This window comes from Streptomyces sp. NBC_00569 (assembly GCF_036345255.1).
Taxonomy (GTDB): Bacteria; Actinomycetota; Actinomycetes; order Streptomycetales; family Streptomycetaceae; genus Streptomyces.
This window is the reverse complement of sequence record NZ_CP107783.1, coordinates 686,441-742,581: the sequence shown is the minus strand read 5'-3', so window position 1 is coordinate 742,581 and position 56,141 is coordinate 686,441. Positions and strand designations below refer to the sequence as shown.

Sequence of the window (56,141 nt, the reverse complement as noted above, 5' to 3'; positions counted from 1 at the left end):
GGCCGCCACCGCGAAGCTCTCCACCACCGCTCGGGGCCGGGGTTCGGTCAGTGCCGCCAGTGCGCCGACGCCGCCCGCGGTGGCCAGGGCCAGTACGGGTGCCAGCCACTGCCACGCCATGGTCAGCGGGTTGCGCCGGCCGCACAGCAGCAGCCACACCGCCGCCCACAGCGGCCCGAGTCCGAGTCCCCACAGGACGGAGGCCAGGGCCGCGGGCGCGGTGAAGAGCCGTCCCGGGTAGTGGCTGGTCCGCACGACGGACCTGTCGTCGCCGCTGTCCTTCCCGGCCTGGATCATGCGTACCGAGCCGCGCCACCAGAACAGCGTCACCGGCTCTTCGGCCTGTGCCCGCCCGTACACCGAGTCCCGCTCGTCATGGGAACGGTGGTCGCTGTAGGCGAGCTCCATCGTGCGTCGGTGGTCGGCCCGAGTCAGCTCCAGCGTGTACCTGGTGCTGGAGCGTTTGAGCGTGTAGGCGGAGTCCCGCACGGTGACGCGTTCGCGCTGCATGCAGTCCGGCTTGCGGTAGCGGTCTCCGCACACCTTCAGCCGGCCGGTTCGGTGACCGTTCTCGACGATGGCCACCTTCGAGAAGCCGACGTCGTCCTGACGTGCCTGTTGCGCGGTCTGCCACAGCGGCCAGGCCGCCCCGAGGAACACGAGGGAAAGAAGCAGACACACCCCCGCGCGGACGAAGTCCCCGATCCCGGTTCTCATGTGCCCCTCGCTGCCCGAAGTCCTGCCCTGTGCCTCACCCTTCGGGGTGGGGTGCGGGGCATCCTACTCAGCGGGATCCCGGGTCCGGCAGGTGGACGAGGCCGTCGTGCCCGGGCCCGTGTCGACTCACTGCGAAGGCGTCCGTGGACTGAGCGCTGACGACTCCCCGGCGTGGTTCGTGGATTCTTTTCCTGAGGCGTACCTTCGGTCGCATGGCAGACGAGGGATTCGAGCATCCACGGCTCGCCGCGGTGTACGACGCGCTTGATCCTGACCGCAGCGATCTCGACGCGTACGTGGGTATGGCGGAGGAGTTCGGAGCGCGTCGGGTGCTGGACATCGGCTGCGGGACGGGGGTGTTCGCGCTGCTGCTCTCCGGTCGGGGGATCGAAGTCGTGGGGGTCGACCCCGCGCGGGCGTCCGTCGATGTGGCCCGGGGCAAGCCCGGCAGCGAGCGGGTGCGCTGGATCTGTGGCGACGCGACAGCGCTCCCGCCCCTGCGGACGGATCTGGCGACCATGACGGCGAACGTCGCGCAGGCCATCGTCGACCCGGTCGTCTGGCGTCGGACGCTGCAAGGGGCGTACGAGGCACTGCGGCCCGGCGGGCGCCTGGTGTTCGAGACGCGGGACCCGGCCGGACGTGCCTGGGAGGAGTGGAACCGCGAGGAGTCGTACGCGACGACGCGGATCCCGGGAGTCGGCGCGGTCGAGAGCTGGGTCGAGGTGACCGATGTGAGGGGGCCGCTGGTGACGTTTCGGTGGACGTACGTGTTCGCCGAGGACGGTGAGGTGCTGACCTCCGATTCGACCTTGCGGTTCCGTGAACGGACCGAGATCGAGGCACAGTTGGTCGCGCGAGGCTTCGTGGTCGACGAGGTGCGTGACGCCGCCGACCGTCCCGGCCGGGAGTTCGTCTTCGTGGCGCGGCGTCCGCGGGGCCGGGGCTGAGTGCGGTGCCGTACGGCCGCACGGTTCGCGCGCGTGGCCCCCGGCCCGCGATCGGCGCCGGGTTCACGCCGGGTCGAGCCACTCCGCGGCGGCGTCGAGCAGATGCGTGACCCCGTTGCGCAGCGCCGGATCCGCCACCGGGGCGAAGAACGGGGAGTGGTTGCCGTGCACGGTGGACGGCTGCTCGCCCGCCGGATCGGCCCCCTCCCAGCTGCCGGGCTCCGTACCGCCGAAGAACCAGAAGACGGACGGGCACCCGGCCGCGGTGGCGAGCAGGCCGAAGTCCTCGCTGCCCGACAGCGGGGATCGCATGGTGTGCACCTGGGTGCCGCCCGCCGCGATCGCCCGGACGGTGCGTTCCGTGGCGCCGTCCGAATTCACTGTCAGGGGGAAGGAGTTGAGCTCGCTGAACTCCGGTGGGTGGGGCGCGCCGGAGGTCGCCGCCTCCCCTTCGACCGTACGGCGCACCGCGGCGAGCACCCGCTCCCGCACGGCGGCGTCGAACGTCCTGATGTTGATCTTGAGTTCGGCCTCCTCGGGGATGATGTTCTCCTTGGTGCCGGCACGCAGGGAGCCCACCGTGACGACCGCCGACTCCGTCGGCGAGACCTCGCGGGCCACGATCCCCTGCAACCGCATGACGGTCGCCGCCGCCATGACCACCGGGTCGACCGTGGTGTGCGGAGCCGAACCGTGCCCGCCCCGCCCGAGCAGACGTGCCCTGAGGCTGTCCGCGGCGGCCATCAGCACACCGGTGCGCGTGGCCACCGAACCCAGGGGGAGCGGCCCGACATGCTGGCCGAGCACCACGTCGGGCCGCGGGAACCGCTCCAGGAGACCGTCGGCCAGCATGGCCCTGGCCCCGGCGGCTGTTTCCTCCCCGGGCTGGAAGACGGCCAGCAGCGTGCCGCGCCAGAGTTCGCGGTGCGCCGCGAGCTGGGCGGTGGCACCGAGCAGAGCCGCCGTGTGCAGGTCGTGGCCGCAGGCGTGCATGAGCGGAACCGGCTCGCCGTCCGGCGACAGCGCGGTGTCCGTGGACGCGTAGTCGAGTCCCGTCGCCTCGCGTACGGGCAGCCCGTCCATGTCGGCCCGCAGCGCGACCACCGGTCCTTCGCCGTTGCGCAGCAGCCCGACCACTCCCGTGCCGCCGACGCCCTCGGTGACATCCCAGCCCTGTTCGCGCAGCTCCGCGGCGACGATCCCGGCCGTGCGGTTCTCCTGCATGGACAGCTCGGGATGGGAGTGCAGATCGCGGTAGAGCAGCCCGAGGCCGGGCAGCCGGGCGTCGAGGCCGTCGCGCAGGGCAACACCCTCGCGCGGCGCGGCAGCGGTCAGGGATCCGTCGGTCTCCATGTCAGTCCTCCCAGGTCTCCGGCGGGGTCGGGGGTCGACACCGGGGCCGAAGTGAGTCCAGGATGGAGATCGCTGATCACTTGCCCGTGATAACGCAGGAATTCGACGGAGATCCATGAGCCATGCCCGATAGCAGCCCAGAAGCCTTGTCCGGACACCGGGATGCGGCGACCGGTTCGCTTCAGGAGCCGGACCTGGCGTTGATCGAGGCTCTCCAGCACAGCCCGCGAGCGCCCTGGTCACAGATCGGGCCCGCGCTCGGCGTGGACGCCACCTCCGCGGCCCGCCGCTGGCACCGGCTGGTCGGCCAGGGGCTCGCCTGGCTGACGGCCTACCCATCCGCGAGCAGGACGAGCTTCGCCTACGTTGACGTGCGCTGCCGGCCGAACACCGTCGACGAAGTGACGCGTCAGCTGTGTGCGCTGCCCCAAGTCCTCAGCGTCGAGGAGGTCACGGGTGACTTCGATCTGTTCCTGACGGTGGCGGCCCCGACGCCGGCCGCCCTCGCCGCGCTCGTACGCCGGGATCTGCCCACCGCGCCCGGTGTGGAGGCGACGGCCATCCACCTCGGCCTGCGCCTCTACCAAGAGGGGAGCGGCTGGCGCATGCGCGCCCTGGACCGGCAGCAACGCTCGCTCCTGGTGCCACCGCAGCAACCTCCGCGCCGCTCCCTGACCGGGGCCACAGCCGACGCGGCACTCATGGCCGCGCTCGGCCAGGACGGGCGGCGAAGCCATCAGGAACTGGCCCGGGACCTGGGTGTCAGCGAGGCGACGGTGCGCCGCAGGCTCCAGCGGCTGATGGAGACGCGATCGGTCCACTTCCGCTGCGACTTCGCCCAGGCCGCCGCCGGCTGGCCGCTCACCGCCACCTACCGCATCGACCTCCCCGCCGACCGACTGACCGCGGCAGCGCGCACGCTCGGCCTCATGCCCGAGGTCCGGCTGTGCAGCGCCGTGAGCGGGACAGCCGACTTCCTGGTCATCGCCTGGCTCCGCACGGCGGAGGACGTCACGGGTTTCGAGGCCCATATGTGTGAGCAGCTACCGGATCTGCGCGTGCTCGACCGCACGGTCACGCTCATCACGGCCAAGCGTATGGGCCGAGTCCTCGACCCCCATGGCCGTGCGGTCGGTCACGTCCCATGGGACGACCTGTCCACCACCCTCTGAGGGAAGGCGGTGCTGTGTTTCCTGCATCAGGATGTGCGGTCAAGGAGGGGCGGCGGTGAGCGCCGCGCGGGTGCTCGTCGTCGAGCACGAGGACGGCACCGGTCCGGCCCAGGTCGGTGAACGCCTGGCGGAGCAAGGGCTGTTGACCCAGATGTGCCGCCCCTGGGCGGGAGACGCACTGCCCCGAAATCTGGACGACCACGACGCGCTGCTCGTCCTCGGCGGTTCGATGGGCCCGCGCGACGATGAGCGCGCGCCCTGGCTGCCTGCCGTTCGTGAACTGCTGCGCCAGGCCGTGGCTCGCGACCTGCCCACGCTGGCGATCTGCCTGGGCATGGAACTGCTGACGGTGGCGTGTGGCGGCGAAGTCCGGCGCGCCGCGCTTCCGGAGGTCGGCCTCTGCGAACTGATGCCGCTTCAGGAGGCCGTGGAGGACCGAATGTTCGGTCCCCTCACCCATACCGGTGGACGGTTGCGCGCGGTGCAATGGCACTGGGAGGAATCCGGCACTCTCCCCGACGGGGCAGTTCCACTCGTCACCAGCGAACGCTGCGCCCACCAGTCCTACCGGATCGGCACATCGGTGTGGGGAGTGCAGTTCCACCCCGAGGTCCTGGCGGACGACATCCGCACCTGGGGTACGTCGGACGTCGGCCCGCTGCTCGCCCTCGGGCTCGAACCCGCCGGTGTCGTGGCCGAGGTGGCTCGGGCGGAGACAGAGTTGCGCGTGTTGTGGGGTGCGTTCGCCGAGCAGTGGGCCGCGATCGTGACCGATCCGGCTACGGCCGTGCCGGCCGCGCCGACGCCCGGGCGGCGATGACGTTCCCGCCCCGCCCCGCCCCGCCGGTGCCGGTGATGGTGATGCCACCACGACCCCCAGGTGGCGCCACATGGCGTTGCCGCGCGTCGCGCCGCGTGTGCCGCCGGAATCCGTATCGTGAAACGTCGTCCCGTTCGTGCGGTGGTCGGTCACCGCCCGGCGCAGAAAGGCGTCTCATGGAACTGAAGCTGCAGGGCAGAACCGCGGTGGTGACCGGTGCGAGCAAGGGCATCGGCCTGGCCATCACCAAGGCGCTTGTGGCGGAAGGGGTCCGCGTGACGGCCGGGGCGCGCCACATGGGCGGTGAACTGGCCGACCTCGCCCGGACAGGGTCCGTACGGGCCGTCGAGGTGGATCTGGGGACTCCGGAAGGGCCCGCCGCGCTCGTCGAGGCGGCGGCTTCCGCCTTCGGGCTGCCCGACATCCTGGTCAACAACGTCGGTGCCGTCCGGCCACGCACCGAGGGGTTCTCGTCCGTCACCGACCAGGACTGGACGACCACCCTGGACATCAATTTCCTCGCCTCCGTGCGTGCCACCCGCGAGGTCCTGCCGCTGATGCTCCAGCGCGACGCCGGCTCGATCATCACGGTGGCGTCCGTCAACGCGCGCCTGCCCGACCCGCTCGTGATCGACTACTCCGCGGCGAAGGCGGCCCTGCTGAGCTTCAGCAAGTCGCTGTCCAAGGAGCTGGGACCGCGCGGCATCCGCGTCAACACGGTCAGTCCGGGGCCGGTCGCCACGGACCTGTGGCTGGGGAAGGACGGTGTGGCGGCAACGGTCGGTCGGGCCGGGGGACTTGAGGCCGACGCGGTCACCGAACAGGTCGCTCGCGGCGCCGCGACCGGCCGCTTCACCCGCCCCCAGGAGGTCGCCGACCTCGTACTGCTCCTGGCCTCCGACCGAACCGCCAACGTGACCGGCTCCGATTTCGTGATCGACGGAGGCCTGATCACCACGGTGTGATGCGACCCGCGCATCGGGCTTCGGTTCGCCATGAGCGGCGCCGGCGGTCTCAGGGGGCGATCCCCACGCCGTCGATCCGGCTCCAGGCCTTCTCCTGGGTGGCGGTCATGGCCGGCCAACGCAGGCCGCCCGGGCGGGGGTTGACCCGTGACGCGTAGGGACCGGGGGAGAAGCCCGGGTCGTAGAGGCAACCGGTGCCGTACTTGTGGTCGAACGCGGAGCACGAGGCCGCGATCGCAGGCGGTGTCGGCTTCTTCCCGGTCCGCACCCAGGCGTCCAGCGCGGAGAGGGAGTTGGCGTACTCGGAGTTGCTCAGCTCGCTGTGTTCGCTCTCCCGAGTGAACGTCTGCACCAGGTTCCGTTCCCTGTGGGCGCCTTGGAGACCGGCCCGGTAGGCGGCCTCGTGCTCCACGAACGCGGTCGGGTCGCCGATCGCGTGCAGGGTGAGAACGGGGATGGCCACTCTGCCGGTGAGGTCGCTGTCGTAGGAGAGGTCGCGTACGGCGCTCGGGTCGGCCGAGAACCGCTCGACGCCTGCGTTGAGCGCCTGGTCGTCGTGGGAACCGGAATACCGTACGCCCTGGTTGCTGAACGGATTGCGGCCGCCGAGCCGGCTGTGCACGATGTCGCGGAACGTGAACGTCGCGAACCGCAGGTGTGACTCGAGAGTGCGCTCGGGGATCTTCGTGACCGCGAGGATGTCGTCGAGGTTGCGCTGCTGCGCCGCGGTCCGCTCCTCGGGCTCGGAGGCATACCCGGTGCATTCCTGAAGGCGCGCCCGCAACCCCGTGGCCGTCATGGTCGAGCCGGCGCGCAGCCCTTCCCACAGCGGGTACTGAGGCTCACTGGGCCGGGGATGATTGCGGCAGTAGTACTGATAGACCACGCGCAGGTCGACCCGGTAGTCGTAGCCGCGTGAACCGCCGCCGAGTACACCACTGGTGAGCAGGGCTCCGTCGTACGGGCCGTGCTTCGCCGCGCCGTAGGTCTCGACGACCTTGGCGGCGACATTGCCGCCCCAGGACTGGCCGTGCACATAGGTCCGCCTCGGCTTGCCGAACTCTGTCACGAACAGGCGACGCAGATTCTCGGTGTCGGCGGCGGCCATCCGTGTCCCGTAGCCGCCACGCCGATACGACGAACCGGCCCAGGCGTAACCCTCGTCCACCATCACCGCCCAGCGGTTCAGGTCGTCGACGCTGCGGGCGGGATCGGAGCCCGTGCCGAGGTCGGGGCCGCCGTGGGCGTGCACCACGAGCGAGCCGTTCCATGTCTTCGGGACGGCGATCGCGTAGGAGGCGCCGTTCGCGTCCTGGCCGGTGTAACAGGTGGCCTTTCCGGTCAGATTCGCGGGACAGGCGGTGGACGCGGGCCCGCTCCGGGCCGCGGCCGATGCGGCGGAAGCCGTCGAACCCGAAGCCGGCAGGGGGAGCGCGCAGGCGACGAGGCCCGCGATGCCGGCAACCACCGCCGCGCGCCGGTGATGCCGACGGATCCCGGACCTCCTGCGGAAACCCGATGCGATGCGTCTGGTCCTACCCATGGGCCTCTCCTCGTCCTCCGGCGCGCACCGTTGCGCGGCGGGGGAGATGCTAGGTACGGCGGAGCCGAAATCCCATGACGTGATCAGTAGCGTTCATATTGTTCGCTGCCGGAGGGCGAACGCCCGAACAGCGCTCGCGCGGGAGGCAGACTGGCCCCATGACCCCTTCGGATCCGAAAACCGACCTGCACTTCTATCTGCAGTCCGCTCGCGACGCCCTGCTGTGGAAGCTCGACGGACTCTCCGAGTACGACGTCCGGCGCCCGCTGACGCCGACCGGTACGAACCTGCTGGGTCTCGTGAAGCACGTGGCAAGCGTGGAGTTGGGATATCTCGGCGCCACCTTCGGACGGCCGTCCGGTGAGCCGTTGCCCTGGGTGGAAGAGGGAGCCGAGCCCAACGCGGACATGTGGGTCACCGCGGACGAGTCGCGTGAGTTCATCGTGGCGCTGTACCGGCGGGCGTGGGCGCATGCCGACGCGACGATCGACGCGCTGCCGCTGGACACCGTCGGCAAGGTGCCGTGGTGGCCCGGTGGCAGGGACGAGGTGACGTTGAATCATGCCGTCGTACGCGTCATCGCCGACACGCACCGCCACGCCGGGCACGCCGACATCGTCCGCGAACTCCTGGACGGTGCCGTGGGGATGAACAAGGGCAATGACAGCATGCCGTCCGACGACCCGGCGTGGTGGGAGGACCATCGCGGCCGACTGGAACGTGCGGCGCGGGAGGCCGACCGTGACGCGTAGACGCGGTGGGCTTGTTCTGTATGGCGAGCGAGCCCGTGGCGCCTCTAGTGGACCGAGAATCCGCCGTCGACGAAGATCGACTGCCCGGTGACGTAGGCGGACGCGCGGCCGGCCAGGAACACCGCGGCTCCGGCGAAGTCCTCGGCCAGGCCGTTGCGCCCGACCATCGTGCGGGCGGCCAGCGCCGCCACCTTCTCCGGGTCGGACGACAGACGCGCATTGAGCGGCGTCATGACGAAGCCCGGAACGAGTGTGTTGCAGGTGACGCCGTGGGGCGACCACGCCTCGGCCTGCGAGCGGGCCAGCGCCTCCAGGGCGCCCTTGGAGACCCCGTACGCGCCGCTCTGGACGAACGCCCGGTGCGCCTGCTGGGACGTGATGTGGATGATCCGTCCGAAGCCCCGCTCGGCCATGCCGGGCCCGAACCGCCGGCCCAGGAGATGGGGTGCCTCCAGGTTCACCGCCATGGTGGTGTCCCACACCTTGTCGCCGAGCTCACTCATCGGCGGCCGAAGGTTGATCCCGGCGCTGTTGACCAGGATGTCGGGCTCGCCGAACACCCCGGCGGCCTGCTCCGCCGCCGCGCGTACGCCGTCGCGGGTGCTCAGGTCCGCGCTCACCCACGCTGCCCGGCAGCCGTCCGCCGTCAACTCGTCGACAGTGGCGGCGAGTTCCGCCTCCTTGCGTGCCACGATCACCACGCTCGCCCCCGCGCGGGCGAGCGCCCCGGCGATGGCCTTGCCGATGCCGGAGCTGCCGCCGGTCACCACGGCGGTCCGGCCGTCGAGTGAGAACAGTTCGGAGAGGTAGTTCTGCGAGGTCATGATCGCACCCTAGACGGCGCCTTCAGGGGGACCGTACAGGGGCCGTTCCACAGACGATTCAGGCCGTCCCGCAGAGGATGACCTGAGCTGGGCGGCGATGGTCCGCGCGCATTGCAGGGACTCCGTGTGGGTGGTGTCCACCTCCAGGTCATAGACAACACCGCGGTGGACCGTCTCCGCTTGCGACGCGGCCATCCCCTGGGCTCGGTCCCCACGGACGATCTCGCGGCCCGAGGCGATCTCGCTGTCGCATCTGACCCCCACCCACAGCACGTTCAGCCCGCCCAGAGCCTTCTGCCACCGCTGTTGGGACTCGGCTCCACCGAGGAAGACGTCATCGATGACGATCCGGGCGCCCGCACCGGCCGTCGCGGCGACCCCCTGCATCCACGCCGCCTCCAGCTCCCGGAAGGCCGCTCCGACATCGACTCCGCCGTCTTCGGCGATTTCGAGCCCGTCGCCCGATTCCCGCAGGGACGCGGGCATGGCCTCGATCAGCGAGTCGATCCCGAAGGCGAGCCACGGATCCGGCAGCAACGCCTGCAGACACCGGGCGATCCCGGACTTGCCCGAACTGGACCCACCGTTCAACACGATCACCTGAGTCGTCACCGGGTCAGGGTAGGCGCACGCGGCACGGCGCCCGAAGCGAGTTTCGGCGAGCCGTGCTCCTGACGGCTGCCCTGGACCGGAGGTCCACGTCTGCCCGGATCCGCCGGGCGGCAATGCTCGAGACCACATCAACTGTCCGCATGCACCGGGTGTTTGCTCAGGATCGAGACGCGGTTGAATGCGTTGATCGTTATCGCGACCCAGATCACGGCGGAGATCTGGTCCTCGGTGAGTGCGGCCCGGGCGGCGGTGTAGGCGGATTCCTGCGCGGTGGCGTCGGCGGGCTCCGTCGTCGCCTCGGCGAGTCCCAGCGCCGCTCGTTCGCTGGGGCTGAAGAGTTCCGTGTCCCGCCAGGCCGGCAGCACGCCCAGCCGCTGTGTCGTCTCGCCGGCGCGCAGGGCCGCCCGCGTGTGCACGTGGAGACAGTAGGCGCAGCCGTTGATCTGCGACACGCGGAGGTTGACCAGTTCCACCAGCGTGCGGTCGAGGCCCGCGTCCGCGGCCGCCGCGCGCACCGCCTCCGACGTCTGCACCAGCGCGTGGTACGCCTTGGGGCTCTGCTTGTCGATGAAGATCCGCCTGGGTGCGGATCCCGCCGCCGGTCGGTTCAACGTGGACTCCTCCGGGCCGCTCGCGGCGCCCTTGCTCCGATGTGTACGCGGGGCCGTTACGTGTTCTAAGATCGGCCAAGTTGTTGAACATAAAACTATCATGCTTGGAGGAGGTGACCGCGATGAGTGACGCGGAAGTTGATCAGGCCGGAGGGCGTGGCGGATCCGGGGCGGCAGGCGAACGGCCGGCCACGGGTCCACGGATCGACGTACTCGCCCCGCGCGATGTCCCGCTCGGCGGGCCGCGGGCGATGACCGTGCGACGTACGCTCCCGCAGCGATCCCGGACCCTCATCGGTGCCTGGTGTTTCGCCGACCACTACGGCCCCGACGATGTCGGCCGCACGGGCGGCATGGATGTCGCACCGCATCCTCATACCGGACTGCAGACGGTGAGCTGGCTGTTCAGCGGGGAGATCGAGCACCGCGACAGCCTCGGCAGCCACGCCTACGTACGGCCCGGCGAGCTCAACCTCATGACGGGCGGCCACGGCATCAGCCACACCGAGGTCTCCACCCCACGCACCACGACCCTGCACGGCGTCCAGCTGTGGGTGGCGCTGCCCGAGGAACACCGGCACACCGGGCGGGACTTCCAGCACCATGTGCCCGAGCCGGTGCGAAGGGAGGGCGCCGAGATCAGGGTCTTCCTGGGTGCTCTCGCCGGCTCCGCCTCCCCCGTGCCGACCTTCACGCCCCTGCTCGGCGCCGAGATCACGCTCGCGCCGCGTGCGTCGCTCATGCTCGCCGTGGACGCCGACTTCGAGCACGGTCTACTCGTGGACCACGGGGACGTCCGGGTGGCCGGCACCCTGCTGCGCCCCGCGGACCTGGGATATGTCCACCCCGGCGTCGACACCCTGTCCCTCGTCAACGAGTCGTACGAGACGGCTCGGACCGTCCTCCTCGGTGGACCGCCGTTCGAGGAGGAAATCGTGATGTGGTGGAACTTCATCGGCCGCAGCCACGAGGACATCGTCCGGGCGCGAGAGGAATGGGAGAGCGCCTCGGAGCGTTTCGGCGCAGTCGAGGGCTACCCCGGAGACCGTCTCCCCGCTCCCGCTCTGCCTCATGCCACCATCGCGCCGCGCAAGAACCCTCCGCGTCGCTGACCCCTTCGAAAGGAACCCGATGACCCAGCCTTTCCCCGTTCCCTCCGTCGAGCGGAACGACGAGCGGCATCGCTACGAGATACGGGTCGACGGCGTACGTGCCGGCCTGACCGCCTTCCGCGACCACGGCGTGCAACGCGTCTTCTTCCACACGGAAGTCGGCGAGGCGTATGCCGGACAGGGCCTGGCCGGCCGGCTTGTCCAGGAGGCACTCACCGACGTGCGCAAGCTCGGGAAGAGGATCGTCCCCGTCTGCCCCTACGTGGCCAAGTTCCTCAAGAGCCATGAGGAGTTCGCCGACATCACCGACCCGGTCACCCCCGACGTCCTGCAATGGTTGGAGGCCGAACTGGCCTGATCCGCCAGGTCGGAAGTGTCCCGACGCCACCAACTCCCCTTGCTCCGACAGGGCAAGGAACGTGCGCGGTTGACCTTCACCTTGGGGGAGGCCGCAGCATCGGTGGGGCCGGGCGACGTGCTCGGCACGAGGAGGAGAGTGAGCATGGGGCTGCTGACCATCGGCGCGTTCGCGAAGGCGTCCCGGCTGTCGCCGAAGGCGCTTCGTCTGTACGACGAGCTCGGTCTGCTGAACCCCGCTCGTGTCGACCCGGTGACCGGCTACCGCCTCTACGCACGGGACCAGCTCGACCAGGCCCGGCTCGTCGCCTGGCTCCGGCGTCTGGGAATGCCCCTGGCCCGCATCCAGCACGTCTGCACGCTGGATGCGGCCGGGGCGGCACAGGAGATCCGCGCGTTCTGGGCTCAGGTCGAAGCCGACACCGCCGCACGGCGGGACCTCGCCACCTTCCTCATCGACCATCTGTCCTGGAAGGACCCCGCCATGTCTCCGACCACCAAGCCCCTGGGAATCCGTTACGCCGCACTCTCCGACACGGGCCTCGTCCGTGAGAGCAACCAGGACACCGCGTACGCCGGGGCCCGACTGCTCGCCGTCGCCGATGGCTACGGCAGCGAGGGAGCCACCGCGAGCGCCGCGGCTGTCGACGTACTCAAGCGCCTCGAGACCGACCGCGTCCCCGCAGGCGATCTCCTCAACGTCCTCGAAGACGCCGTCGAAGAAGCCAAGAACGCCGTACACGGCGTTCCGTCGAGCGGCTCCTCGTCCGACGAGGCCTCCCGGGCAGAGGCCGGGACGACACTGACCGCGATGCTCTGGACCGGCGCGCAACTGGCCCTCGTACACATCGGTGACTCCCGCGTCTATCTCCTGCGCGCCGGGGAGCTGTTCCAGATCACGCACGATCACACGCTCGTCCAGTCGATGGTCGACGAAGGGCGCATCACCCCTGAAGAGGCCCTCTCCCACCCCCAGCGGTCGCTCCTGACGCGGGCCCTTGGGCAAGGAGCCGACGGGACCCCGGACCTGCGCCTGCACGACGCGCAGCACGGAGACCGGTACCTGCTCTGCTCCGACGGACTGTCGACCGTCGTGCCGGGCGAAGACATCCTGCGCGTGCTCGCCGAGACCAGGGAGCCCGACGAGACGGTCCGCGCCCTGGTGGCCCTCGCCAACGGCATCGGCGGCCCCGACAACGTGGGCTGCGTGGTGGCGGACGTCATGGAGCTTCAGGAGTAGAGCCGGACCGACGCCATGGAGGAGCTCCCGTGGTAGAGCGCATCTGCCTCGGGAGCTGCCCCGAGCAGGGGCGCGAGAGTATGCGTCTGTAACAGGCATGTATTAGAGGGTGGTTGAACGGAACGGTGTCCGCGCCGTCAGGGTCTCAATGATCAGAAGATGATCAACTAGCGATCGGCAACCGATCTTCAATCGATCTGCGACCGATCGGCAAGCGATCAGTACGACTCGCTCGAGACGAGTGAGCGGACACACCCTGAAAGGGATCCCCCCATGCGCGTCCAGAAGTTCTCCCTCCTCGCCGTCGCCGTAGCAGCGGGCCTCTCGCTCACCGCCTGCCAGAGCGGCGACGACTCCTCGGCCGGGTCGGACGACTCCTCCTCTTCCGCCCAGAGCTCCGGTTCCCAGGACTCCGGCGGCAGCAGCGCGTCCACCGGCAAGGGCGCCGGCACGGCGGGATCCGACGCGAGCGCCGAGGGTGCTTCCGGCGCGGCCTCAGGAACGGCCACGGGTGCCTGCCGGACCTCCCAGCTCGCCTTCAGCAGCTCCGGCGGGATGGCCGAGGGCACGCTCATCGTGAACCTCAAGAACACCGGTACCGCCACCTGCACCCTCAAGGGGTTCCCCGGAGCCGACCTCAAGGGCAAGGACGGCACGGTCAGCGCCGAGCGTAGCAAGCTCGCCCCGCCGAGCGTCAGCGTCAAGGCGGGCGAGGAGACCCGCTTCACGCTCCACTACCCGTCGAACGACTCCGGCGGCTCCGGCGTCACCTTCACCAGCCTCGTCGTCACCCCGCCCAACGAGACGCACTCCCACACCCTGCCCGTGAGCATCAACGTTCCCGTCTCCGACGGCTCCGGCCCTGCCATCACCGTCGACCCCGTCGGCACCGGCAAGTGAGCGGCGGGCGCGAGGGATCCGTCACGTGAGGACGCGCCGCCCAGCCACTGCGCGGCGAGCGGCGCGGCGCGGACGTCGAAGTCGTCGCGCAGGCTGTGGGCGCCGTGTGGCAGCAGCACCGTCGCCTGCTGCATCCGGTACCGGACGGAGTGGCGGTGCAGACTCATCGCCTGGGGCGCGGCCGCGTAGCCGTGGTGGTGGGTGCGGACCGTAGCGTCTCGTGCAGGGGTGGCTCCGCGCAGCCCGGCCTGCGCCGGCTACGCCAGTGTGGCCGCCACGATCGCGTACGGCCGGGAGGATTCCGGCCATCGGGCGGCAGGTCGTCCGGTTCACCGGCAGACTCAGATGTATGAGGTCCACGACGCCGCCCTCGGCCTGCTGGAACGCGGTCACGTCAAGGTGCGCGACACGGTGACCCGGCAGCCCTGGCCCACCGACGGCCCGGACCACCCGGGCTACGTGGTGTGGTCCCCGCACCCGCTGCGGCCTGTGCCCGACGCGGCCGGCTCCGTCGAGGGTCCGTCGCCCATGGACACGGCGTCATGACGTCCGCCGTCATCGTCGGCGGCGGGCCCAACGGGCTCGCCGCCGCGGCCCTGCTCGCGAAGGCGGGACTCGAGGTCACACTCCTCGAAGCCGCGGACGAGGTCGGCGGCGGCACCCGCAGCCACGAGGCCATCCTGCCCGGCCTCCTGCACGACCTCTGCTCGGCCATCCATCCCATGGCCGTCACCTCGCCGGCGCTTCGCTCACTGGACCTCGAACGGCACGGCCTGCGCTGGAAGTCGGCGGACATCGACTGCGTACACCCGCTGGACGACGGCAGCGCGGGGGTGCTGATGCGGTCCGTCGAGGAAACCGCCCGCATACTGGGCGCCGACGCCGGACGGTATCGGGCACTCTTCGAAACGCCGGTGCGGCACTGGGACGCGCTGGCCCAGGACGTCATGCGCCCCCTGCTGCGGATCCCGACGCACCCGCTGCTGCTCGCCCGCTTCGGCCTGCCGACCCCGCTGCCCGCCACCCTCCTCGCACGGCTCTTCAGAACCCCCCAGGCACAAGCCCTGTGGGCCGGCGTCGCGGCGCACGCGTTCCGCCCGCTGACCCGCCCGTTCACCTCGGCGATCGGCCTGGGCATCCTCACCGCCGGTCACGCCGCCGGATGGGCCGTCGCCGAGGGCGGGTCACAGTCCATCGCCCGCAGCCTCGAGAAGGTACTGGGTGAGTACGGCGGCACGATCCACACCGGCGTGCGCATCACCCGCTCCTCGCAGATCCCGCCCGCCGACGTGACCCTCCTCGACCTCGACCCCGGCCAGATCGCCCGCATCTACGGAGACCGGCTTCCCGCCCGTGTGCGATCCGCCTACCGGCACTTCCGCCGCGGCCCCGGCGCCTTCAAGATCGACCTGGCCGTCGAGGGCGGCGTGCCCTGGACGAACGCGGACGCACGACGCTCCGGCACGGTCCACCTCGGCGGGCCGCTCGCCGACGTGGCACGTGGGGAGCGGGACGTCGGGGCCGGACGGATGCCCGAGCGCCCCTTCGTCCTGGTCGGCCAGCAGTACCTGGCCGACCCCTCCCGCTCGGTCGGAGACGTCCACCCCGTCTGGGCCTACGCCCACGTCCCGTACGGCTACGACGCGGACGCCACCGAGGCGATCCTCCGCGCCAGTTCGAGCGCTTCGCCCCCGGCGTACGTGAACGCATCGTGGGCCGGCACGTCACCCGGCCCGCCGACTTCGCCGCGGCCAACCCCAACGTCGTCGGGGGCGACATCCTCACGGGAGCCAAGACGGTCCCGCACCTTCTCCTCGGCCCGCGCCCCGCTCTCGACCCCTACGGCACCGGCCTGCCCGGCGTGTTCATCTGTTCCGCCGCCACCCCGCCCGGCCCGGGCGCGCACGGCATGTGCGGTGCCGGCGCGGCGAGGTCCGCGCTGCGCCACCTCGGAGTCCGGCAAGACGTCTGACGCAGCGTCACGAGGTGAGGGCCGACGGACACCGCTCCCGTCGGCCCTTCCGCTGCCGCCGAACGCGGCGGAGCCCCGGCCGGTCGTCAGCCCGGCCGGGGCCCCGCCTTCGCCCGTCTCCCGCTCAGGTGGCCGCTTCGATGGTCACCTTGACGTGCTTCATGATCGGCTGGTCGCTCTGCGTGCTGTAGTCGACGAGTGCGCACAGCACGTTCATCTCGGGCATGTACCCGGCCGCGCAGCCGCGCGGGATGTCGTACGGGATGGCGAGATAGCCGTTGAGGTAGCGGTGGCTGCCGTCCCTGGCGGTGCTGGTGATGTCGACGGGGTCGAACTCGGAGATGCCGCGCTCGCGCATGTCATCCTCGTTCATGAAGACGAGCTCGCGCAGGTTCTTGACGCCGCGGTAGCGGTCGTTGTCCGAGTAGATGGTGGTGTTCCACTGGTCGTGGGAGCGCATGGTGCCCAGTGCCAGGGTGCCGGGCGCCGGTACCACGTCGGGCAGGGCGGCGTCGGAGAACTCCGCGCCGCCGGACGGGGTGAGGAAGACCAGTTCGCGGGCGGGCTGCTTGAGGCGGAAGCCCAGAGGCAGGCGCACGCGGCGGTTGAAGTCCTCGAACCCGTCGAGGGCCTGGGACATGGTGTCGCGGATCCGGTCGTAGTCCTCGATGTACCACTCCCACGGCGTGGGGCTGGCGGGCAGGGCCGCGCGGGCCATGCCGGCGACGATCGCGGGCTCGGACAGCAGGTGCGGCGACGCGGGGCGCTTCATGCCGACGGACAGGTGCACCATGCTCATCGAGTCCTCGACGGACGTGCTCTGGATGCCCTTGCGCTGGTGGTCCTTCTCGGTGCGGCCGAGGCACGGCAGGATCAGCGCCCGGCGGCCGTGCACGAGGTGGCTGCGGTTGAGCTTGGTGCTGACCTGGACCGTGAGGTCGCAGTTGCGCAGGGCCTCGTAGGTGATCGCCGAGTCCGGTGCGGCGAGCGCGAAGTTGCCGCCCATGCCGACGAAGACCTTCACATCGCCCCGGCGCATGGCCTGGATGGTGCCGACGGTGTCCAGGCCGTGCTCACGCGGCGGGTCGATCTTGCAGTACTCGGCGAGGCGGTCGAGGAACGCGTCGTCGGGCCGGTGATCGATGCCGCAGGTGCGGTTCCCCTGGACGTTGCTGTGACCGCGGACAGGGGAGGGGCCCGCTCCTTCGCGTCCCAGGTTGCCACGCAGCAGAAGGAGGTTGATGATCTCGCGGACGGTGTCGACGCCGTGCTCGTGCTGGGTCACGCCCAGACACCAGCTGACGATGCTGCGGTCGGCGTCGCAGTACACGCGCGCCGCTTTGAGGATTTCGTCGCGGCTGACCCCGGACTGCCTCTCCAGCTCCTCCCAGGACGTGTTCTCGCACAACTCCCGGTACGCGTCGAAGCCGGTGGTGTGGCGGTCGATGAACTCCTGGTCCAGTGCCTTGGGATCCAGCCTGGCTTCCTCCAGCACCGCCTTGGCCATGCCGCGCAGGAGCGCCAGGTCGCCGCCGATCCGCACCTGGAGGTTCAGGGTGCTGGTCTTCGTCGTCTTGAAGAGCGCCATGTCCATGAAGTCGTGCGGGACGATGGTGCGTGTGGCGGCCGCCTCGACGAGCGGGTTGATGTGCACGATCTGCGCGCCGCGGTGGTACGCCTCGGCGAGCGCGGTGAGCATCCTGGGCGCGTTGGAGGCGGCGTTGACGCCCATGATGAACAGCGCGTCGGCGCTCTCCCAGTCCTTGAGGTCGACGGTTCCCTTGCCGGTTCCCAGGGACGCCTCCATGGCGCGACCGCTGGCCTCGTGGCACATGTTCGAGCAGTCGGGCAGGTTGTTCGTGCCCAGCTCGCGGGCCATCAGCTGGTAGAGGAACGTGGCCTCGTTGCCGAGCCTGCCGGATGTGTAGAAGGAGGCCTGGTTCGGGTTCTCCAGGCCACGCAGTGTGCTGCCGACGAGTTCGAACGCTTCCTTCCAGCTGATCGGGACGTAATGGTCCGTGTCGGGGTCGTAGACCATCGGCTCGGTCAGCCGGCCCTGGTCCTCCAGCTCGAAGTCGCCCCACTCGAACAGCTCGGTGACCGTGTGGGCGGCGAAGAACTCCGGCTCGACGCGCTTGCGCGTCATCTCCCACGTGACGTGCTTGATGCCGTTCTCGCAGATGTCGAGCTTCAAGCCCTTGGTGTCGTCCGGCCACGCGCAACCGGGACAGTCGAAGCCCGTGTTCTCGTGGTTCATCTTCATGATCGCGCGTGGGCCGTCCACCAGCTCACGCTCGCGCACGAGGAACTGGGTCACGCTCTTCGCGGCACCCCAGCCGGCGGCCGGGTGGTGGTACGGGTGATACTCCGGATCCTCCTTGGCGATGGGCCCCACCCGGGGTTCCAGTTCTTCCGGCGCCTCACTGTCGATACTCAAGACACTCAACCCTTCGACCATGCGATGACGGGCATAAGGCCGACAAAATGGCACTTTCAGCCAGGCTATGCCGGTCGATCAATGGGCGCTACCCGCCCGCTGGCACCGTCGCCCGCGGCAACCAGGGCGTCCGCCCGCCGCTCGCGCAGCCGCAGGTCACGGAGCCGTCCGCCCGGCCGCCCGGCCCGGTCCGGCTGCCGCGCTCGGCGATCCGGAGGTCGAGGATCAGGATCCCCTCGGCGGCGGCACTCCGGAGCCGGCACCGCGGTGGGTGACCAGCGGGGTCGTACGGAACCTGTCGAAGACATGAGCGTCCTTCGCGCACAGCCCGGTCACCCTGGGTACGTCGTCCGAGGCGACTGCCCGGGGACCGGCACCGGCCCGGGGACCGCACCCGAGGTCTGGTCGAGGAAGCGCAGCTGGATCAGGGCGAGGGTGGTCTTCCCCGAGCCGGACGGGCCGGCCACGGCGATTCGTCTGCCGCGGGCGAGGTCCGGATTGATGCCTCGCAGAGCGTCCCGCAGCGCACCCGGCCGGCGAGCGGACGGCCTCGGCCGGGCCACGAGCGCCCGCCCCGCCCGAGGGCCTGGGGCACCGGACCGAGCAGCGGCTCGGTCAGCTCGTACGTGTGCCCCTTGAACGCCCGCACCACGATGTCGGCGGTGACCGGGCCACGAGGAGGGTCGCGCCCCCACCGAGGAAGGCGCGGGCGGTGCGGGCGTACGCCGACAGCCGGGGGCCGACCGGTCGCACGGTCAGTGGCCCGCCGGAATGTGCTGGACGCCGATCCGGCGGCGGAAGACCCAGTATGTCCAGCTCTGGTAGATCAGCACGATCGGCGTGAACACCGCCGCGACGATCGTCATCACCTTCAGCGTGTACGACGACGAAGCGGCGCTGGAGACCGTCAGTGACCAGCCGGGGTCGAGCGTCGACGGCATGACGTCCGGATACAGGGCCAGGAACAGGGTCGCGAACGCGGCCACGACGGTCAGCCCCGACAGTGTGAACGCCCAGCCGTCACGGCCGAGCCGGGTCATGACGAGGGCTCCGGCCAGGGCCACGAACGCCACGATCATCACGCCCAGGCTCCACCCGTTGCCCGAGTCCGCCTGCGTCCAGATCAGGAAGGCGATCAGCGACAGGCCTGCCATGGCACCCACTTGGATTGCCCGGGCCCTGGCACGGTCGCGGATCTCGCCGAGCGTCTTCAGCGCCGCGAAGACCGCGCCGTGGAAGACGAACAGCACCAGCGTCATGAAGCCGCCGAGGATCGCGTAACCGTCGAACAGATCCCCGAGGCCGCCCACGTACGACTTGTCCGCGTCGATCGCGAGGCCGCGGACCATGTTCGCGAAGATCACGCCCCAGAAGAAGGGCGGCAGCAAGGAGGTCCAGAAGGTGGCCTCCTCCCAGTTGCGCTGCCAGCGCGCACCGGACTGCTTGGCGCGGTACTCGAAGGCCACGCCCCGGACGATCAGGCAGAACAGGATGATCAGCAGCGGAATGTAGAAGCCGCTGAACATCGTGGCGTACCAGTCGGGGAAGGCCGCGAAGGTCGCACCGGCGGCCGTGATCACCCAGACCTCGTTGCCGTCCCACACCGGGCCGATGGTGTTGATCAGGACCCGGCGCTCGGTGCCGTTGCGGGCCAGCAGCTTGGTGAGGACACCGACGCCGAAGTCGAAGCCCTCGAGGAAGAAGTAGCCGATCCACAGGACGGCGATCAGGATGAACCAGAGATCGTGGAGGTGCATGACGATCCGTCCTCAGTACGCGTGGGCAAGGGGCTGGTCCGCGTCCTTCGCGGAGGGCCCGCGCAGGGTCGGGTCCTTGGTCGGCGGCTGTTCACCGGAGTCCGGGCCGGCCATGCCGTACTTGGCCATGAGCTTCACCCAGATCACCGCGAGTACCGCGTAGAGCACGGTGAACGCGGTCATCGAGCCGATCACCGTGCCGTTGGCGACGTTGGGGGAGTCGGCCTCGGCGGTGCGCATCAACTGGTAGACCACCCAGGGCTGGCGGCCCATCTCGGTGAAGATCCAGCCGAAGCTGTTGGCGACCAGCGGGAAGGCCATGGTGAGGATGCCGACCCGCCAGCTCCACCTGGTGAAGAAGGCGTTCATCTCGACCTTGTCGGTGAGCATCAGCATCGGCGGCTCGTCGTCGTCCGTCTTGTGCGGCTGGGTGAGCCAGAACTTCCGGCGTGTGGTCCACAGCCCGATCAGACCCACGACGAAGCTGGTCATCCCGAAGAAGATCATGAGGCGGAATCCCCAGTACGTCATGAAGATGTTCGGGATGAAGTCCTCCGGTTCACCGCCGAACTGGGCCGCCTCCTCACGGGCCCTGTCGTTGATGCCGGGGACGGGGGAGTGGAAGTTGTCCTTGGCGAGGAACGACAGCAGGCCCGGGATCTCCAGCGCGACGGTGTTGTGACCCTCGGAGACGTCGCCGATCGAGAAGATCGAGAAGGGAGCGGGACCCTGCGTGTCCCAGAGCGCCTCGGCGGCGGCCATCTTCATCGGCTGCTGCTCGAACATGACCTTGCCCAGCCGGTCCCCGCTGATCGCGGTGCCGAGCCCAGCGACGACCGCGATGATCAGGCCGACCCGCAGTGAGGTCCGCATCGGCGCGATGTTGCGGCGGTTGGTCTCCCTGCCGCGCTTGGCGCGCAGCAGGTGGTACGAGGAGAGACCGATCACCAGCGCGGAGCCGGTGAGGAACGCGGCGGTGACGGTGTGGAACATCTGTACCTGCGTGGTGTTCTGGAACAACACCCGGCCGATGTCGGTGAGCTGGGCCCGACCGGACTCCTTGTCGATCCGGTAGCCGACGGGGTGCTGCATGAAGGAGTTGGCCGCCAGAATGAAGTAGGCGGAGAGCAGGGTGCCGATGGCGACCAGCCAGATGCACGCGCAGTGCAGCTTCTTGGGAAGTCTGTCCCAGCCGAAGATCCACAGGCCGATGAATGTGGACTCGAAGAAGAAGGCGATCAGCGCCTCCATCGCCAGCGGTGCGCCGAAGACGTCGCCGACGAAGCGCGAGTAGTCGGACCAGTTCATGCCGAACTGGAACTCCTGGACGATGCCGGTGACGACGCCCATCGCGATATTGATGAGAAAGAGCCTGCCCCAGAACTTCGTGGCGTGAAAATACTTCGCGTTGCCCGTGCGCACCCAGGCCGTCTCGAAGCCCGCCACGATGGAGGCCAGACTGATCGTCAGCGGCACGAAGAGGAAGTGGTAGACGATGGTGATGCCGAACTGCCATCGCGCCATGGTCTCTTGAGCGATCGCTAGTACCACTGCACCTTCTCTCGACCGGATTTCCCCACATTCGGGCAAAAGCTATCTTTAGCACAAACCGGCGTCGAGCCCGGTGGAGCTGGGGCCAGGTGCAGGTGAGCAGTTTCCGCTCCGCTTGCGGATCGGCAACCATCGGGATTGAGTGGAATCAATGCCCCACATCAGAGGCGTCGGAAGCTGTCAGCATCAGAGGCTGATCACATGGAAGCCAAGAAGGGCGATTATCTGACCCTGCACGGCGTCAAGGGTGACCCGACCGTGAGGGTCGAGGAGATCATCTCCGGTACGAATCGGGATCTCTACCAGGTGAGCTTCGCGGACGGCCGTACCGCTGTCGTCGCGCCGGGCCCGAGGGTGGAAATGACACGCGGCAAGCGCGATACACACGTGATTGATGTTTCCGGTTCGCCGTATCTCTAGATTGCGCGAGGACAGAGCGAGAGACGGGACCCCAGTGGGGTCCCGTCTCTCGCGCTTTCGCCGGTGGGGATCAGTACCGCAGAAGCGCCGCCACGCCGCCGGCCTCCTGGAGCGTCCCGTCGGGCACGAACAGAACCCGGGCGTCGGCCGCGATCGCGTTGTCCACGAGTCGCTCGACGATGTCGGTGGCCACACCAAGTGCGTGCGCCGGCGGTTCCATGTCCTTCTTCGGGTCCGGCAGCGTCACCGGCTTCGGTACGTCCACGAGCTCCAGGACGCGGTCGGCCTCGGTGATGCGGCCCGCCAGCATCAGTCCCTCTTCCACCACCAGGCGGCGCACGCGCTTGTCCGCGACCGAGGTCCACACCTCGGGAGCGCCGCCGACGTACTTGCCCTGTCCACGCGCTTCGCCCAGCTCGGAGACTGCTTCGGCGACCTGCTGCGCGTAGAAGTCGGCGAGTACCGGCTGGAGCCGCTTCTCCAGGTCCTGAGCCGATTCCTTGTCCATGCCTGTGAGCGGCAATGTCCCGGCGATCAGATTCCCGTAGCGGGTGATGCTCTTGAACGTGGCGAGGATCTTGTCGCCGCCGATGACGAACAGCGGCAGTCCGTCGTGCTCCTCGAAGGACTGCCCCAGCCGCTTGTCCACGGTCCGCAGGTACTGCTCGACCCGCTCCTCATGTCCCTCGTACGGCGTGGAGTGGGGGATGGACCCGGGAATTGCATCCTCGGGCGACGGGATCTGCGGCTTGTCCGGCCACCCGTTCGTCTCCACTTCCTGCAGCCTTCGTACAGACCCGTGGTACAGACGGCACATTTCCTGGTCGAGGACAAGAACCAGGTACGGGCGGGAACGCTGCTCGGCGGCAACGAGGTAGCGCGTCAGGAATGTCGTGGCGAATTCCACGCGGGGTTCCACCGGTGCGAGCGATGTCATCCGCCATACCTGCACGGGCTCGTTCACGGCCACATAGACGACCATGGCGTCGTCCGGGTGGAAGGGATCGGTCGCGTGCTCGATCGCCGCGGGATCCAGCAGTTGATCCCGCAGTTCCAACCTCGTCTCCCGCTCCACGTCCGGGTCGTCCGCCAGCCGTCGCTTGGCCTCGGTGACCAGGTCGCGGATGAGGATTCGGTCCTTGTCGCTGAAGGGGAAATCCGGATCGGTCGGCGTGACCAACGTGATCGCGGGATACGGCCGCTTCTTGCTCAGGGCGGCACGGATTTCAGGAGTCAGCTCGGAGGTATGCACGATTTCAGCGTCGCATTGATCACCCGGAGACGCAGGGCGGAGACGCCCGACCGACGGGTAACGTGCTCGTGCCCCGCGGGGTGGGTTCGGCGCGCTCCTCCGTCACCGTCTCGACCCGCCGTCGTCGTCGGCAGCGGCGTACCGTGAAATCTACGGAATGCGCGACCGGAGAGCTCCGGGCCCGCGAAGCCGACGTGAGATGGCGAGGTGCCGAGTCATGAGCAAGAACTCACCGGCGAAAGGCCACCACGGAATAGGCGCCCGAGGGCAGGGAAAGCTGCTGTACTTCCACTCGCAGATCCCGCAGGCAGCCGTCAAGCAGGCGAAGGACCAGCTGCCCGGTAAGTCCCAGCAGCCCCACGATCACCGCAAGGCCAACGGCCGCTGGGCCCAGTGACGAGGTCCGGCCGCCCAGGCAAGTGGAGGGTTCACACAGGCGTGTGGCCCTCCAGGTAGTCGCGGACGACTCCGGGCGGCGTGATGCCGACCGCCTCAGCGACCGGAACCCAGTGGATCTGCTCCGGCGCGAGCCGCGCTCCGTCCGAGGGGTCCTCGGTCAGCAGCTGGCACAGAACAGCCGGCCCCGAATCTGCCCCAGCCGCCTGCGGTTCGAGCGTCGACGAACCGTCGACGAGGTAGCCGGTGAGCTCGTACACGAGGCGTGCGGCGGTGGCCTCCGCCGACTCGGCGGGCTCGGGAACACCGAACGGCAGTGCGCTGCCGTCCGGCTGTTCCACCAGGAGCAGGCGTCCGTTGTGGACGACGACCGCCTGAACCACTCCTTGGGTCGCCTGCTCCAGCGCCATCATCCGACCGCCCTCTCCCGGTTCCGCGTGATCCGTGTGCCCGTTGCGCGGGCCTTGCCTTCCTACCCCGCGAACGTCAATTCACGCTGACGGCACCGGATCGCGGCTCAGGGAGGGGCCGGAGTCCGACACGGGCGGCAGCGATCATCAGGTACGGGAAACTGCCGTTCCTGTACGCGGTGAGGAACGTGTCCTCGATGCCGGTGACCAGATGGTCGGCCTGCTCGCGCAGTTCCCGGTAGGGCAGCGCGGCCTCGGTGAGGTCCTCGACGTGCACGGGGACCGGGCGGTTGCGGGCCGTGGCGCGGAAGTAACTCCGACCGCGGGTGGATGTCGCAGATGTAGCTGGCGTTGATCAGGGACACCTCACGCGACGCCTGGCCGCAACTGCCGTTGCAACAGCCGGTGATGACCACGTAGCGGCCGCCGCGACGCAGCGCCGGGCGTGTTCGGCGAAGAGCAGCTCCAGCTCGACGCATGTGTGACGCGGAGGGGGCGATTTCGCGTCCTGGAAGTGGAAACCTGACGCATGCGGCACGCGGCCGGGCGGAACATGGTCGCGCGCCGTCCCGCACCACGGGAAGGTGTGCGCGGGACGCGTAGGGCATCGGGGGCGCGCAGTGTTGTGGGCCGCGGAGCGGGCCAACGTGTCGTAGGTGAGGGCTGCCGCGAAGCGGTGTGGTTGCCTTCCGGCGGGGCTGGACAGGGCCTGGGGCACAGGCGAACGCGTGAGATCGGAGAAGGGCCCTGCTCGGTGTCGGCGCTTACGTGATCACAAGAAGGCGTCGGTGATCAGTATGGATCTTCTCTCTGTTCGGTATCACCGCGCCGGTATGGTTTGCGTTCATGCAGCTGAGGTACAGCTTTCGCTTGTACCCGTCCCGCGGCCAACGGGCCGCTCTGGACCGGGCGTTCGGCTGCGCTCGCGTCGTCTACAACGACGCGGTACGCGCCCGGCGTGCCGCCCGCGAGAACAAGCTGCCCTTCCCGAAGATCGGCGCCCTGTCCCGCATCCTGATCACCGAGGCGAAGAAGACCCCGGAGCGGGCTTGGCTGGGCGAGGTCTCTTCGGTGGTGCTGCAGCAGTCCCTGCGCGACGCGGAGAGTGCGTACAGCAACTTCTTCGCCTCCCTCAGGAGCGAGCGCAAGGGCCCCAGGCTCGGGGAGCCGTCGTTCAAGTCCCGCAAGGACACCCGCCAGGCCATCCGGTTCACCGCGAACGCCCGCTGGAAACTCACCGACGCCGGACACCTCCTGCTCCCCAAGATCGGTGAGGTGAAGGTGCGGTGGTCGCGCACCCTGCCCATGGTGCCCTCGTCGGTCACGGTCATCAAGGACAGTGCCGAGCGGTACTTCGCCAGCTTTGACATCGACACCGACGCCGAAACCGACCAAGCCCGCTTCGAACCCGCTGACCCGGACCACCAGATCGGCATTGACCTGGGCCTGAAGCACTTCGCGATCCTCTCCGACGGCACAAAGATCGAAAACCCGCGGTTTCTGCGCCGGGCGGAGAAGAAGCTGAAGAAGGCGCAGCGGGAGCTGTCACGTAAGCAGAAGGGGTCGAGGAACCGGGCCAAGGCCCGCCTCAAGCTGGCCCGCACCCACGCGGCCGTCGCCGATGCCCGCCGCGAGTTCCACCACCAGCTCTCCACGCAGCTGATCCGCGAGAATCAAGCGATCGGTGTGGAAGACCTGGCGGTCAGGGCGGCGCGCACCCGGATGGCCAAGAGCGTGCACGATGCGGGCTGGTCCCAGTTCGTGACCATGCTCCATTACAAGGCGCAGCGGTACGGACGCACGCTGATCAAGATCGGACGGTTTGTGCCGACCTCTCAGACCTGTCACGTCTGCGACCGCATCGACGGCCCCAAGCCCCTGCACATTCGCGAGTGGACCTGTCCCGGCTGCCACACGGTGCACGACCGGGACATCAACTCGGCAATCAACGTGAAGAAGGCCGCCGGACTCGGTGGTCACAGCCTGTGGAGCGCAGGTAAGGCCACGGCCCCGGTCGTGGCACAGCGCAGCGAAACAGGAAGCCACGGACTCCCCGATGTCGCCCGCGTCGCGTAGCGGCGCAGCAACATCAGGGAAGGCCAGAATCCTCGGGCTTCAGCCCGAGGAGCAAGTCAATGGGGCAGCCGTTCCGGGCGGGGCGGCGCGGCGCCGCGGTGTCGTGGTTACCGGGTGCGCCATTCAGGGGCGAGAACCGCCCAGACCTGCTTGTCGTGGCGCGTTCCCTTGTAGGGCCAGGACTCGCGTCGCACACCCTCGAGTGTCATGCCGAGCCGCTTGGCCACCGCGGCGCTGCGCTCGTTGTCGGCCCGGCAGATCCACTCGGCGCGGTGCAGGCCCCGTGTGGTGAAGGCCCAGTCCAGCAAGGCGCCGCACGCCGGTGTGATGAGGCCATGGCCCTCGGCGCCGGGCTCCAGCCAGCAGCCGATCTCGCAGGAACCGGAGGCGGCGTCGAAGTCCACGAACATCACGCCGCCGACGAGCGTGCCGTCGAGCCAGATGCCGTAGAGGCGGCCGCCGTCCGCGGCCTGGCGCTCGGCGTACCGGCGCAGTGTGGCGCGCGCCCCGTCGACGTCGACGGTGACGAAGCCCGCCCCGACCCACGGCCGGATGTGCTCGCGGGCCCGGTCCAGGTGGGCGGCGAACTCCTCGGCGTGCCATATCTCGAGCGGGGCGAGACGGGCGTCGTCCCGCAGGGGGAGAGAGAACATGTGGGACCTCATTCACACAACAAGCGTTTTGGCTATGTACCGTAGCAGCATGCCACGTACCAAGGGGGACCATGAGGCCCGTCGCCGTGACGTCTCCGAAGCGGTCTGGCGGGTGCTGGTCGCGCACGGATTCGGCGGCCTGACCATGCGCGCGGTCGCCGCCGAACTCGACGCGTCCACCGGCCTGCTCACCCACTACTTCCCGGCCAAGCGCGACCTGGTCGCGTACGCCCTCGACCTGCTCGAGCAGCGGACCGTCTCGCGTCCCCGGCCTCCCGCGGGGGAGGGACTTGCCGCGCTGAAGACCGCCCTGATGGGCATCCTGCCGCTGACCGGCGAGGCCACCGACAGCAACCGGATCTGGGTGTCCTCCTGGGACACCGCGCTCGCGGACCCCGGGCTGAGCGAGGACTACGCGGGCAAGTACGCGCGAAGCCGCGCCAAGCTCCGCGACCTGGTCGTGGCCGCTCAGGAGGCGGGCGAGCTGCCCGACGGGGACCCGGCGCGCATCGCGGCCGGTGCCCAGGCCTTCGTGCTCGGCCTGGTGGTGCAGGCCCTGTTCGACCCCGAGGCGTTCCCGCCCCGTCGCCAGGCCGGGCTTCTGGAGGACTACCTGGACGCGCTGGCCCGCACAGCGTGAAGGGGCGCCGGGACTACCGGAGTGCCGGCGTCGCGGGCGGGGCCGTCGACGCGCGCAGGACCGGCCGGGCCGGCAGGCGGGAGGTGACCGTGACGTGGTGGCCCGCGAGCAGGTCGATGAGGCGCGTGACGGCGAGTGCGCCCACCTCCTCCACCGGGACGTCGAGTGCGGTCACGGGAGGTGTCGTGGACCTGAGGCTGCTCAGGTCGTCGGCCGCGGCCAGGCTGACGTCCTCGGGCACCCGGCGATTCGCCGCCGCGAGTCCGTGCAGCAGGCCGAGCGTCAGATAGCTGTTGTAGGCGAGCACGGCCGTGGCGTCGCGGGGAAGGGCGCGGGCGGCCTCTGTCCCCGCGTCGAACGTGGGGGGCAGGGGGCCCAAGACATGCAGCCGGGCCTTCGCCTGCTCCGCGCGCTGCGTCAGGATCGCGGACCGCTGCCCGTCGGCCCAGGAACCGGCGGGGCCGGAGACGTAGGCGATGTCCCGGTGTCCCTGGTCGAGGAGGTGGTCCATGAGCTGGGCCAGACCCGTCGCCGTGTCGGCGACGACTGCGGGCAGCCGGCCCACCTGGCGGTCGACCAGCACCAGGGGGAAGCGTCGCGAGCGTTCCCGCAGCGCGGCGTCGGTGCCCACCGGCGTGACCATGATCAGCCCGTCGGCCTGCTCCGCGAGGCGGTCGGCGAGCTCGGCCTCTCGCGTGGGGTCGTACTCCGAGACGGCGATCAGGAGGTGATGGTCGGTCTTCTCGGCGGTCTGCTGGGCGCCCATCACGAGCGGCGCGAAGAACGGGTTGGAGAGTGTCGGCACGACCAGGCCGACCAGTCCCGTCCGCCCGGTGGTCAGCGCGCGGGCGGCGGCGTTCGGGTGGAAGCCGAGGCGCTGCGCGGCGTCCAGCACGCGCAGGCGCGTGGGTTCCGCGACCAGCTCGGGGCGCTGCAGGGCCCTTGAGGCCGTGGCCTTGGACACCCCCGCCGCGCGCGCCACATCCATCAGCGTCGCCATCGCCGCCCCCTGTCTGACGTGCCCGCCGGGTGTGCGCGGGGCCCTGTGTTCACATTCGCTTTACGGCATGTCATCATACCTGCAACCGGTCTCTGCAACCGGTTACAGAACCCGGTTGCAGAGACCTGGCCCAAGCCGGGTGCCCCCACCTCCCGCGAGCCCTCCCCGCGCCGACGCCGCCGCAGGCCGTCCTGCCCGACCCTCATCCCCGCCGAGGTTTCGTATGCCACCCACCGCTCCGACCACCGGCGAGCAGACCGCCGTCACGACCGAGCCACCCGTCTCGCGCGTCGAACGGCTCTTCAGCGTTCGCGGCCGCGGCAGCACCCACCGCACCGAACTCGTGGCGGGCGCCTCGATGTTCATGGCCGCCGCCTACGCCGTGGTCGTCGTGCCCGGCCAGCTGGCCGGCGCCGGTGTGCCGCACGGCGCCGCCACCACCGCCGTCATCATCGCGATAGCCCTGGCCACCCTGGCGATGGGCCTGATAGCCAACCTGCCCTTCGTCGTCGCCCCAGGCCTCGGCGGAGTGGCGCTCGTCGCCTTCACCATCGTCGGCCAGGACCACGTCCCCTGGGACACGGCGCTCGGCATGGTGTTCTGGTCCGGTGCGGCCTTCCTGGTGCTCACCCTCCTCGGCATCCGCGACCTCGTCACGCGTCTGATGCCGATGCACCTCAAGTACGCCGTCAGCGGCGGCCTCGGCCTCTACATCGCCCTCATCGGATTCCGGGACGCGGACCTCGTCGTCGGCAACGCCGACAAGGCGGCCCTCGCCGTCGGTGACCTGTCCAAGCCCGCGGGGCTACTGGCCCTGGCCGGGCTGCTGCTGCTCACCGCGCTCGCGTCGCGCAAGGTGCCCGGCGCGTTCCTCATCACCATCGCGGCGGTGACGGTCGCCGGCATCCCGCTGGGCGTGACCGAGGTCCCCGGCAGCCTCTTCTCGGCGCCGGACTCGCCCGGCCCGCTGGTCTTCCACATCGACATCCTCGGAGCCCTCAAGCCCGAGTACTTCCCGTACATCTTCGCCTTCTTCGTGTCGGAGTTCTTCTCCATGACCGGGACGCTGCTGGCCGTGGCCGGACGGGCCGGGCTCCTCGACAAGGACGGCAACATTCCCGGCTCCCGCCGACCGTTCCTCGTCGACTCCGTCTCCGTGATGGGCGGGGCCGCCGTCGGCGCGCCCTCGATGACGGCCTACCTGGAATCGTCGGCCGGCGCCGACTCGGGAGGCAGGACCGGCCTCGCGTCGGTGTGGGCGGCGTGCGGCTTCGGCCTCCTGCTGCTGGTCACCCCGTTCGCGACGCTGATCCCGTCCGCGGCCACGGCGCCCGTCCTCATGTACATCGGGCTGAACATGCTCGGCGCGCTCAAGAACGTCGACTTCAAGGACCCGACGCACGCCGTTCCCGCGGCGCTGACCGTCGCGACCACCTTGTTCTTCGGCAACTTCGGCACCGGCATCGCGACGGGCCTGGCCGCGCACGTCCTGGTCAAGACTGTCAGCGGACGGATCCGCGAGGTGGCCTGGCCGCTGTGGATCGTGATGATCCCGCTCGGCTACTACTTCTACACCCTCGTCCCGTGACGGCACCGTCCACGAAGGAGCACGACGACATGAGTGAACAGCACGACCTCCGGATCTTCGGCGGGAGCGTGGTGTCCACCTTCACCGGCGAGGAGTTCCCCGCGGACGTACTGGTCCGGGGGAGCGAGATCAGCGCCGTGCTGCCGCCGGGCACGCCCGCCGAGGCGCGCGAGGAGATCGACGCCACCGGCATGCGGATCGTCCCCGGTTTCGTGGACGCCCACATGCACATCGAGAGCGCCTTCCTCACACCGCAGCAGTTCGCCGCCGTGACGCTGGCCCGAGGCACCACCACCGTCCTCGCCGACCCGCACGAGATCGTCAACGTCGCGGGCCGGGACGCCATGCGGTGGATGATCGACGCCGGAGACCGGACGCCGCAGACCCAGCTGTGGGGCGTGCCCTCGTGCGTACCCGCGCTGGAAGGCCTTGAGCATGCCGGTGCTGCGCTGTCCGCCGACGACATCGCGGAGATGCTGCGCTGGCCGGGCGTGGTGGCGCTGGGCGAGGTCATGGACTACCGGGCGGTCGTGGCCGGTGATCCGCGGATGGCCGCGGTCACCGCCGCCGCCCGGGACCGGGGAACGATCCTGGACGGCCACTGCCCCAACCTCAGCGGCGCCGAACTCAGCGCCTACCTGGCCACGGGCGTGGACTCCGACCACACCAAGAACCGCACCGAAGTGGTCCTGGAGAAGGCCCGTCTGGGCATGACGATGATGCTCCAGGAGAAGTGCCTCGACGAGGACGTCGCGAAGGCACTGCTCGCGCTGCCCCAGCTGCCGCCGCTGTGTCTCGTGACCGACGACCTGGCGGCCGACCACATCGTCACCGAGGGACACCTCGACCACATCGCCCGCGTGGCGGTCGCGGCCGGCTTCCCGCCGCACGTCGTCCTGCGCGCGCTGACCTGGACCCCGGCCCAGCGGTTGCGGCTGTACGACCGGGGCGTCGTCTCGCCGGGCAAGCGCGCCGACCTGGTCCTCCTGCGCGGCGAACTCGCCGCGTTCGACCCGGCCGTCGTGCTGGCCGGCGGCCAGGTCGTGGGCAGGGACGGAACCGCGGTCTACGAGGCACGGTCCGGGGAGGCCGGCGCCCTGGGGGGCCGGGTCGACGTGGAGGCGCAGGATGAGGACGGGTTCCGCTGGCGCGTCGACCTGCCCGACGGGACGCACCGGTTCCGGGCCATGCGCGTGAACCCGCGGGACACCTACACCGAGGCAGCCGAGATCGAACTCCCCGTGTCCGGCGGCGAAGTGGCGTGGGAGGGCAGGACCGTACTGGTCCGCGTCCGCAATCGCCACGGCCGTGACGGAGTCGTCTTCGCGCCGCTGCTCGGCCGGGACCTGGCCGAGGGCGCCGTGGCCACCACGTACGCCCACGACAGCCACAACCTGGTGACGATCGGTACGTCCCGTGCGGCGATGGCCGCGGCGTCGGCGACCGTTGTGGCCGACGGAGGCGGCGTGGCCGTCGTCCGGGGCGCCGCCGGCGAGAACGTGGCGGCGCGGATGCCGCTGCCGGTGGGCGGCGTGCTGTCGGCCCGGCCGGCCGCGCGGGTCGCCGAGGAGGCGGGCGCCGTGCGGGCCGCCCTGGAGACGTGGGGTTGGGAACACCTCAACCCGTTCATGAGCGTGTCCACGCTCACGCTCGCCGTGTCCCCCGCGCTGAAGATCACTGACCGGTCACTGGTGGACGTCGTGCGGCGCGCGCCGGTGGGGGCGACGGTCGGTTCCTGAAGGGGACCGGGGGAGCGGCGGCCTGTGTCGGCGACGTCCGGCCGCCCCTCCCCCTCACGACGCTCAGGCCGGTTGCCTCCGAGCCGGCTTCCAGCCCGGGCGCGGGACCGCCGCGCGCAGTGCCCGGGTGTACTCCTCCTGGGGGTCGCGCAGCAGGTCGCGGGTGTCCCCGCGCTCGACGATCCGGCCGCCGGACATCACGACCGCGAAGTCGCTGATCTGGTGGACCACGGCGAGGTCGTGCGAGATGAACACGTAGCTGATGCCGCTGCGTTCGCGGATGTCGGCGAGCAGATTGAGGATCTGCGCCTGGATGGACACGTCGAGCGCGGCCACCGCCTCGTCCAGTACGAGCACCTCCGGTTCGACGGCGATGGCGCGGGCGATGGCGACGCGCTGCCGCTGCCCGCCGGACAGCTGGCGGGGGAGCATGGCCGCATGCCGCTCGGCCAGTCCGACCGCTTCGAGCAACTCCAGGGCCCGCCTGCGCCGTTCGGCGGGAGTCAGCGGGAAATGAAGGGCGAGGCTGGTCTCCACGACGTCGCCGATCCGCTGGAGCTTGTCGAGTGACGAGTAGGGGTCCTGGAACACGATCTGGATCTCCCGGGCGCGCCTGCGGCGTTCCGCCGACGACACCCGCCCGCCGCGACGCGGCCGGCCGCACACGCTGATCGATCCGCCGGAGGGGGTCTCCAGGCCGACCAGCATCCGCGCGACCGTCGTCTTGCCGGAGCCGGACTCGCCGACCACTGCCAGCGACTGGCCGCGCGAGAGCGTGAAGGAGACGTCGTCGACGGCGACCGCCTGCCCGAACTCCTTGCGCAGACCGGCCGCCTCGATCACGTAGTCGCTCATGACTCTCCCTGCAAGGTGAGTTCGCCGGCCCGCGTGCACGCCACGCGCGCCCCCTCCAGTTCCACCACGGCCGGGCGCCCGTCCGCACAGTACGGCCGCGCATGCGCGCAGCGCGGCGCGAACGCGCAGCCGTCGTCCGCCTCGAACGCGGCAAGCGGCCTGCCGGGGATGACCGGCAGCCGGTGGACGACCTCGTCGATGCTCGGCCGCGAGAGCATCAGCCCGGAGGTGTACGGGTGCCGCGGCGTCGCCGTCAGCGCGCCGGCGGCCTGGGTCTCCACGATCCGGCCCGCGTACATGACGGCCAGCCGGTCGCAGGTGGCCGCCGCCAGCTCCAGGTCATGGGTGATCAGCAGCATGGCCATGCCGCGCTCCCGCCGCAGCTCGTCGAGGATGGCCATGACCTCGGACTGCGTGGTCACGTCCAGAGCGGTGGTCGGCTCGTCCGCCAGCACCAGATCGGGCTCGACGGCGAGGACCGACGCGATCATGACGCGTTGCAGAAGCCCGCCGGACAGCTCGTGCGGGTACTGGCGCATCCGCCGCTCGCCGTCTGCGATGCCGACGTCCGACATGAGCCGCACCGCCCGAGCTGTCGCCTCCGGGACGGGAACGTCCAGGTTGGCGATCATGGCTTCGGTGAGGAAATCGCCGATGCTGCGCACCGGATTGATGTGCGCCCGCGGATCCTGGAAGACCATCGCGATGCGCCGGGCCCGCAGACCGCGCAGCGCCCGCCGGTCCATGCCGGTCACCCGGATCCCGTCGAAGACGATGTCACCGGTGACGCGCGCTCCCGGCGGTGTCAGCCCGAGGATCGTCCGGGCCGTCATGGACTTGCCCGAGCCGGACTCGCCGACCAGGCCCACGGCTTCACCCCGGCCGATCGAGAGGTCGACCTCCTCGACGAGCGGCCGCCAGTCCCGGCCGGCCGGGACCGCGAGCCCAAGCCCTCGCAGATCGAGCAGATCGCCCCCGGTCAGAGCCTTGTCCTCCTGGCCCTTCTCCGGGTGACTCTTCTCCGGCCGGTCCCTCTCGCGCTTCAGGAGATTCACCGCTGGTCACCTTCCTTGCCGAGACGGTCGCCGAGCACGATCACCGCGGCGACCACCAGCACGATCAACAGGCCCGCGCCCAGCGCCTCCAGCGGCTGTCCGCGCGTCGCGCTGTCGAGTCCGCTCTTGACCATGAGCCCCCAGTCGGCGGTCGGCGGCTGCACACCGAGCCCCAGGAAGGAGATCGCCGCGAGGTCGATGACCGCGAAGCCCAGGGCGGACACCGACTGGGCGACGATGATCGGCCGCAGATTGGGCAGCAGGTGGCGTACGCAGATCGCGAACGCGGACCGGCCCTGGACCCAGGCCGCCGCCACATAGGGCATGTTGCGCTCCCGCAGCGCCGCACTGCGCACCACCCGCGCCACGTAAGGGGTGTAGGCGACGGCGAGGCCGAGGACGACGCCGGTGACGCCGGGGCCGAGTACGGCCACGGTGATCAGGGCGAACACGATGCCCGGGACCGCGAACAGCACGTCCAGCAGGCGCGAGACGACCGCGTCCACCTTGCCGCCCGCCCACGCCGCGGTGACCGCCAGCGCGGTGCCGACGACGGTCGACAGGCAGATGATGAGGACCGGACCGCTCAACGTCGTGCGGGCGCCCCACATCAGCCGTGACAGCACGTCCCGGCCGAGGGCGTCACCGCCCAGGGGATGGGCGGCGGAGGAACCGCCCAGCGAGTTGAACAGGTCCGGCTGGTCGGGGTCGTAGGGAGCGAGGACGGGCGCGAGCAGCGTGACCGTCAGTACCACGGCGAGCAGTGCCGCCGCGGCGACGCCGGGCACGCCCAGTGTCCGCACCGCACGGGACGGGCTGAACCTGTCGAGTGTCCCGCGGACGCGGGTGGCCACGGCGGTCATCGGGACATCCGCGGGTCGAGGGCTTTGTAGCACAGGTCCACCACGAGGTTGATGAGGACGAAGGCGGCGACGAGAACGAGGACGACGGCCTGTACGACCGCGAAGTCGCGCTGCAGGATCGCCCGTACGAACAGGGAGCCGAGGCCGTCGAGGGCGAACACGTTCTCCACGACGACCGAGCCGGCGATGAGACTGGCCACGGTCAGACCGGTGACGGTGATGACTGGGATCGACGCGTTGCGCAGCACGTGCCGGCGGATGACGAGTGCTTCGGCGATGCCGCGGCTGCGGGCGGTCTCCACGTGCTCCCGCCCCAGCTCCTCGCGGACCGAGGCGCGGGTGATGCGGGCGAGGAAGGCGGCGCTGCCGAGGCTGAGGGTGATCGCCGGGAGCGTCAGGTGATACAGCCGGCCGAACAGGCCTTCCCCCGGCCCGAACACCGGGAACCAGCCCAGGCCCAGGGCGAACACGATCACGAGGAGCACACCGATCACGAACGTCGGAGTGGCGAGGAACGCCGAGGAGACCGCGCTGATGACGGCGTCCACCCGGCCCCGGCGCAGACCGGCCAGCACACCGCCCGCCACACCGACCACGACGATCAGGACGGTGGAGTAGCCGACCAGGAACGTGGTGGTCGCCGCGCGGGCGGCCATCAGGCCCGAGACGTGCTGCCGGTACACGAGGGAGCTGCCGAAGTCGCCGCGCACGGCGTCACCGAGCCACGCCGCGTAGCGGACCAGGAAGGGGTCGTCGAGCCGGTACTGGGCCCGGATGGCTGCGATCTGCTCGGGCGTGCCGCTGCGGTTGCCGAGCAGGAACGCCATCGGTCCACCGGGTACGAGGTAGAGCAGTCCGTAGACGAGGAACGAGGCGACGACCAGGACCACGGCCAGCGCGATCAACTTCCGTAGCAGGTAGGTGGTCATCTGGCCCCCAGCCCTGCGGCCCACGGGTAGTACAGGTAGGGGAAGGACGGCACGGCGCCGGTGACCCGCTTGTTCATGTAGAGGATCACGGGGAGGTTGTTCAGCGGCATCCACACCACGTCGCGGGTCACCTTCTCCTGGATCCCGGTGACGAGCGACGCCCGCGCCGCCGGATCGCCCTCGGCCCGCGCCTTGGCGATGGCGCCGTCAACTGCCTTGTAGTCGCTGAAGTTCGTCCGCCCGCCCTTGCGGAACACGGTGTAGATGTCCAGTGGATCGGGCACGTTGCCGTACCAGGTGCTGAGGAAGGCGTCGATGCCCTTGCGGGCCTTGGGATCGCTGTAGAGGTTGCCGTACTGCTCGACCGGGACGACCCTGATCTCGATGTCGAGGCCGAGCGCTTCGCCGGTGGCCTTCAGCAGGTTGGCTGTCTGCTCGTGCACGGCCGAACTGCCCTGGACACCGATCACGATGGGCTTCGTGGGCGAGCCGGCCTGGACGAGAAGCTCCTTGGCCTTCGCGAGATCGGTGGTCTCGGGCGGCAGGGCCTCGTACGCCTTCTGGTACGTCTTGCGCTCGTAGCCCCAGTAGTCGCTCCCCGTCAGCGCTCGCTGGGGGGAGGCCGTGCCCTGGAAGACGACCTTGGAGATCGCCGCGCGGTCCAGCGCGAGCGACAGGGCCTGGCGCACCCTCGGGTCGGCGTAGGGGCCCGACTTCGCCGAGCCCAGCAGCGCCCAGAAGGTGAGGGAACGGCCCAGGGTCACCGAGCCGGTGGTGGACTTCTGGAGCTGACCGAGTCCCGCCGGCGGCAGATAGAAGTACTGCCCGTCGACCTCGCCGGAGCGCAGGGCGTTGACGGCGGTCGTCTCGTCGGCGATGAACCGCAGGACCAGGGACTCGGACTTGGCCCTGAGCGCCTTGTCCCAGTAGTGGTCGTTGCGGGTGAGCGTCATCGAGTCGCCCGACTTCCAGTCATGGAACTCGAACGGCCCGGTGCACATCACGCCGCTGGACGGCGAGCCGAGCGACTTGCCGGCCTGGTCGAGGAACTTCTTCTGCACGACGGCGCCGGCGCCGGTGGCCATCGCCTGGTTGAACAGGGCGTCAGGCTGCTTGAGGGTCACCGTGACCTGCATGGAGCCGGTGGCACGCACCGACTTGACGGTGTTGAAGTAGTCGCCCCACCAGGTGCCGAGCTTCGGGTCGAGGTGCCGGCGCAGGCTCGCCGCGACGTCGTCGGCGGTCAGCGGATCGGCGTTCCAGAACGTCACGCCCTTGCGGATCGTGTACACCCAGGTGGTGGGGGTCGGGTTGGCGGCCTTGACGGCCAGACCCGGCTTGATCTTGAAGTCCGGGGTCAGCCGCAGCAGGCTCTCGCACATGTTGGCGAGCGCGGTGTTCTCCGCGTAGTTGAAAGAGCGGATCGGGTCCAGGGTCTGCGGCTCGTAGGGGAGGTTCCACGTCACCTTGCCGAGCCCCTTGGCGGCGGCGGGGGTGGTGGTCTTGAGGTCGAGCTTCGCCGGGGCGGCGTCCTGCTGCGGTTGTTGAGCTCCGGAGGTGCAGGCGGCGAGCGTCAGGACGAGGCCGATCACGGGGAGAGCGCGGCGCATCATCGGGAGGCCCCCTCGACGAGTCGGTCGCCTGCGGCGCGCTGCTGCCCGCCGACGGCCAGCTGCCCGTCGCGGGCGATCACACGGCCCGCGCGGACGACGAGGGACGGGACGGGCCGGTCCACGACGACCTGCGCCACGGAGTCGCCGGGAAGCAGGACGAAGTCGGCGGGGTCACCGACGCGCAGCTCCGTCCGCTCAAGGCCCAGGAGCGCGGCGCCCCCGTGGGCCACGACGGCGTAGCACGCGGCGAGTTCGGCGTCCGTGCGCGCGTCGGTGCGGTACGCGAGGAGATGGGCCCGCGTGATCATGTCGCCGTCGCCGAACGGTGTCCATGGGTCGCGTACGCCGTCGGAGCCCGCGGCGACCAGCACTCCGAGCTCGCCCAGCGGACCGAAGGGGACGACGGGATCGGCGCCCAGGGCGCAGGTCGTCAGGGACACGCCCGCCTCGGCGAGGATCTCGCCGACCCGCGTCAGCTCGTCGCCGGCGAGGTCGGCGACGCAGAAGGCGTGGCTGACCGTGACGCGTCCCTGCATGCCGTGCGTCACCGTACGGCGGGCGATCTCGGTGACCTGTTCGATACCGGACGGACCGCCGTCGTGCAGGTGGATGTCCAGCGGGACGGCCGCCCTCTCGGACAGGCCGAACAGGACGTCCAACTGCCCGTGCATGTCCCCGTCCACGCCCACGGGATCCAGTCCGCCGAGCACGTCGGCACCCTCGGACAGGGCCTTCTCGAGAAGCTCGGCCGTCCCCGGCTCGGTGAGCAGGCCGAGCTGGGGGAAGGCCACCACCTGCACGTCGAGCAGGTCGGCGCGCGAGGTCGCGGCGGCACGGACGCCGTGCACATTGGACAGCCCATGGACGGGCGCGACGTCGACATGCGCTCGCATCGCGCGGGTGCCGCGGGTGATGGCACGGTCCATGAGCGCACCGGCTCGGTCCTCGGCCGGCGCCGGCATGGCGGCTCGCGCGGCCACATCGCCGTCGATCAGTTCCCGCAGGCTCGACGCGGGAGTGCGGCTGAGCCAGGTCTGGCCCCAGGTGGTCTTGTCGGGATGGATATGCGCGTCGACCGGCGAAGGCAGGGCCAAGGCGCCGCCGCCGTCCACGACTTCGTACTCTTCAGGCAGAGCGGGAGGGGTGATGGCGGCGATACGCCCGTCGGCGACCAGAACGTCGCGGGGCTGCCCGCCGTCCAGACGTATTGCGGTGAACAAGATGTGCGTCATGACGGCATTACTCCTTCGTTGGAGACGACCGACCGTTAGAGTTATCAGGTCATCAGATGACTAGAGAAGGGGTTGGGATGAAAAACGTGGAACGGGCTCCGTCGCTCGTCGACACCGTGATCGCCGCGCTGCGACAGGAGATCGCGACAGGGGCCTGGCAGCTCGGCGACAAGATCCCGTCCGAGAGCCGGCTCGCCGAGACGCTGGGCGTCAGCCGCCTGTCGGTGCGCGAGGCCGTGCGCGTCCTGGTGCACTCAGGTCTGCTGATGACCCGTCAGGGCAACGGGACCTTCGTGACGGCCACCGACGAGGCCGAGGTCGCGCTGCGCCGCCAGCTCGAGCGCGCCGCCGCCCAGGACATCATCGACGTACGCCGTGGCCTGGACATCGTCGCCGCCCGGCTCGCCGCGACGAGGCGCACGGCGGACGATCTCCAGCAGATGCAGAAGGCCCTGGACGACCGGGCCGACGCGAGCCGGAACGCCGACGGGGACGCCTTCGCGGACGCCGACGTCGACTTCCACCTCCGCATCGCGGAGGCCTCACACAACCCCGTGCTGCAGAACCTCTACCGGGGCATGAGCGAAGCCCTGCGCGACAGCGTCAAGGCCGACCAGTGCATGAAGCGCACCCTCAGCGGCGACGACACGTCGCACGAGGATCTGCACCGGGCCGTCGAGGACGGGGACGCAGGCGCCGCGGCGGCCATCGCCGTGGCCATCCTCGACCAGCAGGAGACCGGCTCCGGTGCCCAGGCCGGCTGACCGTGGCCCGGACGCCTGTCCCGTGCCTCCCGCCGAGGGTGGGGCAGGGCCGAATGACCTGCGACGCGGTGCGAGAATAGGGGTCATGGCAGGGGATGACACTTTTGAACCCGAGTCGGAACGGGTCACGCGCACGCTGCGCGATCAGATTCTCGACGGTGTGCGGGCGCCGGGCAGCAAGCTCGTGGAGCGGGAACTGGCGGCCGAACTCGGGGTGAGCCGCCTGCCCGTCCGTGACGCCCTCAAGGACCTGGTGAACGAGGGTCTTGTCACCCCGCGCCCGCGGAGCTGGGCGGTGGTGCGTGAGTTCACCGCCTCCGACGTCGAGGACCTCGACGAGGTCAAGGCCGCCCTGGAGATGCTGGCGTTCCGTCTCGCCGCCCAGCGGCGCACCCGCGCGGGACTCGCGCGGCTGCGGGCCGATCTGGACGCCGAGCTGAGGGCGGCGGCCAAGGGCGATGCCGTACCCGCGCGGCGGGCCGCCGCCGACTTCCACGAGACGGTGACAGCGCTCGCCGACAACGAGCTCCTGAACGAGCTCGGCCGCACCCTGAGCAGCCGCATGCGATGGCTGCTCGGCCAGCACGACGACATCTCCGGCGTCGCCAAGGAGCACGAGGAGCTGTACGAGGCGATCGAGGCCCGGGACGTGCCGCGCGTCGAGGAGCTGGCCCTCAAGCACCTCGCGACCGGCCGCAGCGAGGCCGCCGCGCACCGCAGGCGCACCCCGGAGCAGTAGCCGCACACCCGCGTCCGCCATCACGCGCCCCGGCTTCGTGCGGGCATCCCCTCCAGCACGGCGTAGGCGACCAGGGCGACGAGCAGGCCGGTGACGGCGTCGGAGAACTGCGGCGCGTACCAGTGCACGAGCCCCCCGGCGGCCGCTCCGGCGGCCCACGCGGCGAACGCCGTGGGACGCACCGCGGCCTCGGCCCGCCCGTCGAGCCGGCGGCGCAGCAGCACCTGGTCGGCGATCAGGACGCCGCCGAGCGGTGGGACGAACACGCTGAGGACGACCAGCCAGTCGAGGAAGTGGTCCCACACACCGGCCAGCGCGGCAACCGTGCCGACGGCCCCCAGGACGATCGTCATCACCCGCATCCTCGTACGGGTCAGATGCGACCAGCTGAGCGCGCCGTTGTAGAGGCAGTGGCTGCAGACGGAGCCGAGGTTGACGAAGACGAACACCGCGGCCAGTACGTCGAGGGTGACCCCGCGACCGCCGGTGAGGATCGGGAGGAAGTTGCCGCCGACCGTGCCCGCCGAGGCCACGGCGCCGGCCGCCACGACGATGCCTCCGGTTACCTGGGCGACGAGACTCGCCACGGGGAACGCGGTGGCCGTCGCGATGACGGCCTGCCTGCCGTTCCGTGACCAGCGGGTGAAGTCGGCCGTCATCGTGCCGGAGTCCGCGAACGTCGCCATGATGAGGGAGACGGCGGCGCCGAAGGTGAGGGCGCTGTTCCCGCCGACACCCTTGTAGTCGAGGACGCTCCCGAGGTCGTGGTCCCTGGAGACGATCACCAGGGCTATCAGCCCGACGAGGATGAACAGCGGGGCGGCCACCGCGCCCAGCCAGGACAGGGCGCGGATGCCGAGGAACGTGATCGCGACGAAGGCCACCCCGGCGACGGCGGCGACGAGTTGTTCGTGCCAGCCGAACGCCTGGTGCAGGGTGGCCCCCGTCGCGCCGGTGTTGAAGGCGAACCACCCGACGACGACCGTCGCGAGGAATCCGGACGCGACGACGTAGCCGACCCTGCCGAACGTCTTGGTCGCCTGGAGCGAGAAGCTCTCGCCCGTGCTGCCCGCCCGGTGACTGAGCAGTCCGACGTAGACCAGCATCACGAGGTTCGCGGCGACGATCGCGGCCAGACCGCGCCAGAAGCCCATGAGCGCGACGACGATCCCGCCGGGGACGGCGTTGGTCAGGATCATCGGGAACCCGAACCACACGGCCGACACGGTGAGAAGGGACTTGCGGCTCTCCGTAGGAACGGGAGTGTGCTCGTACTCCGGGTCCAGCTCGAGGCCCGCGTGGGCCGTTTCCGCCGGGGCGGGATCGCTTCTGTTCATGTGGGTCTCCGTGGATTGGCCGGCGCGCCGTCAGGCGACCGTGCGGGCGAGAGCTCTGGCGGCCTGCTCGAAGACTGCGGCGGGCGGGTGCGTGATGCCGGCGCCGATCATCCCGATGCCCGCTTCCCTGTGGGCGATCGCGGTGTTGATGACCGGCAGGATCCCGGTGGCCAGGACCTTGCGGACGTCGATGCCGGTGGGGATGCCCTCGAAACCCAGGGCGGGGATGGTGACGTTCGGGTTCTGCGTCGTCGTGATCTCGCCCATGTCCCGGGTGAAGGCGACGGCCTCCTGCACGGTTCCGCCGACGAGCGCGACGATGGCGGGTGCGGTCGCCATGGCGAACCCGCCGAAGCCGTACGTCTCACTGATCGCGCTGTCACCGATGTCCAGGCCGGCGTCCTCGGGCTTGAACCCGGCGAACATCGGCCCGATCACCGGCTGGGCCGGGCCCGTGAGCCACTGGTTCCCGGGCAGGCCGCTGACGCGGAGGCCGAACTCGACGCCGTTGCGGGCCATCGTCGTCACGATCGTCGAACCCTCGATGCCGTGGGCGGCGTCCATGGCGGCCTTGGCCATGGCGAGCCACGTGGGTCCGGAGAAGTAGTCCGAGCCGGCGATGAAGTCGAAGACCTCCTTCTTCTGCTCGGTGGTGAAGCTCGTCTGCAGCAGGGCGGGGGTGAGTGCCTGCGTGAGGAGCAGGGTGCCCGCGATGTTGCGGTTGTGGCACTCGTCGCCCATGTGCAGCGCCTGGGAGAGCAGGAGGCGCAGGTCGACGGGGCCGCCGATCTCCATGGCCTCCTTGAGCATGGGGCCGAGGACGTCCCGCATCCACACGAGGCGCTCGATGACGCTCTCGTCGTTCGCCCCCATGCGAAGGATCTTCGCCATCTGTTCGGAGAGGTTGGTGAAGGCGGTGTTGCCGTGGGTCTCGTTGCGGACGACGTGCATGTACATCGACGCGGACGTGACTCCGGCCATCGAACCGACGCAGTCGTGTTCGTGGCAGGGCGAGAACGTGATCTCGCCGGACGCCGCGAGCCGTTCGGCGTCGTCGAGATCACGCGCCAGGCCCTCGAACACGAGGGCGCCGGTGACGGCCCCCTTCATGGCGCCCGCCATACGGTCCCAGGTGATCGGCGGTCCGGCGTGCAGGATCGTGGTCGGGGTCATCCCGGGCACGACGTCGATGGCCCGGCCGAAGCCGACCAGCATCGGCCGTGCGCCGATGATGCGGTCGACGGCTTCGGCATTGGCCGCGTCGGTCCGCTCGGCGACGCGCGGGTCCTCCAGTGCGTCGAGAGCCGCGAGGACCTCGGGGCTGCCGCCGCCGGGCGGAGTCCAGTCGAGGGTCGTGACCTGCGCGCCCTGGGCGGTGAGATCCCGGTCGAACATGGCCAGTCCGACGTTGACGACGCTGAGGTCGCTGGTGAAGAGGCTGGTGGCCTGAGTGCTCATGCGCGGTGTGCCTTCCGGGCGGTCTCACGGGCGAAGCGGCCCGTCTCGGTGCTGCTGCGGGTGACGGTGACTCCGGCGGCCTCCAGGGCCGCGACCTGCGCGGCGAGGTCCGGGGTGTCGAGGTCGGTGCCCAGGACGTAGCCCACGATCTCCAGGTGACGGCCCGCGTCGGAGGCGATCTTCCTGGCCTGGGCGATGGCGGGGAGCGTGACCCCGACCGGGTCCTCGTGGGCTCCGAACCCGAGGACGAAGTCCATGAGGATGACGGCGACCTGAGGGTCCTCGGCCTCCTGCACAAGGCGCGCCAGGCGCAGCGACGGGTCGATCATCGGGTGCGGGCGGCCGTTGGTGAAGTCGTCGTCGCCGAAGTCGAGGAAGGTGTGCCCGACGCTGGGACTGCCGGCCGTCAGGCGGCGCCCGGGGTCCTTCTGGATGTTGCTCCACACGTTGTCGCTGACTTCGAGCAGCGCGTACATCGACTCGTCGCACAGGGTTCCGCCGCAGAACAGGCCACGCACATAACGCTGTTCGGGTGCGAGGCGGGCGCAGACCTCGTCCACCTGCTTGGCGGCCAGTTCGTCGACGGCCGCGTGGGCGTCGACCCCGAGGCGTACGGCCTGGAGCGCCGCGTCCTGGGTGCTCGCGGCGAAATGCCCGCCGGCCGCGGTCACGGCCGCCTCGGATCCGCCGACGAAGTAGACGACCACGGGCTTGCCCGCGCCCGCGATCTCGGCCAGCACCTTGTCCTGCACCGCCGGAGCCGGCGGCTTGGACACGAGGACGATCACACTGGTCCCGGGATCGTCGGCCAGCGCCCGGATCCCGTCGATCATCATGATGCCGCCGACCTGCTCGCTGAGATCGCGGCCGCCCGTGCCGATGAGCTGGGAGACACCCGCACCCAGCGCGTGGATACGGACGCTGACCTCCTGCGCGCCGGTACCGGACGCCGCGACGACACCGACGGTGCCGGGCCGCACGGCGTTGCCGAAGCACAGCGCGACATTGTTGATGATCGCGGTGCCGCAGTCGGGCCCCATCATGAACAGGCCCTTGCTGTGCGCCAGTTGTTTGAGGCGGACCTCTTCCTCGATGGGGACGTTGTCGCTGAAGACCATCACGTGCAGGCCGTTCTCCAGCGCCTTGCGGGCTTCCCGGCCCGCGTAGGCGCCGTTGACCGCGACGATCGCGAGGTTCGCCTCGGGGACGGCGCGCGCGGCGCCGTCGATCGTGCGGTACGTGACCGTGTCCGCACCACCCCTCGCGCTGGGCGCCTTCTGCACGAGGAGGTCCTCGATCTCCGCCAGCAGCGCTGTGTGGTCGGCTTCCTCGCCGGCCTCCACGACGATCACGAGATCCCCGGTGCCTGCGGCGCCGAGATCCGGCGTGAGGAGGCCGAGGTTGCTCAGCACGCCCTTGTTCATCTCGGTGCCCATGGCGACGAACGCCTGCTCCACGCCGGGCAGTTGGTTCGCCCGGGTCGAGATGGACATCAGGGACACCGAGTCGAAGTAGGTGTTCTTCTTGACGACTGCTGTGATGCTCACAGCGAACCTCGCAGTTCTTTCTCCAGGCGAAGCCCGGTCACGAGACCGGACAAGATGTCGGTGCCGGACGTGTGACCGATGGCCAGCACGTGTCGGACCGGGGTGCGGATGGATTCGGCCGCCCGCGTGTCGCTCCACCCGGAGGGGCGGGCCAGAGCGCGCAGGACGTCGAGCAGTGAGGCGCGGGCTCGTCCCGCCAGGGCCTCGTCGAGCGTGGTGACGCTCAACCGTGTGGTGCGGCCGGGGTGTTCGAGCAGGACGTCCTGAAGCGCCCGCCCGAACGGGCCGAGCCGGCTGCCGTGGAGCGAGGACAGCAGGGCCAGGGCGGTCAGGAAGTCGTCACCCGCGGGCGTCAGTCCCGGGCCGAGCCCGAGAAGTGCCAGGACGCCGCGGCGCATGCCGGCGTCGTCCGCGGACGTGATCGCGCGTACGAGGGCGTCGCGCCCGTCGGCGAGTGCCCGGGTGACGGCTGCCTCCATCGACGATGCGGTGGGAGTCGGGCCGAGCATGCCGCCGCGTGAGCCGTGCGCCCGTACCAGCCGGTCGAGCGCCGCGGCGGCGGCCGCGAGGTCGCCCGGGCCGAGCGCCGTGAGCGACGGAAGAATGGGATGCCATTCATCTGCGCCTTCCGTATGCACCCGCAGGGGTGCGTCCGCCGTGCGGACGGTGATGACGCCCGGCGCGAACTCCACGGCCTGACCCGCCGAGATGCCCCTCTCCGCCCAGGCGTCCGCGTCGGTGACGAGGGTCAGGGGAGCGTCGTCCCCGCCTCGGACGGCGAGGGCGACGAGCCTCTCACCAGGCGTCAGCAGGTTGAGAGTCCGCTGGAAGACACTTTCGACGACGCCCTGCCCGCGGAGCGCGCGCAGGTACGCGATCAGTGCGGCGTCGCCGGACACGACGCGCAGCTCGGTGGCCGTGCACAGAGAAGTCACTTCACCCTCCTCGCCCTCACCGTGCCCGTCGGGCGTGATGGGTTCCCTTCAACATTCGCTCACTGGTATACCATTTGACAATGGGGAAGCGAACAAGTCTGTGGAGGGAATCCATGCGCATCGTCGTGGCTCTCGGAGGCAACGCGCTGGCCCGTCGGGGGGAGCCGATGACGGCCGACCATCTGCGGGCGAACGTGAGGTCCACCTGCGAGGCGCTTGCCGGCCTCGCCCGTCAGCACGAGCTCGTGATCACTCACGGGAACGGACCCCAGGTGGGTCTTCTGGCTCTGCAGAACCTCGCCTACCAGGATGTGGCGGCGTACCCGCTGGACATCCTCGGCGCGGAGACGCAGGGCATGATCGGTTACGTCATCCAGCAGGAGCTCTCCAACGCTCTCGCCGGGGAGCGCGAGGTGGCGGCGATCGTCACGACCACCGAGGTCGACGAGGCGGACCCGGCCTTCGAGCGCCCGACGAAGCTGATCGGTCCCCAGTACTCCGCGCAGGACGCCGCCGAGGCGGCGGCCGAGTACCGGTGGACCATCGCGCGCGACGGTGCGGCGTTCCGGCGCGTGGTGCCGTCCCCCGCCCCGCGGCGCATCGTCCAGGCACCGCTCGTGCGCATGCTCCTGGAGAACGGCCGGCTCGTCGTGTGCGTCGGCGGTGGAGGCGTACCCGTGAAGATCGACGGCAAGGGCCGCCAGACCGGCATGCAGGCCGTGGTGGACAAGGACCTCGCCAGCGCGGCACTCGCGGCCGAGCTCAAGGCGGACATGCTGGTCATGCTCACGGACGGGGACTACGTCAGTGAGAACTGGGGGACTCCCGAGCAGCGGGACATCCTGACCGCGTCCCCGGAAGCGATCGCCGAACTGTCCTTCGCCGAAGGGTCCATGAAGCCGAAGGTCGATGCCGCGGTGCGGGTCGCGAAGGCCGGGGGACGCGCACTCATAGGACCGCTCGAACGGATCGACGACCTGCTGGAGCGCCGGGTGGGCACGGAGATCCGGGCCGACGTGCCGGAGGGAATCGTCTTCGTCTGAGCCGAGGCCGAGGCCGAGGCTGAGGCTGACGTCGAGGTCGAGGTCGAGGTCGAGGCTGAGGTCGAGGCAGCCTCTTCAGGAAGGATCTTCCTGCCGCGGGAAGGCCCTACGAGGCCCCGCGGCAGGAATGCACTCCGTTTACGGACTGTGTGGTCCGGCTCCCATCCGGGGAGCCGGACCACACCTCCGCATTTCCTCGATCTCACCTCGTCAAGCGCCGCGACTTCCACTTCCCTGCCCATTTTTTGCTTCACTCGAATAACGAGGAGAAGTATTTGCGCGCGCATATACGCGGGTAGATTGGTGGCCGACCAGTGTGGCCGTCGCGACCGCTGCCAGCAGGAGCAGGGCGAGGGGGATCCAGACGGCCGAGGTGAAGCCGTGCAGGGTGGCGGCCCGCGGGCTCCCGTGGAAGGCCGCTGCCGCGCTCGCGGCCACGGTGTTGAACACGGCGGACCCGATGGAGCCGCCCATCTGCTGCGCGGAGTTGACTGTCGCCGAGGCGATGCCCGAGTCCTGTGCGGGTACGTCCGAGGTGGCGCCGGTCATGATGGCCAGGAAGCTGCCGCCCATGCCGACGCTGAAGGTGATCAGCGCGGGCAGGACGTTTGCGGCGTAGGTGGAATCCGGATCCAGGAGCGTGAGCTGGAACAGTCCGCACGCGGAGACGCACAGGCCGGCCGTCATCATCACGCGCGGGCCGAACCGGGGCAGGAGGCGTGTGCCGAGCTGGGTGGCGGTCGCGGTGGTGACGAGGCTGATGGGCAGGAAGCCCAGGCCGCTGGCCAGCGCGGACCAGTCCAGCACGGTCTGCAGGTAGTACGTGAGGTACAGCGAGACGGACAGCTGGCCCGCCATCAGCGCGCCACCGGCCAGCAGTGAGGCGACGCGGCGGCGGTCGCGCATGAGCCGCGGGGGCAGGAGCGGGGCGGCGGCCCGGGTCTGCCACCAGGCGAACGCCGTCAGCAGAGCGGCCCCGGCCAGCAGCACGCCGAGTACGCCGGGAGACGTCCACCCCTGAGCCTCCGCCCGGCTGCACGCGTACACCAGCGCGGTCAGGCCGCCGCACCCGAGTACCGCGCCCGCGACATCGATACGGCCGGTGAGGCGCTGGGTGCGATCGCGCGGAGTCCACAGCGTGCCGAGCAGTGCGAGGAGGGCGATGGGCACGTTCACCAGCAGGCACCAGCGCCAGCCGAACCACTGGGTGAGCAGCCCGCCGAGGACGACTCCGAGGGAGGCTCCGGCTCCGCCGAGAGCGCCGAAGACGGCGATGGCCTTCCGGCGCTCGCGCAGGTCGGTGAAGGTCGTGGCCACCAGAGCAAGGGCCGAGGCCGCCAGCAGGGCGGCGAAGGCTCCCTGTACGGCGCGGGCGGCGAACAGTGCCTGCGCCGTGGGGGCTGCCCCTGCCGCCGCCGAGGCGACCGCGAAACCGAGCAGACCCGAGGCGAAGACGCGCTTGCGCCCCATGTGGTCGGCGATGCGGCCGGCGAGCAGGAGCAGCCCGCCGAACGCGACCGTGTAAGAGGTGACGACCCACGGGCGGTCACCGTCAGCCATGCCCAACTCCGTCTGCAGGGACGGCAGGGCCACGTTCACGATGGTGCTGTCCAGCAGGATCATCAGCTGGGCCAGACCGAGGACGCACAGCGCCCACCAGCGGCGGGGATCCGGGAGCTGCTCCTGAGGGGTGCTGGGTGACGGCGGAGGAGCTTGCATCCACGTTTTGTATACCAAAAGATGGCTGAACGTAAAGGCCACACGTGTTGATCAGGCCCGACCGCTTCATTGGTATGCAGAATCGCCCCTCGCGGGCGCGTGAGGGGCCGGCGGGCGGGTCGAGAGGCCTGTGGTGCCCGCAAACAATTTGCTCACGCAATCTTCACCGCGTGAGAGTTGTCACGGCAGGGTGTTGCGCGGTGTCGCATAAATTCTGGGCAGCGACCTATTGACCGCCCCTACCGCCCCCCGTAATCTCCCGTTCCGAAACAAGGAAAAGTAATTCCGCTATACGGAAACGCCGGGAGTGTGTCATGGCCGCCGTGCACGAGAAGCCACCCACCGCTGCGGTCGACGGGGAACCCCGGACGAGCCCCGGGCTGTACAGCCCCGACCTCGCCCCCACGAAGAAGGAAGGGCGCCGCTGGGGCGCCTACAGCGTCTTCACCCTCTGGGGCAACGACGTACACAGCCTCGGCAACTACGCTTTCGCGATAGGCCTGTTCGCCCTGGGGATGAGCGTCTGGAACATCCTGGTCGCCTTCGCGGTCGCGTCGGCACTGCTCTTCCTGCTCCTGACCCTCTCGGGTTACATGGGCAACAAGACGGGTGTCCCGTTCCCCGTCATGAGCCGCATCGCCTTCGGCGTCAAGGGAGCGCAGATCCCGGCCATCGTCCGCGGCGTCGTGGCCATCGCATGGTTCGGCATCCAGACGTACCTGGCGGCGTCCGTGCTGGGCGCGCTCGTCAAGGTGCTCTTCCCCGGGCTGCGCTCGCTCGACGAGAACTCGATCCTCGGACTCTCCACCCTGGGCTGGGCGACGTTCCTGACCCTGTGGGTCATTCAGGTCGTCATCGTCAGCTACGGCATGGAACTCATCCGCAAGTACATGGCGTTCGCGGCACCGACGATCCTCATCACTATGTCCGCCCTGGCGATCTGGATGTTCATCCGCGCCGACGGCTCCATCTCCATGTCGACCGGGCACGCGCCGCACGGCCTCGACATGTGGCGCCAGATCTTCGAGAGCGCCGCCCTCTGGGTCGTCATCTACGGCACCTTCGTGCTCAACTTCTGCGACTTCACACGCTCCGCCAAGAGCCGCCGGGCGATCGTGCGCGGCAACCTCGTCGGCATCCCGGTCAACATGCTGTTCTTCGCCGGCATCGTGGTCGTGCTCAGCGGGGCCCAGTTCAAGCTGAACGGCGAGGTCATCACCGGGCCCGAGGACATCGTGCGCTCGATCCCCAACACGTTCCTGATGGCCGCGGCGTCACTCGCGTTCATCACGCTGACGATCGCGGTGAACCTCATGGCGAACTTCGTGGCGCCGATCTACGCCCTCGTCAACCTGTTCCCACGCACGCTCGACTTCCGTCGCAGCGGCGTGGTGAGCGCCGTCATCGGCCTGGTCATCCTGCCGTGGAACCTCTACGACAACCCCACCGTGGTGAACTACTTCCTCGGCGGCCTCGGAGCACTGCTCGGCCCCATCTTCGGCGTCGTCATGGCGGACTACTGGCTGGTCCGCAAAACCCGCGTGAACGTCCCCGACCTCTACACCGACGACCAGCAGGGCGACTACTTCTACCAGCGCGGGTTCCACATGAAGGCCATCGCCGCCTTCGTGCCCGCCGCGGCCGTCGCCGTCGTCATCGCGCTGGTCCCCGCCTTCAAGTCCGCCTCCGGGTTCTCCTGGTTCATCGGCGCGATCCTCTCCGCCGTCGTCTACCTGGTCCTCGCCGACCGCAAGAAGGCGACCCGGGATGTCGACGGTGAGGCCATCGCGGTCGACGCCGCCTGACTGCTCCGCACCACCCTCGTACCGCCTCCGGCCCAGGCCGGACCCGGCAAAGAAAGCCCAGAAATGCGCATCCTCGTCGTCAACGTCAACACCACCGCCTCGATGACCGAGAGCATCGGCGCCCAGGCCGCCGCCGTCGCCTCACCGGGAACGGAGATCGTGCCCCTCACTCCGCCGTTCGGCGCGGAGTCGGTGGAAGGCAACTACGAGAGCTACCTCGCGGCCGTCGCGGTGATGGAGGCGGTCCGCTCCTACCCGCACCCCTTCGACGCCGTCATCCAGGCCGGGTACGGCGAGCACGGACGGGAGGGGCTCCAGGAACTCCTCGACGTCCCGGTCGTCGACATCACGGAAGCCGCCGCGAGCACCGCGCAGTTCCTGGGCCACCGCTACTCCGTGGTCACCACGCTCGACCGGACCGTGCCGCTCATCGAGGACCGGCTCAAGCTCGCCGGTCTCTCGGACCGCTGCGCGTCGGTGCGGGCCAGCGGAATGGCCGTACTGGACCTGGAGAGCGACGAGGAAGCCGCCGTCGAGGCCATCGTGGAACAGGCTGCCCAGGCCGTCGAACGCGACCGGGCCGAGGTGATCTGCCTCGGTTGCGGCGGCATGGCCGGCCTCACCGAGCGAGTCGTCAAGCGCACCGGTGTCCCCGTCGTGGACGGCGTCGCGGCGGCCGTCACCATCGCCGAGTCCCTCGTCCGCCTCGGCCTCTCCACCTCGAAGGTACGCACGTACGCGGCGCCCCGCCCCAAGACCATCAAGAACTGGCCGCCGCGGGCCGCGTGAACAAGAGGCCACGGCCGCTTCACGTTCCACTGAGGGCGCTCACGTCGGGGCGCGGATGATCAGGGCCCACGGCCACGCGCGTGTGCGCTTGCAGCAAGGGCCCTGATGGGAAGCCTCAGTCGGGGTCCCTGATCGAGGACCCTGATTGAGGGTCGCTGATCGGAGCGGGCGTCCTGTGCGGTCCCGCGCCGTCAGCGGACGACGTCGAACACCTGCTTCTGCAGGCCGTTGGCGTACGCCTCGGACTCGACGAGCCTGAGCTTCTGGGTGTCCTTGTCCGTGTCGCTGAACAGGCGCTTGCCCGCGCCGAGCAGCAGCGGGAAGACAAGCAGGTGGTAGCGGTCGATGAGGCCGGCGTCGGAGAGGCTCCGGTTGAGGGCGGCGCTGCCGTGGATGATGATCGGCCCGCCCTCGGTCTCCTTGAGCGCGGCGACCTCGTCGAGGGAGCGCAGGATCGTGGTCTCGCCCCAGTCCGAGACGAGCTCGTCCTCGGTGAGGGTGGTGGAGACGACGTATTTGGGCATGGCCTTGTACTGGGCGAATTCCTCCATGCCGGGCCAGACGGGGCTGAACGCCTCGTAGCTGACGCGGCCCATCATCATGGCGGCGGCCTCCTGCTGCTCGCGGCCCTTGATCTCGAACGCCTCCGGGAGGAATTCGACGTCCTTGAAGGTCCACCCGGAGTTCCGGTAGCCGGGCTCGCCACCCGGGGCCTCGACGACGCCGTCGAGCGAGACGAAGGCGGTGCTGATCAGAGTGCGCATCTCAAGGTCTCCTGGTGTGTTTCGTACCGTTCGGCAGGTGATTGGCAGGTGGTCCGGTCTTCCGGTCGTTCGGCCGGTGGCCCGTACGGCTACTCGCCCGCGGATCACCACGATCACTGAATGATGACTGCGGCGCCCGAGCAAAATCATCGGCGCGCACCGGGTCACTCGCTTCGCCCAGTCCCGTCTCGCCCGTCGGCATGCTCAATCATGCTTGCTGCACTGCATATTGACGCATAATTACGCACCGTCGATGATGTGGTCCTGCCAGGTCCGAGTGCCCGAGTGCCCGAGAGTCCAGCCTTCTGCCGCAGCACCTCGAAGGGGCCCGCATGATGTCACGCCCGGCTCGCCACCCACGTATCCGGCTGGCCTCCCTGCTCGTCCCTGTCGTCGCGGGTGTGCTGCTCGGCGCCACACTCGGCGCGCCCGCCGCCCATGCCGTGGGGGCCAACCCTGCCCCCGTGACGGTCCCGTCGCTGCGCTCCTGGCAAGGCGGGCAGGGGAGTTGGGAACTGACACCGCACACGCGCATCGTCATCGCCCCTTCCGCGGTGGCTGAACTCCGGACCACCGCGGAGCTCCTGGCGGGGGAGTTGGACGCGCAGGAGGGGGTGCGTCCGCCCATCGTGTCCGGAACCCCGAGTACGCACGACATCGGGCTGGCGGTCGGCGACGTGCCGGGTGCGGCGGGCAGGGAGGCGTACCGTCTCACCCTCGAAAGCGCCGCCCGCCTGACCGGTGCATCGCGGGAAGGCGTCATTCATGGCACCCGCACCCTCCTCCAGGCGCTGCGCACCTCGCCCAGGGCGCACTCCGTCGACCGGGGGACGGCGACCGACTGGCCACTGTTCGGCGATCGCGGGCAGATGCTCGACGTCGGCCGCAAATACTTCCCCGTCGACTATCTGAAGCAGCAGATCCGCCAGAGCGCGTGGTACAAGCTCAACACCTTCCACCTCCACCTCTCGGACTGGAACGGCTACCGCATCGAGAGTGCGAAGTATCCGGAGATCGTCGCCGAACAGCACTACACCAAAAGGGAATTGAGAGATCTGGAGGACTACGCCGAGCGGTACGGGGTGACCGTCGTCCCGGAGATCGACCTGCCCGGACACTCCGTGGCCATCGGCAACGCCAAGCCCGAACTCGCCTTCTCCTGCGCGTCGATGGCCCGCCCCGGCATCAGCTGGGAGGGCTCGGACCTGGGCCACTGGACCCTTGACTACACCAAGCCCGCCACCCGCGCCTTCGCCCGCGACCTCGTCGCGCCTTCGCCCGCGACCTCGTCGCGGAGGTCGCCGACATCTTCAGGAAGAGCCCCTACATCCACATCGGCACGGATGAAGTACCGCCGGAGGCGGCACAGAAGGCGTGCCCCGAACTCGTCGCCTACCAGAAGGCCAAGGGGTACCCCTACGTCGGCGACGCGCTCGTCGAATTCATCAACGACCTCGACCGGACCGTACGTGACCACGGAAAGACCACCCAGGTCTGGCAGTGGTGGGACTACCAGCAGCCCACCAGTATCACCCCCGACGAACGGATCGTGGTCAACGAGTGGCTGTCGAGCCCTGAAGGCCGGGCCGCGAAGGGGTACCGGACCATCGGCACCCAGGACGGACCCCTGTACGTGAGCCCGGGATTCGGTGCCACGCCCGGCAGTTACGGCTTCTTCGACATCCGCACCACCTACCGCGACTACGCGTTCGTGCAGCGGGACGGCATCCTGGGCTACCGCGTCGCCCGCTGGTCGGACCACACCCAGACCTTCTCGCTCGGCTGGGTCGACTACTTCGCCCGGCGGCCCCTGGCCGTCGTCGCCGAGCGGACCTGGGCCACCCCGGCGGGCTCCGACGTACGTCCCTTCCTGGACTGCTACGACCAGGTCGGCGACGCCCTGCCCCTGCCCGTCACCGGGGACATCGGCGAGAACCCGGGCATGCTGAGTCAAGACGGCTGGACGGCGACCGCCACGAGCCAGGAGACCACCGGCGAACCCGGCCAGGCCTCACGAGCCGTCGACAACGACCCGTACACGCACTGGCACAGTGACTACAGCGCCGGACTTCCCCAGCAACTCTCCATCGACCTCGGCCGCGAGCAACATCTCTCCGGCATCCGCTACATGCCACGTCAGGACGGCGGCACGAACGGCCGGGTGAAGGCGTACGAGGTGTTGGTGTCCGACGACGGAGCCACCTGGCGGAAGGTGGCGACCGGCACCTTCCCGAACGACCGCACCGAGTACGTCGTCCCGGTGGCCCCGGTCACCGCGCGCCATGTCGCCCTGCGGGCACTGAGCGAACACGGCGACCAGAACCGGTTCGCGGCGGTGGCGGAACTGGATGTGGTGCGGGCGCGCTGAGGGCCGGCGGTCTTCCAGCCCCTAGTCATCCACAGCCGGTTGCGGCAGCAGGGCCAGGAGCTGTCGGGTGTGGCCGGGCAGTTCCACGTCCGCCAGGCCCGCGATGAGGTCCCTGAGCGGGAGGGGCTGATTGACCAGGACCTTGTCGTGGGACAGCAGCAAGGCGGGCACCGGCGTGGCGAGTTCGGTCGCGCTCAGCATCGGGCCGCCGAGAGCGCAGAGAGCGTCCGCCTGGAGGCGGATACGCTCCCGGAGCCCCGCGTTGCCGCCGGCGAGCTCGATGACGTGCTCGATGGTCCAGATGTCGTGCGCCGTGCGGGTGTCGTACGTCGTGGGTGCTCCCGCGGACGCGGCGGAGACGGTGGCGATGGTGGTGGCGTTGACGAGGGCGACGTGGGCCAGGATCTGATCGGCGTTCCACTCGCCCGTGGGCGGGACGGGGCGCGTCTCCCCGGAGCCGGCCACTGTGGAGGCGGCGTCCAGCAGCGTGCGGTAGGCGTCCCGAAGAGAAGCGGTGTCCACCATGTCTTCTTCCTTGAGTTCTGGGCGGAGTGGCTGTGGGCAGGAGGCGGTCGTTCCTGCCGCTTCAGGCATGCGAGCTCGACATGCTCCACGGCGCCTGCGGGAGCACCTCGCCGGTCTCGAGCAGCGACTTGAGGTTCGCGAGTACGGCCGGCCATCCCTGTGAAATGCCGTTCAGCATTTCCGAGTTGGGAAGGTTCTCGTGGGTCACGGTGAGCCGGACGATGTCTTCGTGCGGCTCGACGAGGAAGGTGACCACGGACGGGTCGCGCGGCGGCTGGGCGTCCGGGGCGTCCTCGAACGTGATGACCAGACGTGTCGGCGGCTCGGCCTTGAGGACCTGACCGACGACGTCGACGGCCCCCGATCCGTCGACGCGTCGGTGCTCCCAGTCCGAGCCCGGCTGCCAGTCGGAGACGTTGGCGTGTCCCCAATAGCGCGCCGTCAGGTCTGCGTCCGTCAGGGCCTGCCACACCTGCTCCGCGCGGGCCCGGATGTAGGTGACGTAGACGTAGGACGGTACGGATGCTGATCCGCTGGTCATGGCGTACTCCTCTGCCTGGTTCCTGATGGCGCTGAGAGCTTGCAGACGGGGCTTGTCGAACTCGGAGATCCAGCGTTCCTCGATCTCGTGGATCGGGGCCGGATTGAGGTAGTGAAGCCGTTCGCGTCCGCGCCGGACGACGGTCACGAGGCCGGCGCGCTCCAAGATGTCGAGATGCTGGGTGGCCGACTGGCGCGCCATGTCCAGGCGGTCGCACAGCTCGCGCAACGTCTGGCCGTTGTGCTCGCGCAGACGGTCGAGCAGCCGCCGCCGGGTGGGATCGGCCAGCGCTTTGAAGACCTGGTCCATCGCTGTTGCTTCGTGGCTCACACTTCGATTATGCAGGTATTCACCTGCATAACGCCAGCGGTCGTGAGGAGTGAGTTCATGGCGGCCGGATGTGCCCTGGTCGTCTCCCGTGTCAGAGGTCGGCGGGGGACGGCGCTTCCGCGGGTGTGACGGTGGGCTCGGGGGTGACGGCCGGACGCACCGGAACCCCGCGTCGCCCGGCCATCCGGCACCCGAGGCAGTCGGCGTGCCCGTTGCGTGCGGCGCGGTCCCGGCCCCTGAGATCCGAAGCCCGCGGGCCGGGCGGCTTGCCCCAGCCCGCGAGGTGCAGACCCCATGTGACCAGCGCTGCCGAAGCCAGGACGCAGATCCCCAGCCAGATCCCGGGTCGCCGGCCGCAGATGCCGAGGCCGGTGATGATCGCTCCGCCGGTGGCAACGGCGAAGCCGGCCCACCCGGCGACGGTGTGCCCCTCGTCGTGCCGATGCGCGTTCAGCTGTTCGCCCGGACGCCTCTCTGCCTGTTCGCCCGCAGGCCTCTTCGCCTGACCGGCCGGTTGCGTGTCCAGATGTCCGTTCATGGGGCGAGAGGCCTCCTTGGGTCGCGCCATTTGTTGAGTGACTGCTCAAGAATGGACCGTAGCATGAGTTTTTGAGCGAGCGCTCTAGAATGGTGGGCATGAGCAAGGCACGCGGGCGACCGCGCACGTTCGACCGGGACGCGGCGCTGGAGGCGGCCATTCGGCTGTTCTGGGAGCGCGGATTCGAGGCGACCTCGCTGGGCGAACTGACGGAGGCGATGGGCATCCGCCCGGGCAGTCTGTACGCGGCGTTCGGCGACAAGAAGGCGCTCTTCAGGGAGGCTGTCGAGGTGTACGGGCGGTCGCCGGTGGGGTCGTTCCCGGCGCGTGCCCTGGCCGAGGAGCCCACGGCTCGCGGCGCCGTGTCCCGGATCCTGCATGAGGCGGCGGTGGTCTATGCGGATCCGTCGCACCCGGCGGGCTGCCTGGCCATCAGCGCGGCCACGAACGTCACCGTGCAGGACGAGGAGATCGCCAAGTTCCTGCGCGACGTGCGTAACGCGGGCCTGGCCGCCATCGAGCAGCGCCTGCGCCAGGCCAAGGAAGAAGGGGAGCTGCCGGCCGGGGTCGACG

Annotated in this window: 52 protein-coding genes and 3 pseudogenes (2 of these 55 running past the window's edge); 25 read left to right on the top strand and 30 right to left on the bottom strand. The window is 69.9% G+C overall.

Going from position 1 to position 56,141, the window contains the following annotated elements:
- On the bottom strand, positions 1-717 hold the 5' portion of the coding sequence (locus OHO83_RS03450) for a hypothetical protein (RefSeq protein WP_330278632.1). It extends 522 nt beyond the left edge of the window; the window shows 717 of its 1,239 coding nt (coding positions 1-717); its start codon is at positions 715-717; its stop codon lies off the left edge, out of view.
- Positions 718-929: 212 nt separating this feature from the next.
- Between OHO83_RS03450 and OHO83_RS03445 the strand changes: the two genes are divergently transcribed.
- A complete protein-coding gene (locus OHO83_RS03445) occupies positions 930-1,667 on the top strand; it encodes a class I SAM-dependent methyltransferase (RefSeq protein WP_329432014.1) in 738 nt (245 codons plus the stop codon).
- 63 nt (positions 1,668-1,730) lie between these two features.
- Here OHO83_RS03445 and OHO83_RS03440 read toward each other — a convergent pair whose 3' ends face one another.
- Entirely contained in the window at positions 1,731-3,020 is a 1,290-nt protein-coding gene (locus tag OHO83_RS03440; protein ID WP_330278631.1) for an amidohydrolase, read from the bottom strand.
- A 122-nt stretch (positions 3,021-3,142) separates the two neighbouring features.
- On the opposite strand from OHO83_RS03440, the gene OHO83_RS03435 reads away from it, so the two are divergent.
- The 3 genes from OHO83_RS03435 (at position 3,143) to OHO83_RS03425 (ending at position 5,977) form a co-directional block, all read left to right on the top strand.
- Entirely contained in the window at positions 3,143-4,192 is a 1,050-nt protein-coding gene (locus tag OHO83_RS03435) for an Lrp/AsnC family transcriptional regulator (RefSeq protein WP_330278630.1), read from the top strand.
- Between the two features lie 55 nt (positions 4,193-4,247).
- The gene (locus tag OHO83_RS03430; RefSeq protein WP_330278629.1) at positions 4,248-5,012 is read left to right on the top strand and encodes a type 1 glutamine amidotransferase; all 765 of its coding nucleotides are present in this window, start codon (positions 4,248-4,250) and stop codon (positions 5,010-5,012) included.
- A gap of 176 nt (positions 5,013-5,188) precedes the next feature.
- A complete protein-coding gene (locus tag OHO83_RS03425; RefSeq protein ID WP_330278628.1) occupies positions 5,189-5,977 on the top strand; it encodes an oxidoreductase in 789 nt (262 codons plus the stop codon).
- Between the two features lie 49 nt (positions 5,978-6,026).
- On the opposite strand, the gene OHO83_RS03420 is transcribed toward OHO83_RS03425, so the two are convergent.
- Positions 6,027-7,520: a hypothetical protein gene (locus OHO83_RS03420; RefSeq protein WP_330278627.1), complete on the bottom strand. Its 1,494-nt coding sequence runs from the start codon at positions 7,518-7,520 to the stop codon at positions 6,027-6,029.
- Between the two features lie 158 nt (positions 7,521-7,678).
- Here OHO83_RS03420 and OHO83_RS03415 point away from each other — a divergent pair, with 158 nt between their 5' ends.
- On the top strand, positions 7,679-8,272 hold the full coding sequence (locus tag OHO83_RS03415) for a DinB family protein (protein ID WP_266679027.1): 594 nt from the start codon (positions 7,679-7,681) through the stop codon (positions 8,270-8,272).
- 44 nt (positions 8,273-8,316) lie between these two features.
- Here OHO83_RS03415 and OHO83_RS03410 read toward each other — a convergent pair whose 3' ends face one another.
- The 3 genes from OHO83_RS03410 to OHO83_RS03400 all read right to left on the bottom strand — a co-directional run bounded on the left by OHO83_RS03410 (position 8,317) and on the right by OHO83_RS03400 (position 10,319).
- Positions 8,317-9,096 (bottom strand): SDR family NAD(P)-dependent oxidoreductase, encoded by a 780-nt coding sequence (locus tag OHO83_RS03410; protein ID WP_330278626.1) that lies wholly within the window; start codon positions 9,094-9,096, stop codon positions 8,317-8,319.
- Positions 9,097-9,105: 9 nt separating this feature from the next.
- Positions 9,106-9,708 carry a chloramphenicol phosphotransferase CPT gene (cpt, locus tag OHO83_RS03405; protein ID WP_266679031.1) on the bottom strand — a complete coding sequence of 201 codons (603 nt, stop codon included), beginning with the start codon at positions 9,706-9,708 and terminating at the stop codon, positions 9,106-9,108.
- Positions 9,709-9,836: 128 nt separating this feature from the next.
- On the bottom strand, positions 9,837-10,319 hold the full coding sequence (locus OHO83_RS03400) for a carboxymuconolactone decarboxylase family protein (RefSeq protein WP_330278625.1): 483 nt from the start codon (positions 10,317-10,319) through the stop codon (positions 9,837-9,839).
- Positions 10,320-10,441: 122 nt separating this feature from the next.
- On the opposite strand from OHO83_RS03400, the gene OHO83_RS03395 reads away from it, so the two are divergent.
- The 6 genes and pseudogenes from OHO83_RS03395 to OHO83_RS03370 all read left to right on the top strand — a co-directional run bounded on the left by OHO83_RS03395 (position 10,442) and on the right by OHO83_RS03370 (position 15,900).
- On the top strand, positions 10,442-11,431 hold the full coding sequence (locus OHO83_RS03395) for a pirin family protein (RefSeq protein ID WP_330278624.1): 990 nt from the start codon (positions 10,442-10,444) through the stop codon (positions 11,429-11,431).
- A gap of 19 nt (positions 11,432-11,450) precedes the next feature.
- On the top strand, positions 11,451-11,789 hold the full coding sequence (locus tag OHO83_RS03390; protein ID WP_330278623.1) for a GNAT family N-acetyltransferase: 339 nt from the start codon (positions 11,451-11,453) through the stop codon (positions 11,787-11,789).
- Between the two features lie 144 nt (positions 11,790-11,933).
- Positions 11,934-13,028 carry a protein phosphatase 2C domain-containing protein gene (locus tag OHO83_RS03385; protein WP_330278622.1) on the top strand — a complete coding sequence of 365 codons (1,095 nt, stop codon included), beginning with the start codon at positions 11,934-11,936 and terminating at the stop codon, positions 13,026-13,028.
- A 273-nt stretch (positions 13,029-13,301) separates the two neighbouring features.
- Entirely contained in the window at positions 13,302-13,928 is a 627-nt protein-coding gene (locus OHO83_RS03380) for a DUF4232 domain-containing protein (protein WP_330278621.1), read from the top strand.
- A gap of 201 nt (positions 13,929-14,129) precedes the next feature.
- On the top strand, positions 14,130-14,474 hold the full coding sequence (locus tag OHO83_RS03375; RefSeq protein WP_330278620.1) for a DUF3556 domain-containing protein: 345 nt from the start codon (positions 14,130-14,132) through the stop codon (positions 14,472-14,474).
- A pseudogene (locus OHO83_RS03370) lies at positions 14,471-15,900 on the top strand (phytoene desaturase family protein). Before OHO83_RS03375 ends, OHO83_RS03370 begins: the two are co-directional and overlap by 4 nt.
- 124 nt (positions 15,901-16,024) lie before the next feature.
- Here OHO83_RS03370 and OHO83_RS03365 read toward each other — a convergent pair.
- From OHO83_RS03365 to OHO83_RS03350, 4 genes are all read right to left on the bottom strand, one after another.
- Positions 16,025-18,307 carry an FdhF/YdeP family oxidoreductase gene (locus OHO83_RS03365; RefSeq protein ID WP_406319428.1) on the bottom strand — a complete coding sequence of 761 codons (2,283 nt, stop codon included), beginning with the start codon at positions 18,305-18,307 and terminating at the stop codon, positions 16,025-16,027.
- A 362-nt stretch (positions 18,308-18,669) separates the two neighbouring features.
- Positions 18,670-18,804 (bottom strand): hypothetical protein, encoded by a 135-nt coding sequence (locus tag OHO83_RS03360; protein ID WP_329432002.1) that lies wholly within the window; start codon positions 18,802-18,804, stop codon positions 18,670-18,672.
- Positions 18,805-19,092: 288 nt separating this feature from the next.
- Positions 19,093-20,094 carry a cytochrome d ubiquinol oxidase subunit II gene (gene cydB / locus OHO83_RS03355; protein WP_330278619.1) on the bottom strand — a complete coding sequence of 334 codons (1,002 nt, stop codon included), beginning with the start codon at positions 20,092-20,094 and terminating at the stop codon, positions 19,093-19,095.
- A 12-nt stretch (positions 20,095-20,106) separates the two neighbouring features.
- A complete protein-coding gene (locus OHO83_RS03350; RefSeq protein ID WP_330278618.1) occupies positions 20,107-21,645 on the bottom strand; it encodes a cytochrome ubiquinol oxidase subunit I in 1,539 nt (512 codons plus the stop codon).
- Positions 21,646-21,846: 201 nt separating this feature from the next.
- On the opposite strand from OHO83_RS03350, the gene OHO83_RS03345 reads away from it, so the two are divergent.
- Entirely contained in the window at positions 21,847-22,065 is a 219-nt protein-coding gene (locus OHO83_RS03345; RefSeq protein ID WP_266679051.1) for a DUF1918 domain-containing protein, read from the top strand.
- 70 nt (positions 22,066-22,135) lie between these two features.
- Here OHO83_RS03345 and OHO83_RS03340 read toward each other — a convergent pair whose 3' ends face one another.
- Positions 22,136-23,317 carry a baeRF3 domain-containing protein gene (locus OHO83_RS03340; protein ID WP_266679053.1) on the bottom strand — a complete coding sequence of 394 codons (1,182 nt, stop codon included), beginning with the start codon at positions 23,315-23,317 and terminating at the stop codon, positions 22,136-22,138.
- A 217-nt stretch (positions 23,318-23,534) separates the two neighbouring features.
- Here OHO83_RS03340 and OHO83_RS03335 point away from each other — a divergent pair, with 217 nt between their 5' ends.
- Positions 23,535-23,714: a hypothetical protein gene (locus tag OHO83_RS03335; RefSeq protein ID WP_266679055.1), complete on the top strand. Its 180-nt coding sequence runs from the start codon at positions 23,535-23,537 to the stop codon at positions 23,712-23,714.
- Positions 23,715-23,745: 31 nt separating this feature from the next.
- Here the strand turns inward: OHO83_RS03335 and OHO83_RS03330 are convergent, their stop codons facing one another.
- Positions 23,746-24,126, bottom strand: a complete 381-nt coding sequence (locus tag OHO83_RS03330) for an NUDIX hydrolase (RefSeq protein ID WP_330278617.1) — start codon at positions 24,124-24,126, stop codon at positions 23,746-23,748.
- 73 nt (positions 24,127-24,199) lie between these two features.
- A pseudogene (locus OHO83_RS03325) lies at positions 24,200-24,598 on the bottom strand (hypothetical protein); the annotation flags it as partial.
- Positions 24,599-24,969: 371 nt separating this feature from the next.
- Here OHO83_RS03325 and OHO83_RS03320 point away from each other — a divergent pair.
- Complete coding sequence (locus OHO83_RS03320) at positions 24,970-26,199, top strand: RNA-guided endonuclease InsQ/TnpB family protein (RefSeq protein ID WP_330278616.1); 1,230 nt, start codon at positions 24,970-24,972, stop codon at positions 26,197-26,199.
- A gap of 107 nt (positions 26,200-26,306) precedes the next feature.
- Here the strand turns inward: OHO83_RS03320 and OHO83_RS03315 are convergent, their stop codons facing one another.
- On the bottom strand, positions 26,307-26,852 hold the full coding sequence (locus OHO83_RS03315; protein WP_330278615.1) for a GNAT family N-acetyltransferase: 546 nt from the start codon (positions 26,850-26,852) through the stop codon (positions 26,307-26,309).
- 49 nt (positions 26,853-26,901) lie between these two features.
- Here OHO83_RS03315 and OHO83_RS03310 point away from each other — a divergent pair, with 49 nt between their 5' ends.
- On the top strand, positions 26,902-27,492 hold the full coding sequence (locus OHO83_RS03310; protein WP_330278614.1) for a TetR/AcrR family transcriptional regulator: 591 nt from the start codon (positions 26,902-26,904) through the stop codon (positions 27,490-27,492).
- Positions 27,493-27,505: 13 nt separating this feature from the next.
- Here the strand turns inward: OHO83_RS03310 and OHO83_RS03305 are convergent, their stop codons facing one another.
- Positions 27,506-28,492, bottom strand: coding sequence for a LacI family DNA-binding transcriptional regulator (locus tag OHO83_RS03305; RefSeq protein ID WP_266679065.1), 987 nt, complete (start codon positions 28,490-28,492; stop codon positions 27,506-27,508).
- A 223-nt stretch (positions 28,493-28,715) separates the two neighbouring features.
- Between OHO83_RS03305 and OHO83_RS03300 the strand changes: the two genes are divergently transcribed.
- Complete coding sequence (locus tag OHO83_RS03300; RefSeq protein ID WP_330278613.1) at positions 28,716-30,080, top strand: NCS2 family permease; 1,365 nt, start codon at positions 28,716-28,718, stop codon at positions 30,078-30,080.
- Between the two features lie 29 nt (positions 30,081-30,109).
- Positions 30,110-31,819, top strand: coding sequence for an adenine deaminase C-terminal domain-containing protein (locus OHO83_RS03295; protein ID WP_266679069.1), 1,710 nt, complete (start codon positions 30,110-30,112; stop codon positions 31,817-31,819).
- Positions 31,820-31,882: 63 nt separating this feature from the next.
- Here OHO83_RS03295 and OHO83_RS03290 read toward each other — a convergent pair whose 3' ends face one another.
- Genes OHO83_RS03290 through OHO83_RS03265 form a run of 6 tightly spaced genes read right to left on the bottom strand, consistent with a single transcriptional unit; the run spans position 31,883 to position 38,366 of the window.
- Positions 31,883-32,674, bottom strand: a complete 792-nt coding sequence (locus OHO83_RS03290) for an ABC transporter ATP-binding protein (RefSeq protein WP_329431983.1) — start codon at positions 32,672-32,674, stop codon at positions 31,883-31,885.
- Entirely contained in the window at positions 32,671-33,729 is a 1,059-nt protein-coding gene (locus tag OHO83_RS03285; protein WP_330278612.1) for an ABC transporter ATP-binding protein, read from the bottom strand. Before OHO83_RS03285 ends, OHO83_RS03290 begins: the two co-directional genes overlap by 4 nt.
- The gene (locus OHO83_RS03280) at positions 33,726-34,592 is read right to left on the bottom strand and encodes an ABC transporter permease (protein ID WP_330278611.1); all 867 of its coding nucleotides are present in this window, start codon (positions 34,590-34,592) and stop codon (positions 33,726-33,728) included. The genes OHO83_RS03285 and OHO83_RS03280 overlap by 4 nt, the downstream gene beginning before the upstream one ends.
- Positions 34,589-35,521, bottom strand: coding sequence for an ABC transporter permease (locus tag OHO83_RS03275; protein WP_329431980.1), 933 nt, complete (start codon positions 35,519-35,521; stop codon positions 34,589-34,591). The genes OHO83_RS03280 and OHO83_RS03275 overlap by 4 nt, the downstream gene beginning before the upstream one ends.
- Complete coding sequence (locus OHO83_RS03270) at positions 35,518-37,134, bottom strand: ABC transporter substrate-binding protein (protein ID WP_330278610.1); 1,617 nt, start codon at positions 37,132-37,134, stop codon at positions 35,518-35,520. The genes OHO83_RS03275 and OHO83_RS03270 overlap by 4 nt, the downstream gene beginning before the upstream one ends.
- A complete protein-coding gene (locus tag OHO83_RS03265; protein WP_330278609.1) occupies positions 37,131-38,366 on the bottom strand; it encodes an amidohydrolase family protein in 1,236 nt (411 codons plus the stop codon). The genes OHO83_RS03270 and OHO83_RS03265 overlap by 4 nt, the downstream gene beginning before the upstream one ends.
- Before the next feature lie 77 nt (positions 38,367-38,443).
- On the opposite strand from OHO83_RS03265, the gene OHO83_RS03260 reads away from it, so the two are divergent.
- Positions 38,444-39,130 (top strand): FadR/GntR family transcriptional regulator, encoded by a 687-nt coding sequence (locus OHO83_RS03260; protein WP_329431976.1) that lies wholly within the window; start codon positions 38,444-38,446, stop codon positions 39,128-39,130.
- An 85-nt stretch (positions 39,131-39,215) separates the two neighbouring features.
- Positions 39,216-39,869: a GntR family transcriptional regulator gene (locus tag OHO83_RS03255; protein ID WP_116504812.1), complete on the top strand. Its 654-nt coding sequence runs from the start codon at positions 39,216-39,218 to the stop codon at positions 39,867-39,869.
- A gap of 20 nt (positions 39,870-39,889) precedes the next feature.
- On the opposite strand, the gene OHO83_RS03250 is transcribed toward OHO83_RS03255, so the two are convergent.
- From OHO83_RS03250 to OHO83_RS03235, 4 genes are read right to left on the bottom strand one after another with little or no spacing between them, the layout of a single operon-like run.
- Complete coding sequence (locus OHO83_RS03250; protein ID WP_330278608.1) at positions 39,890-41,206, bottom strand: cytosine permease; 1,317 nt, start codon at positions 41,204-41,206, stop codon at positions 39,890-39,892.
- A 30-nt stretch (positions 41,207-41,236) separates the two neighbouring features.
- Entirely contained in the window at positions 41,237-42,664 is a 1,428-nt protein-coding gene (locus tag OHO83_RS03245) for a DUF1116 domain-containing protein (protein ID WP_330278607.1), read from the bottom strand.
- Entirely contained in the window at positions 42,661-44,211 is a 1,551-nt protein-coding gene (gene fdrA, locus OHO83_RS03240; protein ID WP_330278606.1) for an acyl-CoA synthetase FdrA, read from the bottom strand. Before fdrA ends, OHO83_RS03245 begins: the two co-directional genes overlap by 4 nt.
- On the bottom strand, positions 44,208-45,146 hold the full coding sequence (locus OHO83_RS03235) for an oxamate carbamoyltransferase subunit AllH family protein (protein WP_330278605.1): 939 nt from the start codon (positions 45,144-45,146) through the stop codon (positions 44,208-44,210). The genes fdrA and OHO83_RS03235 overlap by 4 nt, the downstream gene beginning before the upstream one ends.
- A gap of 113 nt (positions 45,147-45,259) precedes the next feature.
- Between OHO83_RS03235 and arcC the strand changes: the two genes are divergently transcribed.
- Positions 45,260-46,189 (top strand): carbamate kinase, encoded by a 930-nt coding sequence (gene arcC, locus OHO83_RS03230; protein WP_330278604.1) that lies wholly within the window; start codon positions 45,260-45,262, stop codon positions 46,187-46,189.
- A 210-nt stretch (positions 46,190-46,399) separates the two neighbouring features.
- Here the strand turns inward: arcC and OHO83_RS03225 are convergent, their stop codons facing one another.
- Positions 46,400-47,908 (bottom strand): MFS transporter, encoded by a 1,509-nt coding sequence (locus OHO83_RS03225; protein WP_266679095.1) that lies wholly within the window; start codon positions 47,906-47,908, stop codon positions 46,400-46,402.
- Positions 47,909-48,222: 314 nt separating this feature from the next.
- Between OHO83_RS03225 and OHO83_RS03220 the strand changes: the two genes are divergently transcribed.
- Positions 48,223-49,713 (top strand): NCS1 family nucleobase:cation symporter-1, encoded by a 1,491-nt coding sequence (locus OHO83_RS03220; RefSeq protein WP_266679097.1) that lies wholly within the window; start codon positions 48,223-48,225, stop codon positions 49,711-49,713.
- 63 nt (positions 49,714-49,776) lie between these two features.
- Positions 49,777-50,502 carry an aspartate/glutamate racemase family protein gene (locus OHO83_RS03215; RefSeq protein ID WP_266679099.1) on the top strand — a complete coding sequence of 242 codons (726 nt, stop codon included), beginning with the start codon at positions 49,777-49,779 and terminating at the stop codon, positions 50,500-50,502.
- 191 nt (positions 50,503-50,693) lie between these two features.
- Here the strand turns inward: OHO83_RS03215 and OHO83_RS03210 are convergent, their stop codons facing one another.
- Positions 50,694-51,266: a dihydrofolate reductase family protein gene (locus tag OHO83_RS03210; RefSeq protein WP_330278603.1), complete on the bottom strand. Its 573-nt coding sequence runs from the start codon at positions 51,264-51,266 to the stop codon at positions 50,694-50,696.
- A 332-nt stretch (positions 51,267-51,598) separates the two neighbouring features.
- Here OHO83_RS03210 and OHO83_RS03205 point away from each other — a divergent pair.
- Together OHO83_RS03205 and OHO83_RS03200 are read left to right on the top strand one after the other, a co-directional pair.
- Positions 51,599-52,474: pseudogene (locus OHO83_RS03205) on the top strand (family 20 glycosylhydrolase); the annotation flags it as partial.
- Between the two features lie 98 nt (positions 52,475-52,572).
- Positions 52,573-53,634, top strand: a complete 1,062-nt coding sequence (locus OHO83_RS03200; protein WP_330280707.1) for a discoidin domain-containing protein — start codon at positions 52,573-52,575, stop codon at positions 53,632-53,634.
- Between the two features lie 21 nt (positions 53,635-53,655).
- Here OHO83_RS03200 and OHO83_RS03195 read toward each other — a convergent pair whose 3' ends face one another.
- The 3 genes from OHO83_RS03195 to OHO83_RS03185 form a co-directional block, all read right to left on the bottom strand.
- Positions 53,656-54,159 carry a hypothetical protein gene (locus OHO83_RS03195; RefSeq protein WP_330278602.1) on the bottom strand — a complete coding sequence of 168 codons (504 nt, stop codon included), beginning with the start codon at positions 54,157-54,159 and terminating at the stop codon, positions 53,656-53,658.
- Positions 54,160-54,220: 61 nt separating this feature from the next.
- Entirely contained in the window at positions 54,221-55,009 is a 789-nt protein-coding gene (locus OHO83_RS03190) for an ArsR/SmtB family transcription factor (RefSeq protein ID WP_329437621.1), read from the bottom strand.
- A 112-nt stretch (positions 55,010-55,121) separates the two neighbouring features.
- Positions 55,122-55,484 carry an HGxxPAAW family protein gene (locus OHO83_RS03185; protein WP_330280706.1) on the bottom strand — a complete coding sequence of 121 codons (363 nt, stop codon included), beginning with the start codon at positions 55,482-55,484 and terminating at the stop codon, positions 55,122-55,124.
- Between the two features lie 173 nt (positions 55,485-55,657).
- Here OHO83_RS03185 and OHO83_RS03180 point away from each other — a divergent pair, with 173 nt between their 5' ends.
- On the top strand, positions 55,658-56,141 hold the 5' portion of the coding sequence (locus OHO83_RS03180) for a TetR/AcrR family transcriptional regulator (RefSeq protein WP_389570521.1). Its footprint extends 131 nt past the window's final position; 484 of the gene's 615 nt are visible here — the first part of the coding sequence; it begins with the start codon at positions 55,658-55,660; its stop codon lies beyond the right edge, outside the window.

Coding starts and splice junctions, on each gene's coding strand:
- OHO83_RS03320 (WP_330278616.1), top strand. CDS start 24,970: ATGCAGCTGAGGTACAGCTTTCGCTTGTACCCGTCCCGCGGCCAACGG.
- OHO83_RS03330 (WP_330278617.1), bottom strand. CDS start 24,126: ATGATGGCGCTGGAGCAGGCGACCCAAGGAGTGGTTCAGGCGGTCGTC.
- OHO83_RS03280 (WP_330278611.1), bottom strand. CDS start 34,592: ATGACCGCCGTGGCCACCCGCGTCCGCGGGACACTCGACAGGTTCAGC.
- OHO83_RS03315 (WP_330278615.1), bottom strand. CDS start 26,852: ATGTTCTCTCTCCCCCTGCGGGACGACGCCCGTCTCGCCCCGCTCGAG.
- OHO83_RS03300 (WP_330278613.1), top strand. CDS start 28,716: ATGCCACCCACCGCTCCGACCACCGGCGAGCAGACCGCCGTCACGACC.
- OHO83_RS03225 (WP_266679095.1), bottom strand. CDS start 47,908: ATGCAAGCTCCTCCGCCGTCACCCAGCACCCCTCAGGAGCAGCTCCCG.
- OHO83_RS03290 (WP_329431983.1), bottom strand. CDS start 32,674: ATGAGCGACTACGTGATCGAGGCGGCCGGTCTGCGCAAGGAGTTCGGG.
- arcC (WP_330278604.1), top strand. CDS start 45,260: ATGCGCATCGTCGTGGCTCTCGGAGGCAACGCGCTGGCCCGTCGGGGG.
- OHO83_RS03255 (WP_116504812.1), top strand. CDS start 39,216: ATGGCAGGGGATGACACTTTTGAACCCGAGTCGGAACGGGTCACGCGC.
- OHO83_RS03250 (WP_330278608.1), bottom strand. CDS start 41,206: ATGAACAGAAGCGATCCCGCCCCGGCGGAAACGGCCCACGCGGGCCTC.
- OHO83_RS03440 (WP_330278631.1), bottom strand. CDS start 3,020: ATGGAGACCGACGGATCCCTGACCGCTGCCGCGCCGCGCGAGGGTGTT.
- OHO83_RS03245 (WP_330278607.1), bottom strand. CDS start 42,664: ATGAGCACTCAGGCCACCAGCCTCTTCACCAGCGACCTCAGCGTCGTC.
- cydB (WP_330278619.1), bottom strand. CDS start 20,094: ATGCACCTCCACGATCTCTGGTTCATCCTGATCGCCGTCCTGTGGATC.
- OHO83_RS03265 (WP_330278609.1), bottom strand. CDS start 38,366: ATGACGCACATCTTGTTCACCGCAATACGTCTGGACGGCGGGCAGCCC.
- OHO83_RS03305 (WP_266679065.1), bottom strand. CDS start 28,492: ATGGCGACGCTGATGGATGTGGCGCGCGCGGCGGGGGTGTCCAAGGCC.
- OHO83_RS03410 (WP_330278626.1), bottom strand. CDS start 9,096: ATGACCTCGCAGAACTACCTCTCCGAACTGTTCTCACTCGACGGCCGG.
- OHO83_RS03415 (WP_266679027.1), top strand. CDS start 7,679: ATGACCCCTTCGGATCCGAAAACCGACCTGCACTTCTATCTGCAGTCC.
- OHO83_RS03275 (WP_329431980.1), bottom strand. CDS start 35,521: ATGACCACCTACCTGCTACGGAAGTTGATCGCGCTGGCCGTGGTCCTG.
- OHO83_RS03425 (WP_330278628.1), top strand. CDS start 5,189: ATGGAACTGAAGCTGCAGGGCAGAACCGCGGTGGTGACCGGTGCGAGC.
- OHO83_RS03190 (WP_329437621.1), bottom strand. CDS start 55,009: ATGGACCAGGTCTTCAAAGCGCTGGCCGATCCCACCCGGCGGCGGCTG.
- OHO83_RS03420 (WP_330278627.1), bottom strand. CDS start 7,520: ATGGGTAGGACCAGACGCATCGCATCGGGTTTCCGCAGGAGGTCCGGG.
- OHO83_RS03390 (WP_330278623.1), top strand. CDS start 11,451: ATGACCCAGCCTTTCCCCGTTCCCTCCGTCGAGCGGAACGACGAGCGG.
- OHO83_RS03335 (WP_266679055.1), top strand. CDS start 23,535: ATGAGCAAGAACTCACCGGCGAAAGGCCACCACGGAATAGGCGCCCGA.
- OHO83_RS03435 (WP_330278630.1), top strand. CDS start 3,143: ATGCCCGATAGCAGCCCAGAAGCCTTGTCCGGACACCGGGATGCGGCG.
- OHO83_RS03215 (WP_266679099.1), top strand. CDS start 49,777: ATGCGCATCCTCGTCGTCAACGTCAACACCACCGCCTCGATGACCGAG.
- OHO83_RS03210 (WP_330278603.1), bottom strand. CDS start 51,266: ATGCGCACTCTGATCAGCACCGCCTTCGTCTCGCTCGACGGCGTCGTC.
- OHO83_RS03220 (WP_266679097.1), top strand. CDS start 48,223: ATGGCCGCCGTGCACGAGAAGCCACCCACCGCTGCGGTCGACGGGGAA.
- OHO83_RS03260 (WP_329431976.1), top strand. CDS start 38,444: ATGAAAAACGTGGAACGGGCTCCGTCGCTCGTCGACACCGTGATCGCC.
- OHO83_RS03195 (WP_330278602.1), bottom strand. CDS start 54,159: ATGGTGGACACCGCTTCTCTTCGGGACGCCTACCGCACGCTGCTGGAC.
- OHO83_RS03270 (WP_330278610.1), bottom strand. CDS start 37,134: ATGATGCGCCGCGCTCTCCCCGTGATCGGCCTCGTCCTGACGCTCGCC.
- OHO83_RS03345 (WP_266679051.1), top strand. CDS start 21,847: ATGGAAGCCAAGAAGGGCGATTATCTGACCCTGCACGGCGTCAAGGGT.
- OHO83_RS03395 (WP_330278624.1), top strand. CDS start 10,442: ATGAGTGACGCGGAAGTTGATCAGGCCGGAGGGCGTGGCGGATCCGGG.
- OHO83_RS03295 (WP_266679069.1), top strand. CDS start 30,110: ATGAGTGAACAGCACGACCTCCGGATCTTCGGCGGGAGCGTGGTGTCC.
- OHO83_RS03380 (WP_330278621.1), top strand. CDS start 13,302: ATGCGCGTCCAGAAGTTCTCCCTCCTCGCCGTCGCCGTAGCAGCGGGC.
- OHO83_RS03310 (WP_330278614.1), top strand. CDS start 26,902: ATGCCACGTACCAAGGGGGACCATGAGGCCCGTCGCCGTGACGTCTCC.
- OHO83_RS03445 (WP_329432014.1), top strand. CDS start 930: ATGGCAGACGAGGGATTCGAGCATCCACGGCTCGCCGCGGTGTACGAC.
- OHO83_RS03385 (WP_330278622.1), top strand. CDS start 11,934: ATGGGGCTGCTGACCATCGGCGCGTTCGCGAAGGCGTCCCGGCTGTCG.